The following is a 57,671-nucleotide window of genomic DNA, read 5'->3' on the forward strand; positions in this document are numbered from 1 at the left end:
GCCATTTTTTCGCACTCAGCCCTAAACTCCTGCTCGGTAAAGCCACGTTTCAGCTTTTTGTAGTATTTGTAGTAAAGCAGTCGCATTACATCATCAAGCGTTTTTTTGTTTTGGGTTGCATGGCGGATATTAAAATCAAGCATCAAACCTAAAATTGGCCCTTTATCATAGTAAGAGATAGTTTTATTAAAATCGTCTCCCTGGCGGCCGTTCGGCCCATCATCCCAGGTATCATAACTGGCCTGCGTGGCCGATTGATATAGATGCCCCGGCTGGTTTTCATAATTGCGCAGGTTATTCTGAAAATCGCCGAACATATCTTCGTTGTTCATTAAACCGGCATGGCGGGTAACCATGTACTCGTAATAAACCGTAAACCCTTCGGATACCCAAAGCATATTGGTATGGTTCTCTTTTGAGTAATCAAACGGACCAAGCTCAACCGGCCTTATCCGTTTAACATTATAATGGTGAAAATACTCGTGTGCTATAAAGTTATAAAGCTTTTTACGGGCTTCGGGCGTATTAAAACCTTCGCCACCGCTAAAACTTAACGAGGTTGAGTTTAAGTGCTCGATACCTCCGCCGCCTGCTCCTATTGATAAAAAGGTGTAATGCGTATAAGGGATCTCGCCGATGATACCGCTGGCAGTAACTACTATCTTTTTCAGATCATCCATAAAACCCTGCCTGTCGAAAGCAGGTAATTTATAACCTATAAAATTGTGTGGTTTGTTCTGAACATCAAACGGCGGTAGCACTTCCAGTTCGCCCATTAAAAACGGACTATCATAAAGCACATCAAAATCGTCGGCCTTATAAACGTGGTATTGACCTTTCAGCGTATCCAGCCCGGTTGCTACCAGGTCCTTCCATTTGCTGTAAGGTTTCATTTTGATGGTAACCGGGTGGCGTAGTTCCTGATCAAGGTACATGAACAAACCGCCAGGAGTAACGTAGCCGCGGGTTTCATCGAGATACACGTTGCCAACAAATGGCACTACCGCTTTTACATCATAACTGATCTTTACATCGCTTGCTGTCGGGTTAGCAATTTTCCAGGTGTCTTTATTTGGTTTATCAAATTTTAATGCCTTGCCTTTGGCATCGGTTACTGTAAAATTTTGAACGGCACCGGCAAAATCTATCAGCTGGTAGTACCCCGGTGTCCAAACGCACATTTTAAAATCGAGCGTTTTAAGGTGGGTTTTATTGGTAAGCTCAACATGGTACAAATGCATGGCGGCATTTTCCATCGATACCGAATACTGCATATTAACCGGTTGCTGCGCCCATGCACCGGCGCTCAAAAGCATTGAGCAGGCAAGCGTTAGCTTGTAAAGTATTTTCATGCTATGAAAGGGTTTTGCCGAATATAATAAACCGGAATTTATTAAAATGGCTACTTACTGTAAATTAGCATGAAAGATGCAGATAGGTTTTTTATAAGGATAAAATTTACAGGAGGGTACCTTAACCATCACCTCATTGCGAGTAAGTAAAAGCGTTCGCTTCTGAAGGATCTATGACATTTGGCGGGCGGGCCTGTCACTCTGAGCTTGTCGAAGAGTCGCGCACAGAGGCCTACACACCATGCTTCGACAGGTTCAGCATGACCCACTTTTTAATTATGTCAAGTAGGTACGAAGCAATCCCCGATTAGCAGAGAGGCTTTAAAAGTCCGCACTGTAAAGTTTGGAATTGCTTCGTACCTCGCAATGACGTGGTGGAGAAAAGTGCAAGTGCAAGTGCAACCACTCACCTAATCAACTTAATCAACCACTCACCAAATCAACCACTCACCTACTTCTCAATCCCCTCCAACGCAAACAAAAACGCGTAATTTAAAGCCTCATCCTTCAAATAATCAAACCTGCCGGATGCGCCGCCATGGCCGAAATCCATATTGGTGTGCAGCATCAGTACGTTATTATCCGTTTTAGTTGCCCTAAGTTTGGCTACCCACTTGGCTGGTTCAAAGTATTGCACCTGGCTATCATGCAGGCCGGTTACTACCAGCATATTTGGATAGGCCTTCTTTTCAACATTTTCATAAGGCGAGTAGCTTTTCATGTATTTGTAGGCATCCTCGTTTTTAGGATTGCCCCATTCGTCAAATTCGTTGGTGGTTAGGGGAATGCTTTCGTCGAGCATGGTGTTTACTACATCAACAAAGGGCACTTCGGCAATGATACCGTGCCATAGATCGGGGGCCATGTTGGCTACCGCGCCCATAAGCAGACCGCCGGCGCTGCCGCCCTCGGCGTAAAGGTGTTCTTTGCTCGTGAATTTTTGGTCGATGAGATATTTACCACAGTCGATAAAATCGGTGAAAGTGTTTTTCTTTTTCATCAGCTTGCCGTCAAGGTACCACTGGCGGCCCATCTCCTGCCCTCCGCGGATGCCCGCAATGGCAAACGCGAAGCCCCGGTTAAGCAGACTTAAGCGCGCGCTCGAAAAATATACATCATCAGTATAACCGTACGATCCGTAGCCGTAAAGCAACAAGGGGGCTTTACCATCTTTTTCAAAGCCTTTTTTGTACACCAGTGAGATCGGCACTTTAGTACCATCGGTAGCTGTGGCATAAAGGCGCTCGGTAGCATAATCTTCCGCTTTGTAGCCGCCCAATACTTCCTGTTGCTTCATCAACTTTGATTCTTTGGTTTCCATATTGTAATCAAAGGTTGACGACGGCGTAACGAGCGAGGTATAGCCATACCTTAAAGTTTTGCTGCTGTAATCGGGATTGGCACCAACGTAAATAGCGTAGGCAGCCTCTTTAAAATCAACATAATGTTCATTGCCTGATGCCAGGTTGCGCACCCTGAATTGGTTCAGGCCATTTTTGCGTTCGGTAATTACGATAAAATCTTTAAACTCTTCAACACCTTCCAATAACACATCCTTACGGTGAGGGATCACCTCCTTCCAGTTGCTGCTTTCGGTTTTGTCAAGCGGGCATTCCATCAGTTTAAAGTTGATGGCATCCTGATTAGTTGTTATCAAAAATTTATCGGCAAGGGCGGTAACACTATACAATACATCTTTAATGCGGGGCTGGAAAACTTTGAAAGGATCTTTAGGTTTACCGGCATCAAGATACCTGATCTCGGACGATAGCGTAGCCCTCGATTCGATAAAAATATAATCGCCCGATTTTGATTTATCTACACCGATATAGTTCGACTTGTCGTTTTCTTCATAAACAACTGCATCGGCATCTTTGGCACCTAATGTGTGGCGTTTGATTTTTTCGGTTAATAATGTCTCTGGGTTTTTAGCCGTATAAAACAAGGTTTTATTATCCTTCGCCCAAACAGAACCGCCGGATGTATTGATCAGTGCATCAGAATAGATCTCGCCGGTTTCGAGATTTTTAACATGAATGGTGTACTGGCGGCGCGAAACCATATCAACCCCATAAGCCAGCAACTTATTATCCGGACTAACATTAAACCCCGTAGCCGAATAATAACTATGTCCCTTAGCCAGTTCATCTACATCAAGCAAAACCTCTTCTTTAGCATCCAGACTTCCCTTTTTACGGCAATATTTATAATACTGCGCCCCCTCATCGGTACGCGAATAGTAGTAGTAACCATTTTTTAATACCGGTACCGATTCGTCTTTTTCCTTGATCCGGCCTTTCATTTCATCAAACAGTTGTTTTTGAAACTGTTTGGTACCGCTCATCATGGTATCCAGGTAGGCATTTTCGGCTTTCAGGTAATCAACAGCTTTGGTACTATCGGGGCCTTTTTTAAAATAGTCGATCATCCAGTAATAGTTGTCAACCACTTTATCATTATGAATGTCGCGGATATGCTGTTTAATTTCGGCAACGGGCGGTTTTGCGTCGGGCCATTTATACATAGTAGTTTCTGTTTTTTGTTTGCACGAAGCGGCAAAGATCAAAATACTTACCGGGATAATGATTTTTTTCATCGGATAAAAGGTTTAAAGCACTGAACCTTTTAAAGTTAGGTTTAAGAAATGGGAAAGACAACAGGAGTAGAAAAGAATCAGGAAGTCAGGAATCAGGAAATCAAGAATCAGGAAACAAGAAAAAAGTGTTTGCGCCTTAGCCTCTTTGCCCACTTAAAACTCTCCAACTGTCCACAAAAAAACTTTGCGTCTTCGCGCCTTTGCGTGCTCAAATATTAAACTGCTAACCTTATGCAATCCTTTGCACCTTGTCCACATTGCGTGCTTAAAAACCCACTCACCCAATCAACCACTCACCAAAAACAAAAAACCACCTGCTATTACTAACAGGTGGCGGGAACATATAAAATTAAAACAATAAACTGCTAAGCCAGGTTACGGCCGGCATTTACAATACCGTAAACCGTACGGATCACGAGCTTGTTGTAAATATCATTTAGCTCGGTATCTTTTTCGTTATTTAAACATTGCAGGGCGTAGTGCTGGATAATTACCAGCGGCAATACGATCTTTTCGCGGATGGCGATAGAGCGGCGCTCAACCGGGTATTCTTCCATTAACACGGAACTGCCGGTTAGTTCAAGCAACATCTCACGGGTTAGTACAAACTCATCTTTCAGGGTTTTCCAGAACTCGCCAAATTTCTCGTCCTGCTCCAGGTATGCTGTTACGCGGAAATCAGATTTCGACATAGACATCATACAGTTATCCAACATGGTTTTAAAGAAACCTGAAGTTTGGTACAACTCTTTGATCTCGTCCCAACCGCCGCTTTCTTTTACGCTCTTCAACGCGGTGCCTACACCGTAAAAACCAGGGATGCTTTGTTTCAGCTGGCTCCATGAGGTTACAAAGCTAATAGCGCGCAGATCTTCCAGTTTCAACTGCGCTCCGGCATTACGCTTGGTTGGGCGGCTGCTGATATTGATCCGCGATAATAATTTAAGCGGACTGAATTTCTCTAAGTATTCTACAAACAACGGATGCGCACGCAGATCAACAAACAATTTATAGCTGATATCGGCCATTTGCTGGATCAGTTCTTTATGGCGGCTATCCAACAGATCATTCTTGTTAGGATGCAGGGCAGATATTACACCGGCGTTGATCAGCTGCTCCATATTAAACCTTGCGGTTTCTACCGAGCCGTATTGTGAACTTACAGTTTGGCCCTGGATAGTTAACTGGATATGCTCATTAGCGATCTCCTTACCCATCGAGGCATAAAAACGGTGAGTTTTACCACCGCCACGTGCCGGAGGACCTCCCCTGCCATCAAAAAACGCCAGTTGAATGCCGTATTTGCGGGCCATGGCAGTAAGCTCAACTTTAGCTTTATAGATAGACCAGTTAGCCATCAGGTAACCGCCATCTTTAGTACTATCCGAGAAACCGAGCATAATGGTTTGCTGGTTGCCCCTATTTTTTAGGTGCTCGGCGTAAAACGGATGCGTGTATAATTGCTCCATGATACCGGCTGCGTGCTCCAAATCGTTCACGGTTTCAAACAGCGGCATAAAATCAATGCTCAGACTATCTTTTTTCCAACCGCTCCATAAAAACAGGTCAATCAGTTGCAGGATATCAGATGCGCGCTGGCAGTTACTGATAATAAAGCGCTGACAAGCTTTTTCGCCATTACCTTTTTGTATTTCTTTAACCAGCCTGATGGTATCCAGCGTATCGTGGATCATGGCATCCTGCTCAGCTTCAGGGCAAACAAAGTCAGCTTCTTTAAATACGATTGCTTTTATTTTCTCTTCTTCGCTTAGGTCGGCGTAGCCTTCAGGTACTTCGGTGTCGATGTTTTTGGTACAGTATTCAAATACTTTGCGCAAAATGCGGCTATCTTGCCTGATATCGAGCGTTGCAAAATAACATCCAAACAGGCGCACCTTCTGGATCATATCCTCAACAATATCAACAAACAAACCGTCGTGATCTTTCAGGATAACTTCTTTTATCGAAAGTAATAGATCCAGTATTTCACCCTGCAGATCAACCGGAGAAACTTGCTCGTTGGCATTTTTGTAAAACAGCGTTTCCAGCTTAGCCATGGCCTGCTCAACACCACGGAAAGTGATGCGGCGTTTCAACGTGCGGAAATCGCGGTAATAACACCTGAACAGGCGTGTACGCAGGTAACTTGCAACTTCTTTAGTGGTTTGTGTGGTTACGTTAGGGTTACCATCACGGTCACCGCCCGGCCAGAAACCAAGTTCCAGGATCTGGCGGCTTGCAGCGTCGATATCAAATTCTTCTTCAAGCTTAGCCTGGATATCTGAAATAGCGTGGTAAAATATATTTTCCAAAAACCATGATAGGCTGATAGCCTCATCAACAGGTGTTGGCGATGTTTTATTAAAGAATGGGGTTTTACCCAGTTGCTGTAGCAACACATCAATATTGGTGATATCGTTGGTTTTAACAGCCTCAATTAAGTCGGTCATGATCCCTAATACCGTACCAGGATAAAACTGGGTTGGGTGCGCGGTAAGTACCAGGCGTAATGAAAAATCTTTCAACTTTTCGCTAATGTCCTGGCGCGCCTCGTCGCTAATAGCAGCATGTTGTAAAAGGCTTTGCAGGGTACCGCTATCATCAAACTTACCTATTTTATTAAACGACGAATCTTCAATGGCGTCAAACAAAACCACCTGGCGTTCAATGTACTGGATAAACCTGAACATACGATTGATCTGTTCGCGGTGATCGATATCCGGTACGTACTTTTCAAAAAACGACTCGATGATCTCGGTTGGAGAACCATGGGTGATAGCACCCTTTTCGCAATGTGAACTAAAGAACGGCAATAAGATACCGGTATCCTTTACCTGGTAAAACGGAAGCGTTTGAAACAAACTGTTATATAACTCAAATCGGGTAACAACCTCGTTATTAAAGGTTGCTTCTCTTTGGCTGAGTTTTAACGTTAGCGACATAGTAAAAAATTAAATTGAGGTAAAATTGATTGGGTTAGCCTAAGGACTTTTTCCGGGGGGTGAATTTACTGATCTTTAATTTAATTTCATTAAAAAGTAAATATTTATTAACACCATTATGCAATTAATATGATTTTAATCAAAAAAATAGCCATAAATTAAAATTATGTAAATTTACACCATCATTTAAGCCCCGTAAATTATATAAATAAAAACAGGGTGCAGACAAACAAATTTTCTTATAATAGTTACGTATTTATAAGGTAAGCCTACTACAATGTCTATAAACACCAGGGAAGTAAAAAGTTTCTTCTACAGTCAATATTTTTCGGATGGCATAAGGGTTTGCATAGGCATTTTACTACCCTCGCTGTTGTTAATGCAGTTTGGCAAGTTTGATCTGGGGCTAACCCTTTCGCTGGGTGCATTGTGTATTTGCGTTATTGATACGCCCGGCCCGGTATCGCACAAACGCAACGCCATGGCTGCCGGTAACCTGTGTTTATTTTTAGTAGCAGTTATTACCGGTTTTGCAAGGTTGAATGTATTTACCCTCGGGATAGAGATCACCTTCTTCGCCTTTTTGTTTTCGATGTTTACGGTGTATGGTAATCGCGCAGCTTCAGTAGGCACCTGTTCCCTGCTCATTATGATATTTATGATGGATAAGGCGTTAGATGCTCCTGAGGTTTTGGGCTACAGCGCTATCATTTTAGCAGGCGGCGTTTGGTACATGATATTCAGTCTGCTGTTTTTTGGCATCCGCCCCTATCGCGCGGCGCAACAGGCACTGGGCGAGAATGTGACGGATATAGCCCGCTTTTTACGTATTAAAGCTGATTTTTATTTATCAGATACCGATATCGACGAAAACTACCGCAAGCTGGTTTCTAAACAGATCCAGGTGAGCCAGCACCAGGATGCCGTGCGCGAGTTGTTATTTAAAAGCCGCATTATGGCCCGTGAATCTACGGCGCCAAGTAGGATATTGGTATTAACCTTTGTTGATCTGGTGGATATTTACGAGCAGATCATGGCTACCCATTACGATTACAGCCACATCCGCGAGCAGTTTAAAGATACAGGCATTCTGTCCGAGATAGCCCGCGTTATCCACAATATGGCCGATGAGCTGGATGATATCGCTTATATTGTATTATCCAATACCCGTCGCCGTCACCTAACTGATTTTACTATCGAATTGGAGAAACTCAAAGTAAAGATCGACTCTATCGGTAAAACCAACCAGGAAACCAGTAACCTGGTACTTAAAAAGATCCTGATCAACCTGCGCTCATTAAGTGAGGGCATTAATAATATATACAATTACTACAGCTCAAAAGCAGCCTACTCATTAAACGCACCTACAGGCGATGTAGAATACTCGGCATTTGTAACCCACCAGGATTTCGCGCCGCATATTTTCTTCGATAACTTTACGCTGGCCTCGGGCGCATTCAAACACGCCTTGCGGGTTGCATTGGTGTGTTTGGTTGGTTTTATTACCGCCAAACTGGTTTCATTGGGGCATCATAGTTATTGGGTGCTGCTTACCATTATAGTGATATTAAAGCCAGGCTTCAGCTTATCTAAACAGCGTAACTACCAGCGTTTAATAGGCACCATTGGCGGCGGGGTTATCGGGATAGCAATCCTTACTTTTATCCCTAACGTTACCGTTCAATTCATCTTCCTGGTGTTATTTATGCTGGGCGCTTACAGCTTTCAGCGGTTAAACTATGTGGTGAGCGTAATTTTCATGACACCTTATGTACTCATCCTTTTCAAGTTTTTGGGCGTGGGATTGTTGAACGTTGCACAAGAACGGATATTAGATACCATCATCGGTTCAAGTATAGCGTTGATAGCAAGCTATATAATTTTTCCTACCTGGGAGTTTGAGCAAATTCAACAGACACTCAGGGATGTACTTGTGGCCAATATCAATTATTTAGTTACTATCGCGGAAAGTATCTCCGGTAAAATGACCAGCGTAACAACCTACAAACTCGCCAGGAAGGAAGTTTATGTTACTTCGGCCAACCTTTCGGCTACGTTCGAGCGGATGACGTCTGAACCTAAAAGCAAGCAACGAAAAATAAAAGATATCCATAAGTTTGTGGTGCTTAACCATATCCTGTCATCATACATAGCCACCATTGCATCGGCACAAAGCAAAAAGGAGATCCTCGTTGCCCACCCCGAAGCTATGAAGCTGATCAAAAAAAGCATTACCGTACTAAACGAAACCGGTAAAAAGCTCGAGGCGCAAAACATAGATTTTAATATAGGTAAAGTGCCACCTATTGATCCTGAAGCTGAAAAACCAGTACAACGCGCGGAAGATGCTTTATTGAAAGAACAGCTGGGATTTATTAATAAAATAAGCTATGATATTGCTAAGATCACTGATACGATATTAAGCAATTAAACTATACACCTAAACCTTGAACCTATGCCTTTCACCTTCGCCCACCCGGCAGTAGTATTGCCTTTAACTAAACGTGACGGCCACGGACTATCACTAACCGGATTAATAGCCGGTGCCATGGTTCCTGATTTTGAATATTTTATCAGAATGCATATTGGCAGTATTTACAGCCATACTATTTTAGGTTTGTTTTGGTTTGATGTTCCGTTGGCAGTACTGATCGCTTTTATATTTCATAACCTCATTCGTAACGCTTTTTATGATAACCCCCCATCCGTGCTAAGCACAAGGCTATCAACCTATAAACTATTCAACTGGAATGCATATTTCAAAAAGCATTGGCCGGTAGTTTTACTTTCCGTTTTTGTTGGGGCTTGCTCCCACCTTTTGCTTGATGATTTTACCCACATGCGTGGTTACTTTGTTAAACAGGCTCCGGGCTTTTTTACGCAAACCATTATTGGATCAATCCCTCTATTTAAAATCCTTCAGCACTCATTTACACTGCTAAGCACGCTGTATATCATTTATTATATATATCATATGCCTGAAACCGGCATAAAACCCAAGCCCAGCTTAAAATACTGGGCCTGGATTTCAGTTTTTACAATAACTATATTGATTGTTAGATTTTTGATAATGCCCGATTACCGCGACATTGCCAACGTTATAGTTTCGGGCATAACTGCTTTTTTGTTAGGATTGATGTTAGTTCCGCTTTTTCTTTATCGCAATAAACCCAACCAAGATCCTGGATAATTTTTCGGGATGCCCTCTCTTGTCAAAGTAATCTGAGCCTACTTACATTTATAAGTAAAAGTATTTATCGCCGTACCATTAATGGCCAAACTCACCGGAAAATCCTTCTCATTGTATTGATAAGTAAGCGTCGCGTTTACATCAGTAGCCGTTGGCGAATTAGGATTTCTTAGCTTGCCGGTTATCTTAATTGGGTTGTTTTTACTCAAAATAGCGCAACGCCCTGCCCAAAACCTAAGTTTATCCAGGTTATACGCGCCAAAGCCATTAAAATCCTCGCCTATAAATTTCCAGTATTTAGCAATAGCGGCATACGGGGATTGCTTATTGTCATAGGTGATCGTAATTGACTCATCGGAGGTTTGCTTGTAATCAATATGGCTTTCACCAGTTGGAATATTAATTGTCTTTTTCGACCAATCGTTTATGATCTTCGCTTGTGTTACATTATCATTGGCATCGTAAATAAAGGCAAGCTCATACCTGAAAAGTACAAAACCGTCGGCATCTTCCGAACCGTCGCCTTTTATTAAAACCGTAGTTAGATGTTTCTTGACATCGTCATATAAAAATTGATAAACCGAATCTTTTCTCATTGATTGGGGCGGATTTGTAGCGGTAAACAAATCATGCAGAAATTTGGGGTTGCCATCGTAAATATTGCCGCTTCCTCCGCTATAGGTGTAATCGATATTGATGGTACCATAGTGATGGGTGCCATTTCCATCAACAGATGCTGTAGGATAAGCGTCGGTAACTTTTGCAGCAGTAATGGTTCTTACAAAAGGACCATAAAAATAATTGGGGCCTGTCATTTTTGTAAGCAGCCCCTTATCATCATATTCAAAATTACGGAGGCCCAATGCCTCTTCAATGTCACTCGTAATAACACAGGCAGCAACATTAACAACCGGCGGAGTTGGATTATTGCCCGGTTTGCCACCGCAGCCGTATAAGCCAATTAATAAGCTACAGATAAGTAAAGTAATAAGCGTAAATTTTCTGTAGCTCAATTGTACAGATGTTGTTTTAAATAAAAGGTAGTTTTGAGGTGTTTTCATTAATGTTAGATGTTAGGTTCCTGTTCGTTTTTGCTTAATTAAAAAAGAGAATCCACTTGTGTAGCACATGCTTTTGTTCGGTATGCAGGAAAAAGAGGCAGGCAAGTTCCATATCGGTTTAGGTGAATTATTTCAGCAAGACATGCGGGTTTAAAACCGGCGCGGGATTCATTTGCAAATAAAGGCCGTATCCCCCGAATGCACTTTCGTGGATGTTGCAAATACTTATGAATTTGTAGCAATTTTTATCAAGAGATGATTTTTTACACCTAAAAGATATTATGTTAGGCAGAGATTAAAAAGCCGGTCGGAATTTTAAATATTTCTTAAAATCGAAATAAAAATAAGATCAATGAAATCAACGTGATCATCCATCGTCAACGGTCAAATACCCGGCTCAGATAACAACTCACATGTTTAAACCTTTAAATTAAAATATTTCTAAATACAAAAAATACCAGGTTACGTGGATAGGTTCATGATGTTTTTTCCCTACTTTAGCCACTGATGATACCTGTTGTTTCAAAATTACCCCAAACCGGAACTACTATTTTCACCGTGATGTCGGCCCTGGCCAACGAGCTTGGTGCTATCAACCTGTCGCAAGGTTTTCCTGATTATGATTGTTCGCCGGAGTTAATTGAATTAGTAAACAAGGCCATGAAAGCCGGGCATAATCAGTACGCCCCCATGGCCGGTGTGATGGCCCTAAGAGAGCGCATTGCCGAAAAAACAGAGAAACTTTACGGCGCGGTTTATAATCCCGAAACCGAGATCACCATAACCGCCGGTGGCACACAAGCCATATTTACAGCTATAAGCGCGGTGATCCATCCCAATGATGAAGTGATCATTTTTGAGCCTGCTTTTGATTGTTATGCACCTGCCATTAAACTGATGGGCGGCGTGGTAAAATCCTTAGCGCTCGAGCCGCCAGATTACCGCATTGCCTGGGATATGGTGAAGCGGTTGATCAACCAAAAAACTAAAATGATCATCCTTAACTCGCCACATAACCCTACCGCTACTATTTTGCGCAAAGAGGATATCGACGAGTTGAGCGCGCTGGTTAAAAATCAGGATATATTGATCTTAAGCGATGAGGTTTACGAGCACCTGATTTATGATGGAGAAACCCATCATAGCATGGCCCGCTATCCCGAATTACAGCAACGCAGCTTTATTGTGGCATCGTTTGGTAAACCTTTTCATGCTACAGGCTGGAAGGTTGGATATTGCATGGCCCCTGCTTACCTCATGAGTGAGTTCAGGAAAATTCACCAGTTTTTGGTGTTCGCGGTAAATACGCCTATACAATATGCTATTGCCGAACATTTAAAAAATGAAGAAACTTATTTGGGCTTAGCCGAGTTTTTCAGGGAGAAGCGCGACTACTTCCGTAAAGGCCTTGGGCAAACCCGTTTTGAGCTTCTGCCCTGTTCCGGATCATACTTTCAATCAGTCAGTTATCGCGCTATTACCGACGAAAAGGATTCCGACTTTGCCATTCGCGTAGCAAAAGAATATGGAGTAGCAACTATACCTGTTTCGGCCTTTTACAGTAAAGGGATCGACCATCATGTATTACGATTTTGTTTTGCCAAAAGGCAAGAAACTTTGGATAAAGCCGTTGATAGGTTAATAAAAATTTAATTTTTGGTTAATGGTTCATAGTTAATGGATCATAGCCAGGTCATCTAAGTTTTATTTGTTTGGATATAGAGCATGTCAATTCGGCTATGAACCATCATCCAAACTATGAACCAACAATGAACTACTAACTATGGAGAATCTTAAAATTACTGTTTTTCAAGGCTATCTTTTTTGGGAAAATACCGATAAAAATCTTCAAAATATTACGCTTCGCCTATCTGGCGGCATCCGCGAAAAAACAGATCTCATTATATTGCCCGAAATGTTTACTACGGGCTTCAGCATGAACGCCGCCCAACTGGCCGAACCGATGAATGGCAAAACCATGCAGTGGATGGAAAAAACGGCCCAACAGTATGATTGTGTAATTACCGGAAGTATTATCATCCAGGAGAATGGCAAATACTACAACCGCCTCATCTGGATGCGCCCCGACGGCACATATAACCACTACGATAAACGCCATCTTTTTGGCATGGGTAAGGAAGATGAAACCTATACTGCCGGCACCGAAAAACTGATAGTTGAACTGAACGGCTGGAAAATTTGCCCCATGATCTGCTATGATCTGCGTTTCCCGGTGTGGCTGCGCAATATCGAAGCAACCCCATATGATCTGATGATTATCGTAGCTAACTGGCCCGAGCGCCGGGCAGCCCACTGGCGTACACTTATCCCGGCCCGTGCGGTTGAAAACCAAGCATATGTGATTGCGGTTAACCGTGTAGGCCATGATGGTAACGAGGTATACCACAGCGGCGATTCAACCTGTATTGATCCTGCTGGTAACGTGGTTTATTACAAACGCGATGAAGAAGACCTTTACACCTTCAGCATTATTGGCGATGAGGTGCAGAAAGTGCGCAGGGCGTTGCCGTTTTTGAAGGATGCGGATGAGTTTAAAATTGTCTGAACCGAAAGATTATCTGAACTCGAATTTGGGAGAATTATGAGAATTTATTGAATTTAATTAGCATTCTGTGAATTCATAAATTCCCCCAAATTCGAGTTCAGACAAACGGCAAGACAAGAAAAATCCAGCCCACCATACAAATACCTCCAAATCACGGTTCATACTACTCTTAATTTCCCTCCACTTCATACAAAATTCATATCTATTTTGAATTTTTGTTCTGTTGAATTAGATGAAGGAAATGCGAACTATAAAATCCCTGCTATTTATATCTCCTCTGTTTTTTAGTTTATTATCACAAAAGGCTGATGCACAGACAGACACACTAAAGATCAATTTTCAGGATGCTGAAAAACAGTTTATTGAAAATAACCTTAGTCTGCTTGCGCAAAAGTACAATGTAGATGCCTCGAAGGCATTGATACAACAAGCTAAACTTTGGGATAACCCTACCCTAAGCACTGATCAGAACATTCATGACGGTAGCACTAATAAATTTTTTAACCATGCCAATGGCGGCGGACAAATATTTGTTCAGCTAAGCCAGGTGTTTAGCACTGCGGGCAAACGTGGTAAACAGGTTAAAGTTGCCGAAGATGATTCGAAAGTTCAGGAAGCCGCTTTTAGTGACCTGATGCGGAACCTGCGCTACAACCTGCAGCTCGATTTCAGTCAACTGGGATCATTAAACGCGCAGCAATTGGTTTATCAAAACGAGATCAAATCGGCTACCGAGTTGGTTAATGCCATCCAGAAATCATACGATGTAGGCAATACGTCGATGAAAGATCTCATCCGCCTGAAAGCATTGTTATTTGGCTTGCAGAACGATATGGTTGAAAACAACCGCCAGATCAACGATTTGCAAACCGAGTTAAAAACACTTTTGCAAACCAAAGAAACTACGTTTGTACAGCCTGTTATAAACGACAAACCGGTTGAAACAACTGATCTTGACGTGCAATCGCTGATAGCACAAGCCCTGACCAATAGGCCGGATTATCTATCGAACCAGTACCAGTTAAGTTCGGCCACACATAACCTGGCTTACCAAAAAGCTTTGGCAGTGCCGGATGTAACTGTAGGTTTCTCTTACGACCAAAACAGTAGCTATGCCCCTCATTATTATGGTTTACAGATAGGCTTTCCTATCCCCTTGTTTAACCGTAACCAAGGCAACATCAAATCGGCACAATACAACATCAAAAGCCAGGAAAGCACTTTGAAGCAAAACGAGTTTCAGCTTAAAAACGATGTGGTAGCGGCTGTAAATCAATACAAATTAAACATTCAGCTGTTTTCAACCCAACAGATCGCTTTTAATGAGCAATATGATAAACTATTTGGCAGCATGCTTAAAAGCTTTCAGCAACGCCAGATAAGCCTGATAGAATTTGTTGATTTCTTCGATACCTATAAGGATACCAAGTTAAAAATATTGCAACAGCAGTTTAACCTGCAAAAAGCCATTGCCGACCTCAACTTTGCTGTTGGTACTACCGTAATAAAATCCTGACTAAACTTTTAAAGACTAACATGATGAAAAGAGAAACGCTGTTTTCCGGCATCTCAGCTTTGCTACTGCTTGCCGCTTGCAAAGGCAAGACCCCTCCCGCTGTTGAAAATAAACAGGTAACTGTTAGCGATTCGATGGCTAAGATCATTACTATCGATACAGCCAAGATAGCTACCATAAAAAACGAACTTACGCTTTCGGGCGAAGTTTCATATGATGACAACACTGTTGTTAAAGTATTCCCTTTTTCGGGCGGACAGGTGATGGATGTGAAAGTATCCCTTGGCGATAAAGTAGCCAAAGGACAAACCCTTGCTATTGTGCGCAGTGCCGATGTAGCAGGTAACTATACCGATCTGAGTTCGTCAAAATCAGATCTTGCTATCTACAAACGCCAGTTAGAACAGGCCGATTACCTGTACAAAAACGGCATCTCGAGCGAGCGTGATTATACTGAAGCAAAAGAAAACTACAATAAAGCCGAAGCTGCTTACAATAAAGTAAAAGAGCAAATAGCTATTAACGGCGGCGGCAACACCAGCGCAGGCGGTGTGTTGGTGATCAAAGCTCCTGAAAGTGGCTTTGTGGTTGAAAAAAACATTACCGCCGGCAGTTTCATCCGTCCGGATAATGCAAACAGTTTGTTCACTATCTCAAACATGAAAAATGTATGGATCTGGGCCAACGTGTTCGAATCAGACATCAGCCGTGTTAAAGTTGGTTATACTGCAAAGGTTACAACCATCGCTTACCCTGATAAAGTATTTACCGGTAAAGTTGATGCGGTAAGTTCGGTGCTTGACCCGGATAACAAGGTTTTAAAGATCAAGATCGTGTTACCAAACGATGGCATGCTGTTGAAACCTGAGATGTTTACCAGCGTAATAATTGCCAACAGCGAAAAAGCTCAATCGGTAGCTATACCGGCCAAGGCTGTTGTTTATGATAACAGCAAAAACTTTGTAGTAGTTTATAACAGCAAGGATGATTTGAAAGTGCGCCAGGTATCTGTGATAAAAACGGTTGAAGATACAACCTATCTATCATCGGGTTTACAGGCCGGCGATAAGATCATATCTAAAAATCAGCTGCTTTTTTATGATGCCATTGCAGGTAATAACTAAGCACCGGTAAACTGAAAATTGCCGGGCCTTAAAACCGGGCGCTCACGTTTTTTAAACAGAGATACTACAATGAACAAGTTCATCAAAAATATTATATACTTCTCGCTAAGGCACCGCTACTTTGTGTTTTTTATGACACTGGTATTGGTTGTGCTTGGTGTTTGGAGCTACTCCAACACCCCTATCGAGACTTTTCCTGATGTTACCAATACTCAGATCATTATTATAGCCCAATGGCCGGGCCGCAGTGCCGAAGAAATGGAAAAAATGGTTACCATACCCATGGAAACCGTTTTAAACTCGGTGCAGAAAAAGGCTAATCTTCGTACTACATCATCATTCGGACTGTCGTATGTCCGCATTATTTTTGATGATGATGTTGATGATGCTTTTGCACGCCAACAGGTATTAAGTCGCCTGGGCAATGCCGATTTGCCGGATGGTGTTAAACCCGAAGTTGAGCCGCCTTACGGTCCAACAGGCGAGATTTTCCGCTATACGCTAAAAAGCCGCACTAAATCATTACACGAGCTTACCGCAATTCAGGATTGGGTACTTGATCGCCAGTTTAAATCGATCCCCGGCGTAGCCGACGTAAATAGCTTTGGTGGTGAAGAAAAAACTTACGAGTTGAGTGTAAACCCCTCTTTGCTGCAAAAATATGGCCTTACCTCGCTGGATGTTTACAATGCCATTAACCGCAGTAACATTAACGTAGGTGGTGATATTATTGAGAAAAACGACCAAGCGTACGTTGTACGCGGTATCGGCTTGATCAACAATATTGATGAGATCCAGAATATTATCATTAAAAATGTAAATAACGTACCTATCCTGGCGCGTGATATTGCCGACGTAAGGGAAAGTGGACTGCCTCGCTTAGGCCAGGTTGGTCGCGATAAGGCGAACGATGTTATTGAAGGTATTGTGGTAATGCGTAAGGGCGAAAACCCTGCCGATGTGCTACAACGCATTAATGATAAAGTAAAAGATCTTAACGCGCATGTACTTCCATCGGATGTGAAGATCTCTACGTTTTATGATCGTACCACGCTGATGGATTTCTGTACCGAAACCGTTATCCATAACCTTTGCGAGGGTATTATCCTGGTAACCGTTATCGTATTGCTTTTCATGGCCGATTGGCGCACTACGCTTACCGTTGCCATTATTATCCCGCTGGCGTTATTGTTTGCCTTTATCTGTTTAAGATTGAAGGGAATGAGTGCAAACTTACTCTCGATGGGTGCCGTGGATTTTGGTATCATTATAGATGGCGCGGTGGTAATGGTTGAGGGGATCTTCGTGGCACTCGATCACAAGGCCAGGGAAGTGGGCATGCAGAAGTTTAACGGATTGGCTAAACTCGGCCTGTTTAAAAACATCGGTGCCGAGATGGGTAAAGCTATCTTCTTCTCTAAGCTGATCATCCTAACCTGTTTGATCCCGATTTTCGCTTTCCAGAAAGTAGAAGGTAAAATGTTCTCTCCGCTGGCTTATACTTTAGGCTTCGCGCTGTTAGGTGCATTGATCTTTACGCTAACATTGGTTCCTGCGCTTTCAAGTATCTTGCTTAACAAAAACGTAAGGGAGAAACATAACCCGGTAGTGTTATTCTTTGAGAACGGTATCCGCCGCATGTTTGATTATACTTATCGTAACCAGAAATTAAGCCTGATTGTTGCAGTTGCATTTATGTCAGTTACTTTCTTTTCTGCTAAGTTTTTAGGTTCGGAGTTTTTGCCGCAGCTTAATGAGGGTGCCCTTTGGGTAACCGCGCAGTTGCCGATGAGCACCTCGCTGGAAAGTTCGGTTAAGGTAACTGATAAAATGAGGCAGATCCTGTCAACCTTCCCCGAGGTTAAACAAACCCTGTCGCAGGTTGGCCGTACCAATGATGGTACCGACCCTAAGGGTTTCTTTAACGTACAGATCCAAGTGGACCTTCTACCTAAAAAAGAATGGAAACGCCCAATTACCCAGGAACAGCTGATTGCCGATATGGACAAGAAGCTAAGCCAGTTCCCCGGTATCGTGTTCAACTATTCGCAGCCTATTATTGACAACGTAGCTGAGGCTGTTGCGGGTGTACCTGCATCAATGGCAGTAAAAATATTCGGTCCGGATTTTCAAGTGCTCGATCAAAAAGCAGATTCGGTGATGGCAGTGCTTAAAAAGATCCAGGGTGTTGAGGATTTGGGTATCCTTCGCAATCTTGGTCAGCCGGAGTTTAGGATCGAACTTGATCAGCGTAAAATGGCGCTGTATGGCGTATCTACTGCCGATGCCAACTCGGTTATTGAAATGGCCATAGGTGGTAAAGCTGCCTCGCAATTATATGAAGGTGAGCGTAAGTTTGATATCCGGATCCGTTATCAAAAACCTTACAGGGATACACAAGTCAAGATCGAAAACTTGATGGTACCTACGCTTAATGGTTCAAAAATCGCTATTAAAGAGATCTCGAAAATCACTACGCTTACCGGTCCGGCATTCATTTACCGTGATAACAATATGCGTTACATCGCCGTAAAATTCTCGGTACGTGGCCGCGACTTAGGTAGTACCATTGCCGAAGCACAGGAAAAAGTAGGCGCTGCCGTGAAGCTGGATCAAGGCTATTCATTCACATGGAACGGTGAGTTTGAAAACCAGATCAGGGCATCAAATACTTTGGCCCGTGTAGTGCCTGTTTGTTTATTGGTGATCTTCCTGATACTGTTCATCACCTTTGGTAACGCGAAAGATGCTGTATTGGTTATCCTTAACGTACCATTCGCGCTGATAGGTGGTATTTTGGCCCTGCATATTACAGGTACCAACTTCAGTATTTCAGCTGGTATCGGCTTCATTGCCTTGTTTGGTGTGTGTATCCAGAATGGGGTTATCTTGATATCGGTGTTTAAGAAAAATATTGAAGCAAAAATGCATTTGGATGAAGCCATCCGCGAGGGTGTTATTTCCCGCGTGCGCCCGGTAGTAATGACTGCTTTAATGGCTGCAATCGGTTTGATGCCGGCAGCTATATCAACCGGTATTGGTTCTGAAACTCAGAAACCTTTGGCCATTGTGGTTATCGGTGGTTTGGTTACATCAACCATATTAACCTTGTTGATATTGCCTATCATCTACGCAATAGTTTACAGATTAATTCACCGTCGTGAAAACCGTAAGCTGTTGAAAAAAGTTGGCATGCTTAAAGGATAAAACAGTAATAAGTTCGAATAAAATCGAATTACACTAATTAGTACAAATAGCGATGAGTTAAGCACTCATCGCTATTTTTTTGATTAGTGTTGAGATAATAAAATAGTGACAGTTAGGGTTAACAAATATTCATTGTAATTAATGTAATTTGTACCCATTCAAATCGAATTGCCCATAAATCAATATGTCAATCATAAAACACGTATTCTGCTTTTCTTTATCCATCGCTTTACTAATTGGTTTGCCATTGCGATCATCGGCACAAAAGAAAAAAGAAAAGGATAAAGATTACGCGCAACTGGTTGACCCATTTATTGGTACCGGCGGTCACGGTCACACCTACCCCGGCCCGGTAATGCCCTTTGGTATGGTGCAGTTAAGCCCGGATACAAGGCTTGAAGGTTGGGATGGCTGCTCAGGTTATCACTACACCGATAGTTTGGTTTATGGCTTTTCGCACACACACCTAAGCGGTACAGGCGTACCCGATTACTGCGATGTATTGTTTATGCCTACCACCGGCGATCCTAAATTTAAAAACACTGAATACCGCTCGCATTTCAGCAAAAAAAATGAAGGCGCAACGCCGGGTTATTACCACACGTTATTAGACAAATATAACATTGGTGTTGAATTAACTGCAACTACCCGAGTGGGTGTACATCGTTACAGCTACCCATCAACAGATAAGGCCAATATTATTATTGATCTGCAACATCGCGATGAAGTGCTGGATTCATGGATAGAGGTAGTGAATGATCATGAGGTTCGCGGCTTTCGGATGTCGAAAGGATGGGCGGATAAGCAGCAGGTTTACTTTTACGCCAAGTTTTCTAAACCGTTTAAAACTTATGGCATAGCTTCAAACAATGAAGTGCAGAACGGGCAAAATAAAATTCAGGGTAAAAACATCAAACTGTTTTTACAGTTCGATAATCCCGGCGAAGTGATCAGTAAAGTAGGTATCTCCTCAGTAAGTACGGAAGGCGCTTTGAAAAACCTTGATGCCGAAGTGCCTGATTTCGATTTCAAAAAAATACAGAAAGATGCTAAAATAGCCTGGAACCATGAGTTAAATAAGATTCAGGTTGAAGGCGGCTCTCCCGCCCCTGTTCCGCAAAGCCAACCAGCGGCAGGTACAGGGCCATATAGCTTTGCGCCTCCCGCCAAAAAAGTACCGCAAATTGACTATGCTAAAATAAAGCAAACCATGTTTTATACGGCGCTTTATCACAGTATGGTGGCACCTAATATTTACAGCGATGTGGATGGCCAATACCGCGGCATGGATCAGCAAGTACATACCGCACAAGGCTTTGATTATTACACCGTTTTTTCGCTATGGGATACTTACCGTGCCGAAAATCCGCTGTTGACTTTAATAGATCGCAAACGCACGCTTGATTTTATCAAAAGCTTTTTAGCGATGTATGATCAGGGTGGTTTACTGCCGATATGGCCACTGGCTACCACCGAAACTTTTTGCATGATAGGGAACCATTCCATCCCTGTTATTGTTGATGCTTACGCCAAAGGTATCCGTGATTTTGATGCAGAAAAAGCTTTTACAGCGATGAAAGCCGCCGTAAACCGCAACCAATTTGGCTTGGATGTTTATCGCAAAAACGGCGCGGTGTTATCAGATGTAGAAGATGCATCGGTATCCAAAACCCTGGATTATGCTTACGATGATTGGTGTATTGCCCAAATGGCCAAAATGCTGAACAAACCGCAAGATTACGCCGAATACATTCAACGCGCCCAGTACTGGAAAAACGTTTACAACAATCAGAACAGCTTTATGCAAGCCCGTTTTAACGGCGGTTGGTTTGAACCGTTCGACCCTACCGAGATCAACGGCAATTACACCGAGGGCAACTCATGGCAATACTCTTTTTTAGTGCCACATGATGTAGAAACTTTGATAGAAAAAATGGGCGGCAAACAAGCCTTTGAAGCCAAGCTTGATGAGTTGTTCAGCACGCAATCAAAACTAAGTGGCAGTGATATCCCGGATGTTGCCGGTTTAATAGGCCAATATGCACATGGCAACGAACCAAGCCATCACATGGCTTATCTGTATAACTTCACCGATTCGCCGGATAAAACGCAGTTTTATGTAAGCAGGATATTAAGGGAAGAATACAGCAATAAGCCCGATGGTTTGGCGGGTAATGAAGATTGCGGGCAGATGTCGGCCTGGTATGTGATGAGTTCGTTGGGGATTTACAATATCGCGCCTGGCCAGCAGGATTTCCAGATCGGCATCCCGCAGTTTGATAAGGCGGTCATTAATTTAGAGAATGGCAAAAAGTTCAATATCCTTAATCCCGGTGCTGGCATAACCCGCGCCAACATCTACCTGCAAGGTATGAACCTTGATAAAAAGGTGTACAGCAAGCTTTTTATCAACTATGGCGATATCAACAAAGGCGGCGATTTCGAGGTATTTACAGGCAGACTGGCCAATAAGATATTTACGCAGGACTTGGAAAAACCTACTTCTAAAATCACCGATAGCCTCATTGTTGCCAATCCTTACATCGTCGCGCCAGCAAAATCATTTAAACAGCCGTTCAATATCCAGATCAAAAGCCAGGATGCTGACGCCAAAATTTATTATACTTTGGACGGCTCTACCCCTACCGCAGCATCTGCAGCATACAGCCAGCCTATCAACATAACTGATAATATCACTGTAAAAGCCATCTCCATAAAAAATGGTAAAAGCAGCTTTGTTGATGAAGCCAGCTTTACCAAGCTACGTAATGATATTAAACTAAGCATTGTAAACAAATACCTTCCCAGCTACGCAGCCAAAGGCGATGAAACCCTTATCGACGGACAGTACGGCACCACCAACTGGCGCTTAGGCAACTGGCAGGGTTACCAGGGTAAGGATTTTATAGCAGTACTGGATATGGGATCGGTTAAACCTGTAGCAGAGATCGGATTGAATACCTTGCAAGATAGCCGCGCTTGGATCGTGTTCCCTAAGTATGTACAATTCTGGACATCTAACGATGGCAAAAACTACAAACTGGCAATTACCGTTAATACTAAAGTTGATATTAAGGATACCAATGTGCAAACGCAGAATTTCGTGGCGCCGCTAAATACCAATGCCCGTTACATTAAACTGATAGCCAAGCAATACGGACCGCTTCCCGATTGGCATGATAACAAAGGTAGTCAATCGTACATTTTTGCGGATGAGATAATGGTGAAATAGCTGGATATTTGCTTGCTGTAAAATGTTTTGCCCCCTCTGGGGCAAAGGAATATTGGTTGCGTTATGTGCTACAAACCTTTTGCCCCTCTGGGGCACGTCTTGTCGGCAAATTTTTATGCTCAACCCATTTTACCAAATTATAAAATCCCCCAGAGGGGGTAAAGGTTTGTAGATACGCATCATCTTCCGCCCAAACCCCAGAGGGGTTTAACTTCAGAATCTTTCAATTATAAAGAAGCTAAACAAAGCTACAAACAACGTGCTTGTAAGAAATACACCAATGTTGATTATTAGTTAAAAACAAACCCAAATGAACAAAACTTTTTAAGCTGTGTAGGGTTTGTATTTTCAAAAACTTTACCACACATGGAAAACTACAAACCAACAACAGATGACGGCAAAACCGCCGGCATCATCAGCTATTTTACACTTATTGGCTGGCTTATCGCTTACTTCGCTTTGTACAATAACAACAAAACCGCGTTGGCATCATACCAGCTAAGGCAAACATTACTGTTCCATCTTGCCTCTATTGTGGTTTCGTGGGTTGCGGGGATCATTATTGGTATGGCATTCATGACCTCGGGTGTATTCGTTGGCGTATCTATCTTATGGGTTATCCGGGTAGGATTTTTGATCATCTGGATCATCGGCCTCATCGGCGCTATCAATGGCGAAAGAAAACCGATGCCGCTTATTGGCGAACCTGCACAAAATATGTTTTCAGGAATCTAATTTTAATCATCTGCGCTTACAATCCTCTATTTGTAAGCGCAGATAATTTACTCCTTCTCCAATTTCTTTTTCGCATTAGTTAATCCCTCCATTTCCTCTTTGGGTAGCACAGGGTATTCTGGCTTTATTTTTTTGAGGGTATCTAATACAATGGTTGATATCCCGATCCGGGTAAACCATTTTTTATCAGCCGGAATAATATACCAGGGGTTTTCATCGGTTGATGTTTCAGCTATCGCAGTTTCGTATGCCTTCATATAATCTCCCCAACGTTGCCGCTCGAGGATATCACTTGTTTGAAACTTCCAGTTTTTATCCGGGTCATCAATTCGTTTCAAAAAGCGTTCCTTTTGTTCCTGCTTTGAAAGATTTAGGAAAAACTTAATGATAACCGTGCCGCTTTGTTGAAGATGCTGCTCAAAATTGCGGATGCTTTTATAACGTTGTTCCCAAAATTCAGGGCCTATATCTTTAACACTATTAATACCGGGGATCCGCTCCTTAAGCACAAACTCGGGGTGAACTTTTGCTATCAGCACGTTTTCGTAATGCGAGCGGTTATGGATGCCTATCCGTCCCCGCTCGGGCAACGCCTTGTAATGTCGCCATAAAAAATCATGGTCGTAATCTTCGGTACTCGGTTGTTTAAAGCTATACACCTGGCAGCCCTGCGGGTTCAGGCCCGTCATGGTGTGCGCTATGGCACTATCTTTCCCGGCGGCATCCATAGCCTGGAATATAATAAGCAACGAATGGCTGTTTGCGGCGTAAAGTTGCGATTGCAACTTAGTAGTTTCAATGATCAGATCGTTGAGCAGCAGCGCCGCATCATCCTTTTTATATCCGGCAGTAAAGGCGGGGTCATGATCCTTTAAAGAAAACTTTTTGCCGCTTTGGGCCTTTAATTTATTGGTTAAATTTTCCATGTGTAAATACTATAATATAAAACAGCCATTAAAGTTTTATCATGTTGTTATCAGCAGTAAATTTACCTGCAAACAATTTTGGGTATTATTATGTACTTTGCAAACTATAAATAGTTATTATGCCACGCTAACCTAAAATTTACCAGTGTATTTTACGTTGTTAATATTTGCTAAACGGACTATGATATAGTTCCATAATTTTTCATCTTTACCCAATGTTCAAACGCATACGCAACCGATTTCTACGATACTTTGTCATCTTTATATATTTCGTCATTATCTTTTTCTGTTCGATAGAGCTTAATTTCCTGGGGCTGTTCGGATACTCTCCTGATATGCAGGATATTAAAAGCCCTGTTTTATCTGTAGGATCGGAGGTTTACACTGCCGATGGTAAACTGATAGGCCAGTACTACAAAGAGAACCGCTCGCCAATCGAATTTAAAGAAATTTCGCCCAACCTCATAAACGCCCTTGTTTCTACCGAAGATGCCCGTTTTTACAGTCATGGCGGTGTAGATTTTTACTCATTTTTTACCAGTATTCTATCTACCGCTAAAGGCGATAAGCGTGGCGGGAGCACCATTACCCAACAGCTGGCCAAAAACCTTTTCGAAACCCGTAAAAAGAAATCACAGGGCGTTATTAAACATATTCCGGTTTTAAATACGATTGTTTATAAATGCAAAGAGTGGCTTACCGCTTTTAAAATTGAGCATGTTTATAATAAGCAGCAGATCTTAACGCTGTATTTCAATACGGTTCCGTTTGGCAATAATTCTTACGGTATTAAAACGGCATCGTTAAAATACTTCAATAAGCAACCGAGCGCTTTGAACCCTGCCGAATCTGCCTTGCTGATTGGTATGTTAAAAGCTACCTCAAGCTATAACCCTATCCGTAACCCTCAACGCGCTACCGAAAGGCGTAATGTTGTTTTGGGGCAGATGGCAAAATATAAGTTCATTGATAACGCACAATACAAGGAAAGCGTAGCCCAGCCGCTCAATCTTGATCTGAGTTATGTGGAAGACGATTCGCATGGCGACTCGTACCTGCGCCGCGCAGTTGAGAAATGGCTGGATAAATGGTGCAAGGAAAACGATTATAACCTTTACGAAGACGGCCTGAAGATCTATACCACTATCGATTCCAAAATGCAGCAATATGCCGAAGAGGCCGTTGCTGAAAAGATGAAAATGCTACAAAAGCGCTTTTACAACCTATGGGGCAATAAAACGCCATGGCGCGATTCGAAAGGTGTTGAGATCAAAGATTTCATCCTTAAAAACGAGCAACGCTTAGGCATTTATAAGCTGCTGGATAAAAAATATAAAGGAGATACCGTACAGATCCAAAACTACTTTAAAACCAAGAAAAAGATGCGCGTATTCACCTGGCATGGCGAACGCGACACTACTTTCTCAACTATCGATTCGATAAAATACTACGCCAAGATCCTTAACACCGGCATGATGACCCTTGAGCCATCTACCGGGAAAATAAAAGTGTGGATAGGCGGTATCGATCACCGTTTTTTTAACTACGATCACGTAAACCAGGCCCGCAGGCAGGCAGGTTCAACATTCAAACCTTTCGCCTACTTAACCGCATTGGATAACGGCTACACCCCTTGCGATAAATTTACCGACAAACCGGTATCCATCAAATACAAAGACAACGGCGAAGACAAAGTTTGGGAACCAAACAATGCCGATTTCCATTTTTCGTACCGCGAAATGTCATTACGTTGGGCTATGGGTAAATCTGTAAACTCTATCACCGCGCAATTGACCGAAAAAGTCGGCTGGGATAAAATTGTTGAATATGCGCACCGTTGCGGTATTGAAAGTCCGCTTAAGGCTGTGCCATCGGTATCATTAGGATCTAACGATGTTTCGGTGTACGAAATGGTTCGGGCTTACAGTACCTTCCTTAACAAAGGCGAAAAAATTGATCCGCTGTTGGTTACCAAGATCACCGACCAACAGGGTAACGTGATACAGGAATTTAAACTAAAAACCGAAAAAGTACTGAGCGAAGAAACAGCCTGGCTGATGCTGTACATGTTCCGTGGTGGTATGGAAGAACCGGGTGGTACTTCGCAGGCACTTTGGGAATACAATGGCCTTTGGAAAAAAGACAACCAGATTGGCGGTAAAACCGGTACATCGTCTGACTATGTGGACGGCTGGTACATGGGTATCACTAAAGACCTTGTAACCGGCGTTTGGGTTGGTGCCGACGACCGTTCGGTACACTTTACCAACTCCGAAACCGGCGAAGGTTCGCACACTGCCCTGCCTATTTTCGGCAGCTTTATGGAAAAGGTTTATGCTGATAAATCACTGGGGTATACCTATGGTCCGTTCCCGAAACCGTGGAGCAAGATCACCAAAACTTACAACTGCCCATCGCCGCATATTGAAGAAGATACCACATCAACAGATAGCCTAAGCAACCCTATTGATACAACCGGCGTAACACCTGTACAGGAACCAGCGCCAGAGAATCCGGAAAGCGCACCGCCTGCACAAAACAGGTAGCTTTAGGGACGTTTCCGGTTAGTGAAGATAAAATGAATAAGGTTGTTTTTTAATTAAGAACAGCCTTATTTTGTTAAATTAGCATATCTATTTACTTGAATAATATATGAATAAAGCTTACTCACTTTTCAATAGAGTTAAAAAGTACACCATTATATTTATTGCTATTGTTGGCACTTTACTGTTAAGTACCAATGCCAAGGCGCAGTATTTTGGCCAGAATAAAGTGAGGTACAAAAACCTTAAGTTCAACGTTTACAAAACCCCGCACTTCGAAATTTATTACTATCTGAAAAACGATAGCATGGTAAAACGCTTCGCCCAGGAAAGCGAACTGTGGTACACCCTGCACCAACAGGTTTTCAGGGATACGTTTAAACATGCCAATCCGATAATCCTATACGCCAACCACCCCGATTTTCAGCAAACCACCGCTATTGATGGTGAGATTAGCGTGGGCACCGGCGGTGTTACCGAAGGCCTGAAAAATCGTGTAGTAATGCCGGTAATGGAAACCAACCAAACCACCCGCCACGTTATTGGCCACGAGTTGGTTCACGCTTTTCAATACCGCTTATTGTTAGGCCACGATTCATCCGAGTATGAAAATATTAACAATATCCCCCTTTGGATGATCGAAGGTATGGCCGAATACCTTTCGCTTGGTAAAAAAGATACTTACACGGCCATGTGGATGCGCGACGCGTATCTGAACCATGATATCCCGTCGGTACGCGACCTCACCGAAAGCAGCAAATATTTCCCATACCGCTATGGCGAGGCATTTTGGTCGTTCATTGGCTCTACTTATGGAGATACAGTTATTGTTCCGTTTTTCAAAAACGCGGCCCGCTATGGCATGGAGTACGGCATCAGGCGCACGTTTGGTTATGACGACCGTACACTTTCCCGCCTTTGGAAAAACTCGATAGAAGCTACTTACAAGCCGTATTTAAAAGATACTACACAAACGCCAAAAGGCATTAAACTGATTGATAGTAAAAACGGCGGCGATCTGGTAGTTGCCCCTTCTGTTAGCCCGGATGGTAAATATGTGGCCTTTCTTTCGGCCAAAAGCTTGTTCAGTATTGATCTTTACCTGGCCGATGCCAAAACAGGACGAATATTGCGAAAGCTTACCAGCAAAGTATCCAACACGCATATTGACGAATTTAACTTTATCGAATCGGCAGGTGCTTGGTCGCCGGACGGACAAAAATTCGCTTTTAGCGTGTTCAGCAAAGGCCGTAACCGCCTGGATGTTGTTGATTTAAAAAGCGGGAATGTAATTGATGATATTTCGATGGAGCAGGTGGAACAGTTTAGCAACCTGTCATGGTCGCCTAATGGTAAGGATATCGCCTTTCAGGGATTGGTTGAAGGTCAAGGCGATTTGTACTCATACAACTTCGACACTAAAAAAATCACTCAGCTTACCAACGACAAATATTCCGATTACCAACCAAGCTACTCGCCCGATGGTAAAAAGATCATTTTTTCGAGCGACAGGACAACTTATGATCAAAGCCTGGAGCAGGATATCCCCTTCAACCTGGCCGAACTTGACCTTGCAACCGGAAAAGTTACCGACCTTAAAATATTCAATACTGCTAATAACCTTAACCCGCAATACTCGGCAGATGGTAAGCAGATCTACTTTTTATCCAACCGCGATGGTTTCCGCAACCTTTACAGGTACACCATCAATGGCGGAAAAATTGAGCAGATGACCAACCTGTTCACCGGCATCTCGGGTATTACCGAATATTCACCGGCGCTGAGTATCTCTAATCACGATGATGTGGTTTACTCCTACTACCGCGCTCAAAAATATTCGATATACAATGCCAAAGCAACCGATTTTACCCCGGTTTTAGTGCAGCCCGGCGATGTAAATTTCGCGGCGGGAACTTTGCCACCAAATCGCTCGGTAGGTGTTGACCTGATCAACTCCAACCTGAACAACTTTTTGGCTTACCGAAAAATCCCTGCCGACTCGGTAAAGTCGATCCCTTACCGTTCGAAATTCAAGCTGGATTATTTGGCCGGTAGCGGTATTGGCGTAGGTGTAAGTAACTTTTACGGCACCAGCCTTTCAAGCGGGATCCAGGGTGTATTCAGCGACATCTTGGGCCGTAACCAGATCTTTGCCGCAGCTTCGGTAAACGGGCAAATTTATGATTCGGGAGCAGCCGTTACCTACGTTAATCAAACCGGCAGGTGGAACCTGGGTGTTGGTATTTCACATATCCCCTATCAGTTTGGTTTCAATACAGCAACCTACCCTGTTAGGAATGTAGGCGGTAAAAACCAAACTGTATATTCAGATAATATCGACATTATCCGCAACTTTGAGGATGCAGGCAGGGTATTTACCTCCTACCCTATATCGCGCACTACACGCTTTGAAGTGAGTGGTGCCGCGTCACATAACTATTACCGGGTTGATCGATATGCAGATTATTACCAATTGGATACAACGCAGGTTAACGGACAACCACAAAAAAGTATCGGCAGTTATATCGCATCCGACAGAAAAAAAATACCGAATAATGAAGAAAGCGAGGTACTAAGACAAAACTATGGTACATCATATTTCTACAACATTAAGTCGTACTCAATTTTAACCCTTTCTACCGCGTTAATTGGCGACAATTCATTTTTCGGTGTTACCGCGCCGCTTAATGGTTTCAGATATAGGTTGGAGGCTGGCTACAACTTTGGTACCTATAAATTTTTCTCGCCGACTATCGATATCCGCAAATATGTAAGGACAGCTCCGGTTACGTTCGCCGCGAGATTTTTTGCGACTGGCAGGTTTGGCGATGATAAAGGACTTTACCCGCTTTTTGTGGGCTATCCATTTTATATCCGTGGTTACGAAGGACAAACGTTTTATAACCGCAACCAGGCTACTGCAACTAATGGTTTCACTATCGATCAGTTATCAGGAAGCCGTTTAGCTGTATTCAATTTCGAAACACGTTTACCATTTACCGGTCCGGAGAAACTGGCAGCCATTAAATCAAAATTCCTGTTTACAGATTTGAACTTGTTTTTTGATGCAGGCTTAGCCTGGAACTCGGGCGATCATATTTATTTCCAGAAAAACCCGCCTGTGATTGGCCAGCAACAGGTTGTTGATAGTGAAGGTAATGTTACTACCCAAAATGTTTACGGCCGTGTACCGGCGCTGAGCGCGGGTATATCATTAAGGATAAATGTTTTTGGCGCTTTTATTCTGGAGCCTTATTTAGCCGTTCCGTTTAACCGTACCGATGTTAAGAAACCATTGTTTGGTTTAGGCTTTACACCAGGCTGGTAATAATAGAAAACATACAAGCAACAAGGGCCGGAAATTTAATTCTCCGGCCCTTGTTGCTTGCAGACTATTTTATATTTCTTCGGATCCTGCTTAAGGATGATTGTGTGATACCGAGATAAGAAGCTAAATACGATAGCGGGATACGATTTACCATGTTGGGGAAATTTGATAAAAATCTGAGGTAACGCTCTTTCCCATCGTCGGCCATCATACCACTTATCCTGTTAACTTTATCAGCAAGGCCCTTGGCCGTCACTTTGCTGATAATGGCGTCCCAGCCGATGATGGTCATGGATAATTCATCCAGATCGCGTTTTGATAAAACTGTGTATGTGCAATCGGTAACCGCCTGTACATATTCGGTAGATGGGATGCCCTGGTTAAAGCTATGGATATCGGCTACAAAATTCCCTTCATCTAAAAAGTACTTGGTTATTTCGTTGCCGCTGTTATCATAGTAGCATACCCGCATAATACCCTCGGTTAAAAATATAACTTCGCGGGGTATCGTTCCGGCCTCATGGTAATACTCATCTTTTTTTATCGATTTTACATGGGCTTTGCTCTTTATCAGATCTATCTGCTGCGGGTTCAATTGCCCAAACCTCAATAAATAATTGATCAATTGCTCCATGCTATTACTTTAATTGCATCATAATAAACTTATCAAACGCCTTATCCGATAACATTTTTCTGAAAAACAACATCGGTTTTGCCATAGCGCCGCCAACGTATCGTGTTTTCGGACTATTGGCCTCGATGCTTTTCTTGATCAATTTAGCTATTACAACCGGCTCGGCAGCGTTCTTTTCCATAGTGCCATACATTTTGGTTAGCGCCCCAGCCAACTTCCCGTAAACAGTATTACCCGAGACCCGCATCAGGTCGTCACCACCGATGCCCATCATTTCGGATTTTGTACCGCCCGGTTCTACCACTATAACATCTATCCCGAATTGCCTTACCTCATTACGCAAGCTATCGCTTAAACCTTCAAGCGCGAATTTACTGGCATGGTACCAGCTTCCCATCGGCAAGCCGACTTTGCCACCTACCGATGATATATTCACGATTTTACCGTATTTATTGCTACGCATACCGGGTAAAACCATTTGTATCAGCCTGGCCACACCAAACAGGTTAATTTCCATTTGATTTTTGGCTTCGGCCATCGGCACATCTTCCAACGCGCCATATGAGCCAAGCCCGGCCGAATTAATGAGCACATGTATTTTGCCTTGCTCTTTTAAAATGGTATTTACGCAATTAACTATACTATCGTCGCTGGTAACATCAAGTGTTATTGGTTGTATGCCGTATCCGGTTAACTCCTGCAATTTATCAGCGCGACGGGCAGTACCATAAACCTGGTAGCCGTTCTGCGCCAGGCAAATAGCGGTTGCTTTACCTATACCCGATGATGCCCCTGTAACTAAAACTATTTTTGCCATGTGTTTGATTTTTAACGTTGATGATCAACACAAAGCTGAGTTTAATTACCAGGATAACATTTGCCATTTGGCAAAAAGCGCAACCAGACTGCGAAAATATATGTGTGTTACGCAAGATCGTTTATGATCACCTCCCGGTGTTTCATCCCCCACTCGGCCAGGTTATTTATGATAGTTTGCAAAGTGAGACCGTATTCGGTTAAATTATATTGAACCGTTACAGGCTGAGTATCCAAAACCGTTCGCTTTATCAGTTTATTTACTTCAAGCTCCTTTAGTTCCTTGCTCAGCATTTTGTTAGAGATTCCGCTTACATCGCTTAAAATATCCGAAAAGCGTCGCTTATTGTAATAGCAAATAGACGAAAGGATCGAGATCTTCCATTTTCCGTTCAGTACATCCATCGCATCATGTACCGCCATGATCTCTCTTTTGTGCCCTATCAGGCATGTATAGTCAGCCATAAGTTACCTTGTTACTCAAAAGTTACTGTTACTTTTGGTTACAAAGTAACTAAAATAAATTTATGTGTTATAAGTTTGCATCATACAAAAGAAAAACAAACATGAATTTTAAAGGTAAAAACGTAGTTATAACAGGTGGCACCACAGGGATTGGATTAGCAACCGCGAAAGCATTTATTAACGATGGTGCAACCGTTTGGATCACCGGCCGAAATGAGGCTAACTTACAAAAGGCAAGTGCCGAGATCAATAGCCCCAATCTGAAAACTGTAGTATCAGATACTTCAAAACTGGCAGACATTGAAATATTGGGAAAAGCATTTTCAGAAAGTGGCAGCAAACTGGATGTTCTTTTCCTTAACGCCGGCATAGCGGTATTTACTCCGATTGAACACGCCACCGAAGCCGATTTCGACGCGCAGTTCAATACCAATGTGAAAGGGCATTTCTTCACCTTGCAAAAGTTGATCCCGCATTTAGCGGATGGATCTTCGGTTGTATTTACTTCATCAACCGTGGCTACAGCATCAAATGTTGGCACCAGTGTTTATTCTGCAACCAAAGGGGCATTGAATAAAATAGCTCAGATTGCTGCAAATGAACTCGCCGAAAGAAAGATCCGCGTAAACATCATCAGCCCGGGACCAGTTCAAACACCAGGCTTGGAATATGCCGTGCCTGCTGAAGCAAAACCGCATTTAGCTGCTGCTACCGCATTGCAAAGATTAGGCGATCCGGATGAAATTGCTAAAGCAGTATTGTTCCTGGCTTCGGACGCGGCAAGTTTTATTACCGGAACTGAATTAGTAGCCGATGGTGGTTACCTCAATTATGGATTGAAATAAACTTATCCATCGCCATTATTGGCTTATTGTAAAAACAGCCGGAGGATATCATCTTCCGGCTGTTTTACTTTAAGGATAACAATTGCTTATTAAGCGGGCAATAACAGATGAGCGGTATCCATCCATTTTTTGATCAGCGCTACCCTATCTTTCAAAAACTTCGGCCCCCAAAACAGGTTAGACCAATCATCAAAGTTCTCGTACTGAAAGCCCAGATAAAAGATCCAGAATCCGAAACCCAGGTATGGGATGGCGCTAATTTCTTCTTCAGATAAAGGCCTAACTTTACGGTATGCGGCAACAAAAGTTTGAAAAGCAGTGCGCGCCTCCTCTTTTGTGTTCTTACCTTGTATAAATTCCAAAAAGAAATGAAGGAAAAACGATGTTATATCATAAGCCAACAACCCTTTGCCCGCAAAGTCAAAATCAAAAAAAGTGATATCATCAGTATCGCTAAAGTGAAAATTTTTAGGCAGAAAATCGAAATGGCAATAGCCATAATTGAAACCGGATGAGAAGTTATCATACTGTTTGATCACTTCATTTGCGGTACGCATTAAATATTCATATTCTTCTCCAAGTTCAGCAAACGCGGGAGCGACAATCTCAAGTGGTAGGATAATCGCTGTATCAACCGAATAATCTTTTCGATGATAGCTAAGTTGAATTGATGAGGTTATATTATGAATAGCGGCCATTTCCCTTCCAACAATTTGGAGCTGCTCATCGCTCATCGCATAAACAGGCTTACCCTCCGCCCATGAAAACATCACGCCATAACGCGTTCCTTCGGCGGCGTTGAAATTTTGAAGTATTTCGCCCTGTTTGTCGGGGATTGGCTTTGATACTTTCGCACCGTTTTCAAATAAGATAGTTAGTAATTCTATCTCCCCCATGATCTCATCCAATTTGCGGTGCGCATCGCGGTATATTTTGAAGATGTACTTATCGGTGGCATTTTCTATAACATAGGTATCGCTCACGTTACGGATCAATAATCTACAGGTAGTACCCGTTAAGCCATAGCTCTCGGCAAGTTTGATATTGAGCGCGCTTGATGATAAGGTTGAGTATTGTGTGGGGAAAATCTCCATAGGTTAACAAAGGTAGAAGTTTTATCTGTTAAGATTGTGAAGCTTTTGTTTTGCCAATCGCATTAAAACGTAGTGTCATGCTGAGTAAATAAAAACTAAGGTTTGTGAAGGAGTATATGCCCCCCTTACCATCATGCCGTCCCCTGGTTAGCGGATCGGCATCCCACATGACAGATAGCTACTTTGCTTAGCACGGTTGCTTAGCGAGTGGTATTCTGATCCGCTAACCAGCGGACAGCACGACGTTAATTCTTATTATTTCACGGATAATGTCTTCTTAAACTGGGCCGAGTGGCTATACAGGGAGAAGAAGATGTTTCGCTACCGTTCAACATGACAAGGAGGAAACCCCTTGTGAGATAAGAAGCCATCCTCAAATTTAAAAACCTATTTATATTTTGTATGTTTAAGCTATAACCTACACACTATGAAAAAGTTACTACTCCTTACGTTCGCAACTTTTTACAGTTTAATTTTGCTGGCGCAAGCCGATAGCAAAAGTAATGCACCAATCATCCCGGTTATGCTACCTACAAATGATATCGTAAAAAATATCTCTTTAACGCCTAATACACACATATTCTCATCATTCATCAAAAAAACCGACCTCACCCGTACCTATACCAGTCGCGGACCGATCACTATTTTTGTTCCTGTTGATGATGGGTACACCGATTTACCAACAGGCAAACTCGATTCGCTTTCCAAACCGGCACATGTATGGGACTTGACCGACCTTGTTACCTATCACGCGATAGTTGGCGAGTTCAAACTCAAAAACCTCAGGAAACAAATAAACAAACACAAAGGCACCGCCACGTTCACCACACTATCGGGCGGGTTACTTACTGCTAAAATTGATAGCAACAACAATATTATTTTAATTGATGGCAATGGCGGCGAAAGCTCGATTAGCCAGCCAGATATCACTCAAAACAATGGTATTATCCATGTAGTGAACAAAGTATTAATACCTAAAAAGAGAGTGATCTAAAAAGAACGTTGATCAGCATTGCCCAACAACAAGCAGTGGGACATTATATATACATGAGGTTTCAGTTATCTCTCAAACCAATCATCCCAAAAAAGTAGCAATAATTAATGATAACAGCTATGGGGTAATCCATAACACTATCATCAGAAATATATAACATCCCCAACACCTATCCGGCAATTAACCTCGCCAATCGGGATGGATTAATAAAGACACTATATAATAGATATACCGCTTTATTAAAAAGCCATTACCCTGCGGTTGGCATTTAGCGATGGGCGCAATTGCGGCCTTACACGTAAACCGCTTTCATATTTTAAACCGATGGTTAGGTCGATCCAATCTGGGTTTACCGAGCGGATGATTTTTTCTTTTTGCGGGCGGGTAAAAGTGCTCACTACTTTAAAACGTTCCATAGCCTGCTCTTCGGTATTGATCTCTTCAAAATATACTAAGCGATTTAGCTGTTGTGCATTGTCAAAAAACAAGGTTGGCATATCGCTGTAAAACTGAATGGTCTTCATTAGGTCAGAACATAAGCCTACGTGCAGATTTTTGCGGTTTCTGTCGGTAATGATATAAACGAAACGTTTCATTTTATGATAAAAAATTTGGTGAACAAATAATTATTACTAACTTTATGAGCATAAAATTACTAATAAATTTAGCAAATCCAAATTTTATGTCAATAATTTCACAAAATATTAAATTTCTCCGCAAGAAAAAGGGGCTTACCCAGCAGCAATTCGCGGATGAATTAGGTATAAAACGTTCATTAGTAGGAGCATATGAAGAAGACCGTGCCGATCCGAAATACGAACTACTAAAAACATTAGCAACCTATTTTGACGTTACTATTGATGATTTTATCAACGAAACCATCAACGAAAAATGGCAGCCAAAACCAAAAGGTAACCCTGCCAACATCCGGATCCTGAGCATTTCGGTTGATAAAGAGGATAATGAAAATATTGAAATGGTGCCGGTAAAAGCCAGCGCGGGCTACCTTAATGGCTATGCCGACCCGGAATACGTTTCGCAGTTACCTAAGTTTTATCTGCCTATGTTTAAGCAAGGTACTTTCCGTGCTTTCGAGATCAAAGGCGATTCGATGCTGCCTTTACAATCGGGTACTATTATAATAGGTGAGTATGTAGAAAACTGGGGCGATGTAAAAAGCGGCGAAACCTATGTGGTGATCTCTAAAAATGATGGAGTGGTATATAAACGCATTGGTAACAAATTTAAAGAGAATAAAAAGCTGAAGTTGATTTCAGATAACCCGGTTTACGAGCCGTATGAAATATCGGGCGAGGATGTATTGGAGTTATGGAAGGCAAAAGGCTATATTTCAACCCATTTGCCAGAGCCATCGCCAGAGCCAACTATGGAAAGCCTTACCAGCATGATGGCCCAAATGCAACGCTCAATATCTAACCTGCAACAAGGCAACAATTAAGTTACATCGGCTTTTTTAAACCATTGCGCTATATCTTTATCTTAAGATTAAAACGTAAATTAAATTAAAAAGCGATGAAAAAATTATTGTTAATGTGCTGCTTCGTATTAGGAATTTCGGCAGCAAGCCACGCGCAAGGCGGGATGAGGAAAAGTCCTGAAGAAAGAGCTAAGGATTTGCAAACTCAACTTAAACTAACCGATGATCAAACTACCAAGATCACCGCCGTTTATAAAGAGCAAGCTACAAAAATGGACAGCGTGCGTACCGCAGCCAACGGCGACAGAGATGCAATGCGTTCGGCAATGCGCCCAATGATGGAGGCTACTACAACTAAGATAAAAGCTATTTTAACTCCAGAGCAGGCTGCAGCGTTTGATAAAGCCATGAAAGAACGCATGGACCGTATGCGCCAGGGCGGAGGCCAATAATATTAAACATGATAAAATAGGAAAGCGGCTTTTGCCGCTTTTTTTATTTTTGCAAAAACACCAGCATTGAAACAGGCCGAAGATTTTTTAAGATCGAAACTTGCCGACAGGCAACAAACAGGTAATTACCGGACTTTAAAACCGGAAAGCGGCCTTACCGATTTTTGTTCGAACGATTACCTTGGGTTTGCCCATTCACCCGCTTTAAAGCAAAGTATAGCTACCGAAGTAGAAAATCACCCACTTAGTTTGAATGGTTCTGCCGGGTCGAGATTGCTATCAGGCAATATTCAGTATGCCGAAGAGCTTGAAAAACAGATAGCCGACTGGCACCAAAGCGAAGCAGGGCTGCTATTTAACTCCGGATATGATGCCAACCTTGGCCTGCTCTCGTCCCTTGCACAGCGGGGAGATACCATCATTTTAGATGAGCTGGTACACGCCTCCATAATTGATGGCGCGCGATTAAGCTATGCTAACCGGTACAGCTTTAAACATAATGATCTGGAAAGTCTTGAAAGCAAGTTAAAGCTGGCCAAAGGCACTTGCTACGTGGTTATTGAAAGCGTTTATTCGATGGATGGTGATACGCCTCCCCTTTTGGAGATTTTAAACCTAACCGAAAAATACGACGCCGCCCTTATTGTTGATGAAGCCCATGCTGTCGGCTTGTACCCTAAGGGTATAGTTTGTGAGCTGGCTTTACAGCAACGGATATTTGCCCGGTTGGTTACTTTCGGTAAGGCGCTTGGCAGTCATGGGGCTATTATTTTGGGGAGCGCTAACCTGCGCAGTTATCTTGTAAATTTTGCCCGCCCGTTTATTTATACTACTGCCGCTCCGTTTCATCAGCTGGCGGCTATAAAAATGGCTTACGAGCTACTTTCCGTATCCGATGATAGTATCATCAGCCTTAAAAATAACATCCGGTTGTTTAAGCAACTGGTGCAGCTGAGCGATGATTTTCCGTTAATTGAAAGTGATAGCGCTATTCAGTGTATTCTTTTTGGAAGTAACCAGTTGGCACGCGAGGCAGCTAATCAATTGCAAATAAACGGTTTGGATATCCGCCCAATTTTAAGTCCTACTGTTGCGACCGGTACGGAGCGCATCCGCATTTGCCTGCATAATTTTAATACAGAAAATGAGTTAACTTTGCTGGCTGATACCCTTAAAAATTTAACGCGATTACATGCCCGATAAACAGCCTATATTTATTACCGGAATCGGTACCGGAATTGGTAAAACCGTAGTTTCGGCTATTTTGACAGAAAAACTGAAAGCTGATTACTGGAAACCTATCCAGTCGGGCGATCTTGATAACAGCGATACCTTAACTGTTAAAGGCCTCATTTCAAATAACGTTACCCAATTTTTCCCCGAAGCCTACGCGCTTACCCAACCTTTTTCGCCGCATAAATCGGCTGCCCTCGATAAGATAACTATTGATTTGGAAAACATCGTTTTACCAAAAACCGATAACCAGCTGATCATCGAAGGTGCAGGTGGGTTAATGGTTCCGCTTAACAGCAATTTCCTGATCATCGATCTGATAAAACAACTGAACGCCAGGGTTGTATTGGTAAGCAGGCATTACTTAGGCAGCATTAACCATACCCTGCTATCCATCCATGCGCTAAAAAAATACGGCATCCCGGTAATGGGCATTGTTTTTAACGGACCGAAAGACATCTACTCAAAAAGCTATATCCTCGAATATTCGGAACTGACCGACCTTGGCCAGATCCCCGATTATAAAACTGTAGATAAAAAAACCATTAAAGAGGCCGGTAAGTTTATTACCTTGTAATACCGGGAGCACCAGATGCTTCCCGGCTACATAGTATCCAATTATGAAAAACATTACGGTTATAGGTTCAGGCACTATGGGCAACGGCATAGCTCATACTTTCGCTCAACACGGTTTTGAAGTTGCATTGGTTGATATCAGCGACGATGCCCTGAGCAAAGCCCTGCAAACCATCGCCAATAATTTAGACAGGCAGGTTAAAAAAGGTACTATTGACGAGCAGGCCAAAGCCGATACCTTAAGTCGTATCAATGTATTTACCGATTTAACCGAAGGCGCTAAAAATGCCGACCTCGTAATTGAGGCAGCAACCGAAAACCAGGAGATCAAGTTAAAATTGTTTAAGCAACTGAGCGAGATCTGTGCCGAGAACGCTATCCTCGCATCTAACACATCATCTATATCCATCACCAAAATAGCCTCGGTAACCAAAAAACCGAGCCATGTTATCGGCATGCATTTCATGAACCCTGTGCCGGTAATGAAGCTGGTAGAGGTCATCCGGGGATATGCAACTACAGATGAAGTTACCGCAACTATTATGGAGCTTTCCCGCAAGCTGGGCAAAGATCCCGTTGAGGTGAATGATTATCCCGGCTTTGTGGCCAACCGTATCTTAATGCCCATGATCAACGAGGCCATTTATACGCTATACGAAGGCGTGGCTGGCGTGCAGGAAATTGATACGGTAATGAAGCTGGGCATGGCCCACCCAATGGGTCCGCTGCAACTGGCAGATTTTATTGGTTTGGATGTTTGCCTGGCTATTTTAAAAGTATTGCACGATGGCTTCGGCAACCCTAAATATGCCCCATGCCCACTGTTGGTTAATATGGTAACCGCCGGACACTTAGGTGCCAAAACCGGCAGCGGTTTTTACAAATACACTGCCGGTAGTAAAGACCTGGTAGTGGCAGACAAATTTACCACTTAAGCGCAGTTAAACTTTTGATGTTTCAGGCTGTCAATAGTTAATAGTTGACAATTAAAAAACATCTAAAAATGAAAACCATAGCTAAATTAGGAATAGTACTTGTCTTAACAGGCTCATTATTTGCTTCATGCTCCAGTCAGGCTTATGTAACCGAACAACCTGTTGAACCTGTTTATGAACGCCCGGTAGCACCGTATCCAAACGCGGTTTGGGTTCCCGGCGAATGGGTTTGGCGCGGCAATCACTACGTATATCGCAGGGGATTTTATGCAAGGCCACGCAACCGGGTGTATGTGCAAGGCCACTGGCAGCCAACTAACCGTGGTTATGTTTGGGTGAGAGGTTATTGGAGATAATATCAGTGGGCAGTTTTCAATTTGCAGTTGGCAGTAAAAAGCTAACTGCAAGTTGGAAATTAGTTTACAGTTTGCAATTCAAGGACAACTGCAAACTGTAAATTGTTAACTGCTTATTACATTCTTTCAGGCACGTCTATCCCTAATAACTTCATTGCGTTATTTATAACTTTGGCTGATGATGCTGAGAGTGTCAAACGAAACTGTTTTAAAGTTTCGTTTTCAGCTTTCATTATCGGGCTTTCATCATAAAACTTATTAAATGTTTTAGCCACATCATAAGCATAATTGGCGATTACAGCCGGACTATAACCAATAGCAGCCTCTTTTATAATTTCCGGATATCTGTTTAACAAAACGATCAAGTCCAGTTCAATACCAGCTAATTCGGCTATGTCTACTTTAACATCTACCTGATAACCCGCCTTTTTTAAAACAGATTTGATACGGGCATGTGAATATTGAATGTATGGCCCCGTATGCCCATGTAGATTAATAGACTCGTTAGGATCGAACAATAATCGCTTTTTAGGATCGACTTTAAGAAGAAAATATTTAAGTGCCCCCATACCTACGGTGTGATATAACTGCGCCTTTTCATCTTCATCAAACTCATCAACTTTTCCGTTCTTATCAATTTCGGTTTTCGCAGTCGCCTTCATTTCCGCCATCAAATCATCGGCATCAACTACCGTTCCCTCACGCGATTTCATTTTGCCTGATGGCAGGTCGACCATCCCATATGATAAATGGAACAATCCATTGGCACCAGCTTTACCCAATTTTTGCAGTATCAGGAACAGTACTTTAAAGTGATAATCCTGCTCGTTCCCTACCACATAGATAGATTTATCCATGTGATAATCGTTATATTTTAACTGGGCAGTACCCATATCCTGGGTAATGTAAACCGAAGTACCATCACCACGGAGTACCAGTTTTTCATCCAGACCGTCCGAGGTCAGATCTATCCAAACCGAGCTATCCTCTTTTTTAAAGAACACTCCTTTTGCAAGGCCTTCTTCAATAATATCTTTACCTAACAGGTAAGTATTCGATTCGTAGTAGTATTTATCAAAATCAACGCCCAATTGCTTGTAGGTTTCGGCAAAGCCGGCGTACACCCAGCCGTTCATGGTACGCCAAAGGTTCATCACCTCTTCATCGCCTGCTTCCCATTTTTGCAGCATTTGCTGGGTTTCAATCATGATGGGGGTAACATTCTTGGCTACTTCTTTGATCTTATTCTCTTCGGCCTCTATTTTATCGGCAAGTTCTTTTAAAAGCTTTTCGTTGTCTTCTGGCGTTTGTGCTTGTTTAGCTTTTACTTTGGTAATGGTCGCTAAGGCTTCTTCTATTTTTACCTTTTGAACTTCCTTAAATGCAGTCAGGTTATTGCTTTCGTAAACCTCGGCCAATATTGGTTTAAGTTGCTCTCTTAGTTCCTTATCAAAAAGTACATAGTATTTGCCTACCAAGTGGTCGCCTTTCATGCCTGATGACTCCGGCGTTTCGCCATTACCAAACTTTTGCCAGGCCAGCATTGATTTACAAATGTGGATACCACGATCATTAACCAAGTTGGTTTTGATCACCTCGTAACCATCGGCAGCCAGAATTTCGGCAACCGAATAACCCAACAGGTTGTTACGGATGTGGCCAAGGTGCAAAGGCTTGTTGGTGTTTGGTGATGAGTATTCAACCATTACCTTCTGTCCGTTTTGTTTTGCTACCGCGAAATCATCGGCAGTGATGGTATTATATAACTGGCTGATCCAGTATTCATCGCTGATAGAAAGGTTCAAAAAACCTTTAATTACATTGAAAGAAGCAACTTCTTTCAATTCACTTTTAAGGTATTCTCCTATTTCGGTACCGGTTTGCTCGGGGCCTTTGCGCGAAAATTTAGTAAACGGAAAGGTTACAATGGTTACCTGGCCTTCAAACTCCTTACGGGTTTCCTGTATGCTAACAGCAGCCGGTTCAATATCAGTTTGGTATAAATGTTTAACTGCTTTTACGGCTGCTTCAATAATAAAATTCATAGGGCAAAATTAAATAAATTGGGCGGAATGATAGCATCTTTCTGCTTAGATATACGAGGTGCCTAAGGAGCCAACCCCAGGTAGATAATTAGTGCTATAAACACAATACTCCTATGGAGTTAAAAATGCAATTTTCCGGAACTCCGTAGGAGTATCGTGTTATAGAAAAGATTGCAAAAAAGTTCCCCGGCTCCGTAGGTGCCGCGTATATCCAAGCGGCCAATGATCTATTCTCTACACATCCGTGTTAATAAATCCTTATGTTGAGGATAGCGCGCTACCAATTCATCCCGCTTAGCCATTTCGAACTCGCTGAAATCAAAACCAGGTGCTACGGCGCAACTCACCAACGCAAAACCCTCTCCTGCTTTAATCTCGGCTGCAAACCATGATCCGGCTTCAACAACAACTGAAAAATCGCCGGTATCCAAATCCGATAATTCATGGCTTATCAAATTACCATCTGTCTCAATTACATGGATCAATAATGGCGCACCTTTATGGAAATACCAGATCTCGTCCGAAGCAATACGATGAAAGCCCGAAAAATCATCATTCTCCAATAAGTAATAAATTGATGTACAGGCCTGCTTAACATCTGCCGCGCCTGTCCGGTTTACCTGTTGGGTGGAGCGGAAGGTTTCTTTGTAATAACCACCTTCGGGATGCGGCAGCAGGTTTAGCGTTTGGATATAATATTCGGCGGATAGATTTTCCATAAAGCAAAGATATACACATACGGCCTATTTACTCACCCCGACTTCGCTCCGCTGGTCGCCCCTCTCTACTGCTGCGCAGCAAAGAGGGGTGAAAGAAAATCTTTAACACAAAAAAGCCCCCCTTGCGGGAGGCTTCCGACATTAATTAACCAACCAATAGATAACCTGTCTATTTGAAGCTTGTAGTACCGTCGCCCTGGTAAGCGTAACGGAAAGTATAGTAGCGCGAAGCCGGACGTGTAGTTAAATCGGCAAACGTAGCGGTTGTAGTACTTGGATTGCCTTTGTAATAGCTTAATATTTCAACTTTAGCGTATTTGCCATCGGCAGTTTTAATAACTAATATTTTGCCCGGTACCGGTAAAATAGCATGCTGAGGTTCGGTAGTGGCAGTGTAAGTGTACCAGCCCGAAATTGCAGGGGCACCAGTAGCATCAGCTTTATAGCCAGATGTTGGCGCATCGGTAAGGCTATCAAATGTGCTGCTTACTATTTGGGCTTGCGCTGTACCTGTACCCGAAGTACCGCTGTTTACAAAAATGCTGGTGGCTTTAAATTTAAGGTCCCATTTGGTAGCAGAAGCGGTATCGGCACCGGTTACCTGTGTACCTGTAGCCAGGCTAAAATACGTTGTTGCAGTGGCAACGTTGTCGAGATCGTTAACGGTTTTAGTGGTCAGTTTGCTTACCGCCGGTTCTGGGGTATCATCGTTTTTATCGCATGATGAAGCGAAAAGCAGAACAGCGGCACCAAGTGCTAAGGATAACGTTTTGAAGTTGTACATGTGTTTGAAATTTATGATCGTTTAAATGAATTATTGCTTGTTAAAATTGTAGGCTATACCTGCGTAAATGAGCCTTCCGGGCAGGTTCAGGATCACCTGCGGATCTTTGTGATTGAACAGGTTTTGAGCAGTGATCTGTAACCTCAGGGCATCCTTCATAAAAAGTTTTGAAACCGAGGCGTTGATCAGCATATAGCCATTGGTATATTCATCATCGCGGTTAACAATACCGTTGCCGTCGGTATCTTTATAACCATAGCGGCCGCGGTAAATAGCCCTTAATGAAGTATTGATCCCTGTTTTATCATCATTATAATTAAGCCTGATGTTGTAGGTATATTTTGAGCGACTCAGCAAACCACCATAATCGCTGCGCTTTAAAACTTTAGTGATGTTTGTTTCAGGATCTCTGGTGAAAACTTTACCGGCCTTGATCTGGTCGAGTACATCCTGATCATAAGCTTCGAGGTATTGGAAACCGCCGCCAATTTGCAATGGTTTAAAAAGCTGGTAGGTAACATCCGTTTCTACACCCTGGGTAAAAACTTTATTAAGGTTGAAGTATGAAAATACCGATTGCCCATTGGTTTTGATGGCGATGGCGGCTGTTTCGATCAGGTTGCGGATATTGTTGCGGAACAGGTTGGCTGTCCAGTATAATTTGCTTACCGGCCTGTACCTAAAACCGAAGTTAAAAGCGGTTGAGCTTTCGGCGTTTAAGCTTTTGAGGGTTGATGGGTCGATCAATATAGATTCGATCTGCCCAGATTGCTGAAGCTTTTCAACGCCGGCTTTAGCTTCTTCGTAACCAAATACACTGTAACCAACTTCGGCATTGGTAAAGTTGAGGTACAATTGCCTGAAATCTGGTGCTTTATAGCCTTTACCAGCCGAACCCAATAAGGTAAACTTATCACTAAGTGCATAGCTTGCCGCCAGCTTAGGGCTAAACTGCGATTTGTAAACGCTATGCGCGTCAAACCTTCCGCCAGCTATAACATCCAGCTTTTTAACCGGTAGCCAATCCGCTTGGAAATAGCCATAGCCCGAAGTAAAGGATTGCTGCTTGGTGTAACGTGTGGCTTCTACAGTTTCGTACTGCGCGCCTGCACCGGCGGTTAGTTTCAGGTTATCCTGAATCGCGTAGTCGTTTTGAATTTCGCCGCGGTTAAAGGTTTGGTTAAAAAATGTTTGATCGTAAACATTGTTGTTATCCTCGTACCTGATATCCGAATTGGTTTTATAAACCGAACGGTAAAGCTGCAATACCGATACATCTTTTTTGCTGAAGCGATGGGTAAATACCGGGGCAATGTTAAAATCTTTTTCGGTGCCTTTGCCGGATGCGAAACGGTTATCCTCAACTGCGAAACGGCTATCCTGATCGTTAGTGTAATACCTAACCGATAATTTAAGGCTGTTGTTATCATCAAAACGATAAGCCGTTTTGCCATTCAGCGTATAGCCACTAAAAGGTGATACCGTAGGGATACCCGATGCAGGCTGTAAAGTATAACCACCACTGCTGAACCTGTTGCCAAAGCCACTGATGTAAAACTTATCGGTTTTGTAAGATGAGTTTAAAGAAAAATCGGCATTTTTATTGGTGCCATACCTGCCCGCTACCCCGCCCGAAAAGCCTTTGGCTGGCTCGGCAGTAATGATGTTCACTACGCCGGCCATTGCCTCCGAGCCGTAAAGGGAAGATGTAGGGCCTTTTACTATTTCTATCCTGTCGATATTATTGGTAGTGATGCGCGATAGTTCCAGGATACCGGTACTGCGACCGATCAACGGCAAGCCATCAATCAGGATCAAAGTATAAGCCGGGTCAAAACCCTGGATCTGGATACCCTGTCCGTGCGGGTCATCCAAAATATTGATACCGGTTTGTTCTGATAAAACCTCGTTCAGGCGTACCAGTCCGCGTTTTTTTATTTCTTCGGAGGTGATGCGGGTAATTGGGATCGGTACCTGCTGTAAACTTTTGGCGGTACGCGTCCCGGTTACTACTACCTCTTTTAATTGCTTAGCGCTATCCTTCCTCGTGGTGTCCTGTTGCGCAAATGCTACAGTTGACACAGACGAAATAAAAATAAGAGGAAAGAAAAATTTCATTTATTTAGACTAATTAAAAATAATAATGCAAATTTGTGACATCAATGCTATGTGTGGTTAACGCCAAACGGATTGAAAACAACGCCAAACGGATTTTATGTATATCAGCCTTACTCCTGCCCTGCAAACACCATCAATCACACTTCCTTACCCGGAAGGTTTCATCGACAAGGATTGCATTGGCGAGCGATCGCAAAAATTTATCTTTACTGATGATGCTTCAGTTAAGGTCAGGGAAAATTGGATTGAAGGGATAGGGATGATTCAAAGCACATATGAAATAAAAAGATCAATACAGATCGATATCCAATGCGATATTCCCGGCCGCTATATAAGCTTCATTACAAAAGGTAAGCTGGAGTTTAAGACCAGCAGTTCGAAGGTTAAAATACAGGAAGGAGATACTTATTCAGCCTATCATTCCCATCTTAATACCCAGGTGTCAATTGCTGGCAATTGTAGCATGATTACCTTTTTGCTCACTCAAAATTTTATTGACAAAATAACAGGTAACGGAAACTTCCATTTAAACCTGCAGCAACAGCCGGACCTTTTCCGAAGCCGCGTTCCTTATATAAAACCAATTTCTGTCACAGGAGATATTTTAAATGCACCTCATCCTCTGTATATAAAACGCCTGTTGCTCGAAGCTAAAATATTGGAACTGATAACCGAGGTACATAAACCGGCAACTCAAAAAGATGATCCGGGTTTTGCTTTTACCAATACCGATAAAGCACGCCTCATGGAGGCTAAAAAACTGGTTGAACAAAATATAAAGATGCCTTATTCATTGATCGAACTATCGCGTAAAACCGGATTAAATGATTTCAAGCTAAAAAAAGGGTTCAAGGCTTTATTTGGTAACACAGTTTTCGGTTACCTGGGCGAATTGAGGATGGACACAGCCTACAAGATGCTACAAAGGGGCAAAAGTGTTGGCGAGGTAGCGGAAACTGTAGGTTATAAAAATGCACATCATTTTACTGCGGCCTTTAAAAAACGATTCGACCTCTTGCCAAGTAAACTCGACAAGTTGATATTGGTATTTATTAGTGGAATGCTTTTAGGATAAGCAACTAATACGTAGTATAAAACCTACAACTTTTTTATCCTACGCTTGGAGTATCAGCTAAAGTATTCTGATTTTTTAGGCTTCATTGCTTACAGGATAACAATTGGTCATCCAGAAATTAACAAAATATAATACAACAAGAACCATAATTAATACCATTAGGTTACCTTATAATCGTCTAATTTTGGTATAGCTATTTAAATATTACCATTATGGAACAAAAGCTCCCACTCCCCCCTTTCAATTTTGAAACAGCAACCCAAAAAGTGCAATTAGCCGAAGACGCCTGGAACAGCCAGGACCCCGCCCGTGTATCATTAGCCTACACTATTGATACCGAATGGCGCAACCGATCGGAATTTGTGAACGGTCGTGAACAGGTAGTTGAGTTTTTAACCCGCAAATGGCAAAAGGAGTTTAACTACAAGCTAAAAAAAGAACTCTGGGCATTTACCGATAACCGCATAGCCGTACGTTTTGAATACGAGTATCAAAATGCCGCCGGCGAATGGTTTCGCGCTTATGGCAATGAGAACTGGGAGTTTAATGAAAATGGGCTGATGCAAAAACGCTATGCCAGCATTAATGATCTGCCCATTAAAGAAGAAGACAGGAGGCTGAAGTCGTATTAAATCTCTGTTTCTATTATTTAGTAAAATAATACGCTTGCTATATACCGTAAATAAAACTTAATCATTTACGATATATCGTAATATCTCCAGATAGTAAAAACGCACAAAAAACTCACTATCAATAACTTAAAACAACGGCATAGGTATTGGACATTTTAAGACATATAAAAGTACAAATCACTTAAAAACATACTTTAACCTTAACTAACATTACCATGCCAAACGCTTTATCAACATTCGGAGCTATTCATACCGCGATAAGTATCGTAGGTGTAGCAGTAGGATTTATGGCCCTGTTTCAGGATGGGAAGATCGATCCAAAATCAAAAAACGGGAAAATATACGGTGTGTTTACTGTGCTGGCCTGCCTGTCATCATTTTTGGTGATGAAAACCGGGCACCTCAGCAGCGCGCACAACTTATCAATCATTATACTGATATCGCTGCCTATCGTTTACTACGCCCCTGCCCTACGCATATTTGGTGGCAAAGCCGGTTATGTGCAAACCGTAGGGATGACGGCAACACTGTTCTTCTCCCTGATTCCGGCGGTGGTAGAAACACTCACACGCCTCCCGGTTGAACAACCCTTTGCCGATGGCCCCGATTCGCCTGTTGTTAAAACGGGGTTATTGTCATTACTAACCGTATTTGCCGTTATTATGATTTACCAGGCAATCAAATTAAAAAAACAACGTAAGGCCGCATTAAGCCCATCTATGTAAAAGCTCACCTGCCGATACTCTATATATTTTAGTTTGGCCTCCTTTTTTGAGGGAGGCCTTTTTTTAATTAAACGCTTTTACAACAAGGTTTTTATAAGCGCCAGAGGGACAGTTACCATGCCAATAGCCTACCGCCCCGCTTGGTAAGGACGGGTCGAGATCGGTATATACCACGGCTGGTTTGGCTGCATTATCTACATAAACTTCCAACTTGTTGCCCTTCACTATCGCCTTTACATGGAACCACTTATCAGATGGGATAATGGCTGTTGCCTGGTATTTGACGTCTTCATAATCCCACCAGTTAAATTCGGTCTTTTTTTCGGGCATGTACTGGATAGCGTTGATAGTTCCCGATGATCCCGGCCGGAAATAAACCACCTGGTAATGATGCTCATCCTTAATACGGAAAGCCACACCAACAAAGCCGCCTTTATCAGGCCGGGCAATATCCAGTTCAATAATGCCATCCTTAAAATTGAGTCCCGGCTTGTACGCCAGGCTGGCCGATTTATAATCGAGAATCTTCCGTTTAATGATCAGCGCCTTGCTGCCTTTAAATGTGCCGAGCTCATAATCCAAAGTATCGTTTTTAGGGATGATCCACTGTTTGGGATCTACTTCCGAAAGGTTATACAACCGGTATTTTTGCTGGGCATGGGTTTTCATGGCAGCCATAAGCAACATGGCAAAAATTAGTTTTTTCATGATGATTTATATTGGGTTATTGGGTGATAACAAGATTTGCAAAATCGCCAGGCAACCCCGTAGACCAAAGGCCTAACAGGCCGGTTTGCCGGTTATTGAGTTTTTTTACTTTGAGGGATGGTTTATCAGCATGATCAACATACACCACGATATCATCGACATTAACAACAATACGGGTGTGAAACCACGCGGTAGCCTGTGGAGCGGGGTTCACCTCGTTTTCGTAAACCAAAGGGTATTCCTGTCGTAACTTATCCCACTCATATCCCGGGAGGCTCATGTATTGCACGGCATGTTTGTGTCGCAGGGTATCTGTAGCCCGGAAATTAAACGGCCTGAAGTAAATAACATCATACACAGCCGTATCAATACCATGAAAGGCTATCCCCAAAAAGCTTTGCTGAAAAATGTCCTTACCGCGCAAATCAACATCGATAGTGCCGGTTTTAAAATCGAGACCTTTTAGCCACAAGATGCCATCTAAACTTAAGCCTTGTTTGCTTCCATCGGTAATTTCGGCAACCCTTTGCAGCGGGGTGATCTTGATCAGCTTGTTTTCATGAAGCAGTTTATTAATATCATAGCTTAATTTGGATTTCTGACTGTAACTAATACTGCAGCCAAGCGTCATGCTTATAAGCAGCGCTAATAAAATTTTGTTGTTCATGGGCGTTTTAAATTATCTTTAACCAAAGCTTGCAAATTGCCTTTTCAAACACGTGAAAAAGGCGTTTCAAGTTAAGTTCAAGTTTGTTGGGATATTCTAAAATTAGTTTGTTGTATTTGTTCGAGATATGGGCGTAACAATGAAATAATTCCCTTTTGCTTGGCAAAGAGCAGCACACCCGCCGAACCTTTTACTATAATGCCCTTTTGCTCGGCAAGTCTTCGGGCAGCGCGGTCATCTGTTAATAAATAATCACAATTTACTTCGGCAGCTAAAGCTATCGCACTTGCCTCCCCTTCATCAACGATATTTTCAAATTGATTTTGCAAATCCTTGTTTTGCACAGATTGGACACTAACCCAATGAGGTAACTTTTTACCATATTCAAGGGCAATCTCGGGAGTGGTAATCACTTTCGAAAACAAATTATCAAGAATGTGCAATGCCGAAATTTTGTCTAATATAATAAAACAACTGGCATCAGTAATTACTGCAGAATATTCAGATCCCATCCAAATCAGCTTTCACACTTGGATCAAGATAATTCACTCCAAATCCCGACAGTATCTCTGCGAAATCCCATTTTTTCATACTACACATTTCCGCTGCTTCTTTTAATGACAGCTTACCAGCTTCATAAAGCTTAGCAGCAATTAAGCGCACCGTTTGGTCATGCTCTCTTTCAAGCGCTTCAGGAACCTGCAATATCATCGTTGTCATAATATAAAGATAAGGACAATTTTATTCTTTTCAGCTGCAAGTTACGCCCCTATCGGCTGCACATCATACCGTTCAGCCAAAACACCGCTAAGCCCATCAACATAAGGTAAAATAAATCCTTCAATCTGTTTAAAAGCATTTTGCACCTCTTCCTCGTTAGATGGATCAAAAAACAATTCATCCAAACTGTTTAATTTTTGATGATCGGCACTAAGCAGTTCGGCAATAAGATAAGTCCCTTTGGCTTCTTTTTTATCGCCGCCATGGTTCGGTTCTGTTTGCGCGTTGATAGAAAGCTGAATACCGTAGTCATCGTCCGAAATATTTTTCAAAACCTCAATCTCCAGCACCAGGCAAAACGCGCCGTTATCGCTGTAGCATTGCTGCGTATATTGGGTTTTGATCAGATCCTGAAAATCAGCTTCGGCCTTAAGCCTTACTTTTTCGTACAATTCAAAAACGCTCTCAAACAAATCCATAATTAGTCTTTATCCTATAATCCAAAACAAACATAACTATCTCCCGACTTACTTCCAATTTTTCCGCCACCGCAAGCTATCACAATATATTGTTTCCCATCAATAGTATAAGTTGCCGGGGTGGCATAACCAGCCGCCGGCAACTGCGCTTCCCAAACTACTTTACCTGTACGCTTATCAAAAGCACGGATCTTTTCATCCTTAGTAGCTGCAATAAATACCAATCCGCCTTTGGTAACCAGCGGGCCTCCATAGTTTTCGGTACCGGTAACCGGGATGCCTTTTTTAGTCAACTCGGCATACTCACCCAACGGCACTTTCCAAAGTAACTTGCCCGAGGTAAGATCAACAGCGTTTAAAGTCCCCCATGGTGGTTTTATACCGGGGTAACCATCTTTATCTAAAAAGCGGTTATAGCCGTTCATGGCGTAAGGGATCTGATCAACCATTTTCTTTTCGGCCACAGTGCTGGTTGCGCGGTTGCTTGTTGGCTCTTTGGCAATTTCTTTAGTGGCTTTTACCTCCGGAATTTTGAGAAGGAATGCCAGCAGGTTCTTTTTATCTGTTGGGGAAATTTGTTTGAACGATGGCATCATATTTCGCCCGTTGGCGATAATACCATTCAACTGATCCGCACTATACTTTTTGCCGATGTTTACCAATGAGGGGTATGATGTGCCGTTACCCTTTAATTCGGCACCATGGCAGCCTATACAATTGGTATTATAAACCATATGGCCCAAAGCCTGCGGCGAATTATCGTTTACATTAGTTTTAGGCACATCTATCATTACCTGCGCCCAAGGCAATTCGGAGCAGTTTACGTACAATATTTTAGTCTCCGGGTCGACCGCTGCCCCACCCCACTCTCCGCCACCATCAAAACCGGGGAAGATCCAGCCGCCTTCCTTACTTGGCGGCGTAAACATAATGCGGTTTTTAACCTGATTATATTTCGCCAGCATTTCGGCATGGGCTTCTGGTGTACGGTTGGTCACATCTTCGGGATTGAACATCTGCCTTGCGAAAGGTTGAGGCAAGGTTGGAATTGGTTGCGTTGGCCACACTTCTTCGCCCGGCAGGGCTTTGGTTGGTACCGGCTTTTCTTCTATCGGGAATATGGGTTTACCGTTAGTCCTATCGAACAGAAAAATATGCCCGTGTTTGGTGATCTGCGCTACAGCATCTATCTTTTTTCCGTCTTTAACTATCGTTACAAGATTTGGGTTGGCTGGCAGATCGCGATCCCACAGGTCGTGATGCACTACCTGGAAATGCCATTTCAGTTTACCGGTAGCGGCATCAAGCGCCAGTAGCGAGTTACTATACAGGTTTTTTCCTTTACGGAAACCTCCATAAAAATCGCCCCCGATTGAACCTGTCGGGATATAAACTATGCCCCGCTTTTCATCCAGTGCCATACCTGCCCAACTATTGGCCCCGCCAAACTTTTTATAGGCGGCGGTATCCTGCCAGGTTTCATAACCGGGTTCGCCGGGTTGCGGGATAGTATGGAAAATCCATCGCAATTTGCCTGTACGGGTGTCATATGCCCGGATATGCCCCGGCGCGGCATCGGCTGATTCTGAAACACGGGTGCCCACAAGCAGCAGATCTTTGTAAACAACACCCGGTGTAGTGCCGGCTACAAATGATTTAGTATCACGGCCGAGATCTTTAGTCAGATCGAGATAACCATTGTTACCAAACGAGCGCACCGGGTTACCATTTTCGGCATCGATAGCCCAGGTTTTAGCACCTACGCTGTAAAAAATGCGTTTCTCTCCCCCAGCATTATTCTGCCAGTAAATTACGCCGCGACTTACTTTGTAATAAGCCATCGGATCGCCGTTGTTGGTTGTATCATCTTTGGCCGGATCAAACAACCATTTTTGCTCGCCCGTGGCCGCGTTCAGTGCAAATAATTTCAGTTTCGGGCTGGTGCCGTATAAAACACCATCAACCATAACGGGGTTACATTGGTTTTGGCTACGGTTGGCAGTGTCTTTATCATGGGTGCTGTATGTCCAAACCTGTTTAAGCTGTCCTACATTAGTTGCGTTAATTTCTTGATTTGAAGAGTAGCGGATCCCATCCTTAGATCCCGCGTAAGTTGACCAGCCCGTGTAGGAGGCTTCATTATTTTTTGAGGTATGCTTACAGGAAGAGTAAATAATTGCAGCAATGCAAAATAAAGGGAGCAGCCTGATTTTCATTGGTATTAAATTGGTTTATAATGCCAAATAACCCGATTCGGTTAAATCAACATAAGCCAACAAGTTATAAAATTAAATCAAGCTTTTTCGGAATGTCTCATTTAAAACACGATATCAATCAAAAACGTCATTGCGAGGTACGAAGCAATCGCCGATTAGCAGGTCCGCCCTGTAAGTTGGGGATTGCTTCGTGCAATAACGTGGTTTATAGGTCTGTAAGATTATTTCAAGCCAAATATTATAGTTACGGCTACTGATTCAACCCAAATGACTCCCAACCCGATGCTGTAGCACGCGTACAAGTCATGGCTTGGGTGCCGTTCTCGCTCGAAACAAATTTGGCGTTAAAACCCTGCAGGGTGACGGTACCATCGGGATTTACACTCCAGGTAAATTTTTCCCAATCGCCGGGAGTGGTGCGGTTGCAGGTAATGGCTTGGGTACCGTTTTCTGATGATACGTATTTGCCCATGCTGCGCAGGTATATTTTACCGGCACCGGCATCAAGTACAGTGAAATGTTCCCAATCGCCGGCTGTGGCGCGGGTGCAGGTCATGGCTTGAGTGCCGTTTTCGCCGCTTACATATTTGCCATTAAAGCCTTTAAGTGATATTACGGTGCCTATCGGCGCGTTATTGTTTGACGGCGGAGGGGTTGTATTGCCACCGCCAACGTTGTAATGGGTGTATGTAGTAAAGCCAAGGAAAGTATTATCTGCGGGCGCGTAAACCGGGGTAGCATTTCCGTTTACGGTGCGCAACGCGTTCATGTTAGAGGTACCGTAGTGATGATAGGCAACCTCCAAACCCGGATAAACCGCGCTTGAAGTTGAACAATAATCGCAGCTGATGTTTTGGAAAAACGAGCGGTACATGAAATCGTACCCCGAACTGATCCTGTTTGATAAGGCCGTGTACAACGAGTTATCGCCCTGCATCAAAGCAATTTCGGCGGCGAAGGTAAACCCGGTGAGTGAGTATTGATAATGTACACAATCGGTGCGGTCGCATTCTTCGGGCATGGTGCCATCAGCCTGGATCATGGTTGGCATGGTGATATTGAGTTGTGCTTCCCCATCATTAAACACATTGGCGCTGTTTAAAAACACGCCAACAGCCATTTTAGCATAACCTGCAGATACGTTCCAGTTATTGTTGTAATTGTAACCATAGCCACCAAAGGTGTGGTTGATATAGTTATCCTTTACGTTGTTCAGGTAATTGGTGAAGGTGGTAATTTCTGACGGTGCCCAATTGGCTGATACGCCGCCAGGCTGATAGTAACGGATGATCTCGGCAGCCGCAACAAAGCTTGGGGTTGTCCACGATGCTTCCAGATCTGATTGGTGCGGGTTATCCGAGGCATCAATAGGTGCATAGTTTTGAAAAGTTGAAGCCCAGCCATTCAGGATAAACTTACACTTGTCCGACCATTGGGTATCCCCTGTTTTGGCAAAACGCAAGGCCAGCGCGTACGCCAGGATAGCATCCTTCCTGATCTGCGATTTTGAGGGACTTGTATGCCCGTTTGAGCCTACATACACTGTAGGATAAAACTGCGTAGGCATGGCATTGTTGGTAATAAAATCTATCACTTTTTGATAAGATGCCGTACGCGATGCATCCCCGGCATTAACCTGGTTGCGGATCAGATCGAGATTGGCGGCGGTATTCATTACCCCCGGATGCACAAAGGATGTAACCGAACGGGGCTGAGTAGATTTTTCCTGGTTAGCGGCAGCCGCGGAACCGGCCACTGATGATTTTTTACACTGTGTAAAAATAATAGCCGCGCCTGCAAGCAGGATACAGCACAGCCAATAAGAAAGGTTGTTTCTTTTCATAAAAAATAGCAATAATTGGTTTATAAGATGTAGTTAATTGGCAACTGGTGGTGTTCCTGTTAAACCGATGGGATTTGACCTAACGGGAAATTAGCAACGCTTTAAATCAAGCTAATCGCTAAACCAAAACTATTTAACTAAAAGAAAAAAAATATAGCATTCAGCGGAATTTATTTACTATAACGTTTTCGTAAATAATTGATGTATAGATATTTACAACGGGATTTAAAATTCAGAAAATCAGCGAAAACATAATCATCAGTAATGATAAAACACAATTTTCGGATGATAAATCGGATAGTTGTAGTGGCTTTGTAGTGGAGAGGGAGTTAAATATTAGTTAACAAGGATTTTTTAACCGACACACACCGATAGCGGCAACATTGGCCTACCAACAGATAAGTTGGCAATTGAAGCGGTATAAAATTGCTATCTTGAACTTAATGAAACGCTATTCGTTACGGGCATCGGCCCTGATATTTTTAACCATACTGGCCTGTAATTTAAAAGCGCAGGTAAAATCAAACCATTGCACCGATTACCATGTGCACCTCCAAGATTCTGCTACGGTACAATTAGGGTTCCGGATGTTAAAAGCTTTTCATCAAAAAGCAACCAGAACAGATTCACTTTGCTTTGATGCCGATACCATCATCAACCGGCTTAACCGGGCAAAGTTTTATTCGGCCTGGATCATATCAAATGCCTATTGGTTTGGCTCCCCCCTAACACCTGTACAGAACGAATACAAAAAAGTAAAACACCAAAACGATTGGATAGCCTCCCAAGCGGCAAGATATCCCGGTCGCCTAAAAGCGTTTATGAGCATTAATCCGCTAAAACCTTATGCGATAAAAGAGATTGAACGTTGCGCAGTTACCAAACAATTTACAGGTATCAAACTCCATTTTGCCAATAGCAAGGTTAATCTTTTTGATAAAGCGCAGGTTAAGCAAATACAGAAAGTGTTCGCGATAGCCAATAAATATAAGCTGTTATTGTTGGTTCATTTCCGCAGCGCCGAAAAATGGGATGGCGAAGCTAATACCAACATCCTGTTAAAGCAACTGATGCCTTTTGCCAAAAACACCAAAGTAGTAATTGCCCATATGGCGGGTTGGGGCGGATATGATAGGCAAACGGGCAAAGCACTATCGCTTATTGCCAGTTACCTACATTCGGATAATAAGGCTCACCGTAATTTATTCCTCGACATCAGTGCGGTTTTCCCGATTGGTTCGAATGATCAAAAACCGACCCAAAATAAATCAGCACAACAACTTTTGGGAGCCTTTAAACAAAGGGTAAAAAGCATAGGCGCAGATCATATCGTATTCGGAACGGATTGGCCTTTAATAGATATTGATCCTTATATTGAATTATTAAGAAAAAATTTAGGAGAGAAAACTACCCAGCAGATCTTAGATACGCGGGTAGTTTCCAATTGAGATTATTTTTTCACCAAACTAACCGGTTCAACCTCCTGGCTCAACAGCTTGCCGAATAATTCCCAGCGTTTAGCTGGATTTGCGGCTGTGCCGCCGTTGCTTTCAATGTAGCTTTTAACCAGGTCTTGTCCGTAGTTGTAGTTAATTACATAGCTGCGATACTTTTTGATGAAGCTTAATGATTTTTGTGCTGTTTCATCATTCATCAGGCAGTATTTGCGCAGGTAGCTTAAGGCCTTATCCTGACTCATGGTATTGTTTATCAAACCACGGGCCGCCTCGTTACGGGCATAGTTTAAAGTACCTTTAATGGCGAGGGCTTTGAAATAAAGGGCAGCGCCGGCAGTATCTAAACCAGCCAGCGGCAGCAATACATTCTTAGCGAAGTTGATCTTATCATTTCCCGGAAAAGCCACCTCGATACCGTAGTTGGCACTCCCCTCGGCAATAAGCGATTGCGGGCTGAACAACGGATAAAGCGAGATCTCTACCCAACCTTTATCATGGTACAGGTTTTTCTCCAGCAACATATTATAAACGTGGTGTCCCGGATAACTTTCATGGCTACCAACATCAATAGCACGATCGATAAAGATCTTCAGATCGGTATTGATCTGTACGGTGCTTTTGTAACCACCTTTATACCAGTTATAGCCAGACCATGGTTTGTTGGTCACATATTCCAATGTAAAGGTTTCTCCGGCAGGCAATTTATAATGCGTTAAAGTACGTTTGCGGGCTTCGGCAATGGCGGCTTTGATAACCGGGTCGAGCTTATCTTTAGGGATAATGAACTTATTGGCCAGTTTTTGAAAACGATCGTTCACGTTGCCTTTGCCTGGCAAAATGCTGTCCAATAGGGCTATCTGGCTTTTAAAAAAATCGTCGGTATAAACAGGTGCCGCTACACCAAACAACTCGCGCGATTCCTCATCAAACGGACGCTCCTCGCCCGAAAAGATCCGGATACGGCGACTGAAAGCGATCAATTGATCAGCCATCCAGTTAGCCCTTATTTTATTGGTATCAATTTTTGATGTGTGCGCAATCAGCTTCAAATCGTTCATGATGCTATTGGCACTGGCCAGCAGGCTATCCTTTGGGAAGTTTTTAGGTAACAGCTCCGTTTTCGGCTTTAACGAATCGGGGCCGTAGTAGGCATCCACAAAATCGCCATCGTACTGGCCTATAGTTAAACCAAGCCTCACGTAATCGGTAGCGAGGTTGTTAAGCTTTTTATTTTCGAGTTGCTGTGCAGGATCATTCCGGCATGAAAGTATAAACAATAGAGGCGCGAAAAACAGTAGTTTTTTCATGAACGAATTATCTGGTACAG

General features: G+C 42.8%; 45 protein-coding genes (1 of these 45 only partly in view). 23 read left to right on the forward strand and 22 right to left on the reverse strand.

From position 1 onward, the window contains the following. The 3 genes from AAFN85_RS19595 to AAFN85_RS19605 form a co-directional block, all read right to left on the reverse strand. A protein-coding gene (locus tag AAFN85_RS19595; protein ID WP_347529299.1) for a hypothetical protein crosses the window boundary here: on the reverse strand, positions 1–1,352 show its 5' portion. 454 nt of this gene lie to the left of the window's left edge; 1,352 of the gene's 1,806 nt are visible here — the first part of the coding sequence; the start codon lies at positions 1,350–1,352; its stop codon lies beyond the left edge, outside the window. 451 nt (positions 1,353–1,803) lie between these two features. After that, entirely contained in the window at positions 1,804–3,948 is a 2,145-nt protein-coding gene (locus tag AAFN85_RS19600) for a S9 family peptidase (protein WP_347529300.1), read from the reverse strand. A gap of 365 nt (positions 3,949–4,313) precedes the next feature. Further along, the gene (locus AAFN85_RS19605; RefSeq protein WP_347529301.1) at positions 4,314–6,890 is read right to left on the reverse strand and encodes a phosphoenolpyruvate carboxylase; all 2,577 of its coding nucleotides are present in this window, start codon (positions 6,888–6,890) and stop codon (positions 4,314–4,316) included. A 277-nt stretch (positions 6,891–7,167) separates the two neighbouring features. Here AAFN85_RS19605 and AAFN85_RS19610 point away from each other — a divergent pair, with 277 nt between their 5' ends. Continuing rightward, the gene (locus AAFN85_RS19610; RefSeq protein ID WP_347529302.1) at positions 7,168–9,321 is read left to right on the forward strand and encodes an FUSC family membrane protein; all 2,154 of its coding nucleotides are present in this window, start codon (positions 7,168–7,170) and stop codon (positions 9,319–9,321) included. 24 nt (positions 9,322–9,345) lie between these two features. Beyond that, positions 9,346–10,080, forward strand: a complete 735-nt coding sequence (locus AAFN85_RS19615; protein WP_347529303.1) for a DUF4184 family protein — start codon at positions 9,346–9,348, stop codon at positions 10,078–10,080. A gap of 38 nt (positions 10,081–10,118) precedes the next feature. On the opposite strand, the gene AAFN85_RS19620 is transcribed toward AAFN85_RS19615, so the two are convergent. Further along, the gene (locus AAFN85_RS19620) at positions 10,119–11,141 is read right to left on the reverse strand and encodes a hypothetical protein (protein ID WP_347529304.1); all 1,023 of its coding nucleotides are present in this window, start codon (positions 11,139–11,141) and stop codon (positions 10,119–10,121) included. A gap of 507 nt (positions 11,142–11,648) precedes the next feature. Between AAFN85_RS19620 and AAFN85_RS19625 the strand changes: the two genes are divergently transcribed. The 7 genes from AAFN85_RS19625 to AAFN85_RS19655 all read left to right on the forward strand — a co-directional run bounded on the left by AAFN85_RS19625 (position 11,649) and on the right by AAFN85_RS19655 (position 23,521). Next, positions 11,649–12,794 (forward strand): methionine aminotransferase, encoded by a 1,146-nt coding sequence (locus tag AAFN85_RS19625; protein ID WP_347529305.1) that lies wholly within the window; start codon positions 11,649–11,651, stop codon positions 12,792–12,794. Positions 12,795–12,924: 130 nt separating this feature from the next. Beyond that, positions 12,925–13,707: an amidohydrolase gene (locus AAFN85_RS19630; RefSeq protein WP_347529306.1), complete on the forward strand. Its 783-nt coding sequence runs from the start codon at positions 12,925–12,927 to the stop codon at positions 13,705–13,707. 241 nt (positions 13,708–13,948) lie between these two features. Then, the gene (locus tag AAFN85_RS19635) at positions 13,949–15,223 is read left to right on the forward strand and encodes a TolC family protein (RefSeq protein ID WP_347529307.1); all 1,275 of its coding nucleotides are present in this window, start codon (positions 13,949–13,951) and stop codon (positions 15,221–15,223) included. Positions 15,224–15,243: 20 nt separating this feature from the next. Beyond that, complete coding sequence (locus AAFN85_RS19640) at positions 15,244–16,347, forward strand: efflux RND transporter periplasmic adaptor subunit (protein WP_347529308.1); 1,104 nt, start codon at positions 15,244–15,246, stop codon at positions 16,345–16,347. Between the two features lie 69 nt (positions 16,348–16,416). After that, entirely contained in the window at positions 16,417–19,554 is a 3,138-nt protein-coding gene (locus AAFN85_RS19645) for a CusA/CzcA family heavy metal efflux RND transporter (RefSeq protein WP_347529309.1), read from the forward strand. A 184-nt stretch (positions 19,555–19,738) separates the two neighbouring features. Next, positions 19,739–22,786: a GH92 family glycosyl hydrolase gene (locus AAFN85_RS19650; protein WP_347529310.1), complete on the forward strand. Its 3,048-nt coding sequence runs from the start codon at positions 19,739–19,741 to the stop codon at positions 22,784–22,786. A 366-nt stretch (positions 22,787–23,152) separates the two neighbouring features. Then, positions 23,153–23,521, forward strand: a complete 369-nt coding sequence (locus AAFN85_RS19655) for a DUF4870 domain-containing protein (RefSeq protein ID WP_347529311.1) — start codon at positions 23,153–23,155, stop codon at positions 23,519–23,521. Between the two features lie 47 nt (positions 23,522–23,568). Here AAFN85_RS19655 and AAFN85_RS19660 read toward each other — a convergent pair whose 3' ends face one another. Then, positions 23,569–24,447: a polyphosphate kinase 2 family protein gene (locus AAFN85_RS19660; RefSeq protein WP_347529312.1), complete on the reverse strand. Its 879-nt coding sequence runs from the start codon at positions 24,445–24,447 to the stop codon at positions 23,569–23,571. A gap of 215 nt (positions 24,448–24,662) precedes the next feature. Between AAFN85_RS19660 and AAFN85_RS19665 the strand changes: the two genes are divergently transcribed. Beyond that, a complete protein-coding gene (locus tag AAFN85_RS19665; RefSeq protein WP_347529313.1) occupies positions 24,663–26,993 on the forward strand; it encodes a transglycosylase domain-containing protein in 2,331 nt (776 codons plus the stop codon). A gap of 106 nt (positions 26,994–27,099) precedes the next feature. Then, entirely contained in the window at positions 27,100–30,318 is a 3,219-nt protein-coding gene (locus AAFN85_RS19670) for a DPP IV N-terminal domain-containing protein (RefSeq protein WP_347529314.1), read from the forward strand. A gap of 64 nt (positions 30,319–30,382) precedes the next feature. Here the strand turns inward: AAFN85_RS19670 and AAFN85_RS19675 are convergent, their stop codons facing one another. The 3 genes from AAFN85_RS19675 to AAFN85_RS19685 form a co-directional block, all read right to left on the reverse strand. Next, positions 30,383–30,952 carry a Crp/Fnr family transcriptional regulator gene (locus AAFN85_RS19675; RefSeq protein WP_347529315.1) on the reverse strand — a complete coding sequence of 190 codons (570 nt, stop codon included), beginning with the start codon at positions 30,950–30,952 and terminating at the stop codon, positions 30,383–30,385. Positions 30,953–30,956: 4 nt separating this feature from the next. After that, on the reverse strand, positions 30,957–31,769 hold the full coding sequence (locus AAFN85_RS19680) for an oxidoreductase (protein ID WP_347529316.1): 813 nt from the start codon (positions 31,767–31,769) through the stop codon (positions 30,957–30,959). Between the two features lie 107 nt (positions 31,770–31,876). After that, positions 31,877–32,233: a helix-turn-helix domain-containing protein gene (locus tag AAFN85_RS19685; RefSeq protein WP_347529317.1), complete on the reverse strand. Its 357-nt coding sequence runs from the start codon at positions 32,231–32,233 to the stop codon at positions 31,877–31,879. A 101-nt stretch (positions 32,234–32,334) separates the two neighbouring features. On the opposite strand from AAFN85_RS19685, the gene AAFN85_RS19690 reads away from it, so the two are divergent. Next, positions 32,335–33,078, forward strand: coding sequence for an SDR family oxidoreductase (locus AAFN85_RS19690; protein ID WP_347529318.1), 744 nt, complete (start codon positions 32,335–32,337; stop codon positions 33,076–33,078). An 89-nt stretch (positions 33,079–33,167) separates the two neighbouring features. Here the strand turns inward: AAFN85_RS19690 and AAFN85_RS19695 are convergent, their stop codons facing one another. After that, complete coding sequence (locus AAFN85_RS19695; protein ID WP_347529319.1) at positions 33,168–34,172, reverse strand: phosphotransferase; 1,005 nt, start codon at positions 34,170–34,172, stop codon at positions 33,168–33,170. Positions 34,173–34,599: 427 nt separating this feature from the next. On the opposite strand from AAFN85_RS19695, the gene AAFN85_RS19700 reads away from it, so the two are divergent. Beyond that, entirely contained in the window at positions 34,600–35,166 is a 567-nt protein-coding gene (locus AAFN85_RS19700) for a fasciclin domain-containing protein (protein ID WP_347529320.1), read from the forward strand. Between the two features lie 239 nt (positions 35,167–35,405). Here the strand turns inward: AAFN85_RS19700 and AAFN85_RS19705 are convergent, their stop codons facing one another. Then, the gene (locus AAFN85_RS19705; RefSeq protein ID WP_347529321.1) at positions 35,406–35,762 is read right to left on the reverse strand and encodes a GIY-YIG nuclease family protein; all 357 of its coding nucleotides are present in this window, start codon (positions 35,760–35,762) and stop codon (positions 35,406–35,408) included. Positions 35,763–35,848: 86 nt separating this feature from the next. On the opposite strand from AAFN85_RS19705, the gene AAFN85_RS19710 reads away from it, so the two are divergent. From AAFN85_RS19710 to AAFN85_RS19735, 6 genes are all read left to right on the forward strand, one after another. Further along, entirely contained in the window at positions 35,849–36,625 is a 777-nt protein-coding gene (locus AAFN85_RS19710; protein WP_347529322.1) for a helix-turn-helix domain-containing protein, read from the forward strand. Between the two features lie 74 nt (positions 36,626–36,699). Then, a complete protein-coding gene (locus tag AAFN85_RS19715) occupies positions 36,700–37,056 on the forward strand; it encodes a hypothetical protein (RefSeq protein ID WP_347529323.1) in 357 nt (118 codons plus the stop codon). Positions 37,057–37,122: 66 nt separating this feature from the next. Continuing rightward, positions 37,123–38,259 carry a pyridoxal phosphate-dependent aminotransferase family protein gene (locus AAFN85_RS19720; protein WP_347529324.1) on the forward strand — a complete coding sequence of 379 codons (1,137 nt, stop codon included), beginning with the start codon at positions 37,123–37,125 and terminating at the stop codon, positions 38,257–38,259. Then, positions 38,249–38,866, forward strand: coding sequence for a dethiobiotin synthase (gene bioD / locus AAFN85_RS19725; protein WP_347529325.1), 618 nt, complete (start codon positions 38,249–38,251; stop codon positions 38,864–38,866). Before AAFN85_RS19720 ends, bioD begins: the two co-directional genes overlap by 11 nt. Positions 38,867–38,909: 43 nt before the next feature. Then, positions 38,910–39,800 (forward strand): 3-hydroxybutyryl-CoA dehydrogenase, encoded by an 891-nt coding sequence (locus AAFN85_RS19730; protein ID WP_347529326.1) that lies wholly within the window; start codon positions 38,910–38,912, stop codon positions 39,798–39,800. A gap of 68 nt (positions 39,801–39,868) precedes the next feature. Then, positions 39,869–40,156 (forward strand): hypothetical protein, encoded by a 288-nt coding sequence (locus AAFN85_RS19735; RefSeq protein WP_347529327.1) that lies wholly within the window; start codon positions 39,869–39,871, stop codon positions 40,154–40,156. Positions 40,157–40,272: 116 nt separating this feature from the next. Here the strand turns inward: AAFN85_RS19735 and argS are convergent, their stop codons facing one another. The 4 genes from argS to AAFN85_RS19755 form a co-directional block, all read right to left on the reverse strand. Further along, positions 40,273–42,201 carry an arginine--tRNA ligase gene (argS, locus tag AAFN85_RS19740; RefSeq protein WP_347529328.1) on the reverse strand — a complete coding sequence of 643 codons (1,929 nt, stop codon included), beginning with the start codon at positions 42,199–42,201 and terminating at the stop codon, positions 40,273–40,275. A gap of 227 nt (positions 42,202–42,428) precedes the next feature. Next, on the reverse strand, positions 42,429–42,920 hold the full coding sequence (locus AAFN85_RS19745) for a cupin domain-containing protein (protein ID WP_347529329.1): 492 nt from the start codon (positions 42,918–42,920) through the stop codon (positions 42,429–42,431). A 169-nt stretch (positions 42,921–43,089) separates the two neighbouring features. Continuing rightward, positions 43,090–43,704, reverse strand: a complete 615-nt coding sequence (locus AAFN85_RS19750; RefSeq protein WP_347529330.1) for an HmuY family protein — start codon at positions 43,702–43,704, stop codon at positions 43,090–43,092. Between the two features lie 30 nt (positions 43,705–43,734). Beyond that, the gene (locus AAFN85_RS19755; protein ID WP_347529331.1) at positions 43,735–45,822 is read right to left on the reverse strand and encodes a TonB-dependent receptor; all 2,088 of its coding nucleotides are present in this window, start codon (positions 45,820–45,822) and stop codon (positions 43,735–43,737) included. 97 nt (positions 45,823–45,919) lie between these two features. Here AAFN85_RS19755 and AAFN85_RS19760 point away from each other — a divergent pair, with 97 nt between their 5' ends. From AAFN85_RS19760 to AAFN85_RS19770, 3 genes are all read left to right on the forward strand, one after another. Next, positions 45,920–46,897 (forward strand): AraC family transcriptional regulator, encoded by a 978-nt coding sequence (locus AAFN85_RS19760; RefSeq protein WP_347529332.1) that lies wholly within the window; start codon positions 45,920–45,922, stop codon positions 46,895–46,897. 212 nt (positions 46,898–47,109) lie between these two features. Next, the gene (locus tag AAFN85_RS19765; protein ID WP_347529333.1) at positions 47,110–47,529 is read left to right on the forward strand and encodes a nuclear transport factor 2 family protein; all 420 of its coding nucleotides are present in this window, start codon (positions 47,110–47,112) and stop codon (positions 47,527–47,529) included. 215 nt (positions 47,530–47,744) lie between these two features. Further along, entirely contained in the window at positions 47,745–48,254 is a 510-nt protein-coding gene (locus AAFN85_RS19770) for a hypothetical protein (RefSeq protein ID WP_347529334.1), read from the forward strand. A gap of 63 nt (positions 48,255–48,317) precedes the next feature. Here AAFN85_RS19770 and AAFN85_RS19775 read toward each other — a convergent pair whose 3' ends face one another. From AAFN85_RS19775 to AAFN85_RS19805, 7 genes are all read right to left on the reverse strand, one after another. Further along, the gene (locus tag AAFN85_RS19775) at positions 48,318–48,962 is read right to left on the reverse strand and encodes a hypothetical protein (protein WP_347529335.1); all 645 of its coding nucleotides are present in this window, start codon (positions 48,960–48,962) and stop codon (positions 48,318–48,320) included. 16 nt (positions 48,963–48,978) lie between these two features. Next, positions 48,979–49,629 carry a hypothetical protein gene (locus AAFN85_RS19780; protein ID WP_347529336.1) on the reverse strand — a complete coding sequence of 217 codons (651 nt, stop codon included), beginning with the start codon at positions 49,627–49,629 and terminating at the stop codon, positions 48,979–48,981. Between the two features lie 77 nt (positions 49,630–49,706). Then, positions 49,707–50,141 carry a DUF3368 domain-containing protein gene (locus AAFN85_RS19785; protein ID WP_347529337.1) on the reverse strand — a complete coding sequence of 145 codons (435 nt, stop codon included), beginning with the start codon at positions 50,139–50,141 and terminating at the stop codon, positions 49,707–49,709. Beyond that, positions 50,131–50,349 carry a UPF0175 family protein gene (locus AAFN85_RS19790; RefSeq protein WP_347529338.1) on the reverse strand — a complete coding sequence of 73 codons (219 nt, stop codon included), beginning with the start codon at positions 50,347–50,349 and terminating at the stop codon, positions 50,131–50,133. Before AAFN85_RS19790 ends, AAFN85_RS19785 begins: the two co-directional genes overlap by 11 nt. A gap of 41 nt (positions 50,350–50,390) precedes the next feature. Then, the gene (locus tag AAFN85_RS19795) at positions 50,391–50,828 is read right to left on the reverse strand and encodes a hypothetical protein (RefSeq protein ID WP_347529339.1); all 438 of its coding nucleotides are present in this window, start codon (positions 50,826–50,828) and stop codon (positions 50,391–50,393) included. Between the two features lie 14 nt (positions 50,829–50,842). Beyond that, entirely contained in the window at positions 50,843–53,044 is a 2,202-nt protein-coding gene (locus AAFN85_RS19800; RefSeq protein ID WP_347529340.1) for a PQQ-binding-like beta-propeller repeat protein, read from the reverse strand. 250 nt (positions 53,045–53,294) lie between these two features. Beyond that, positions 53,295–54,887, reverse strand: coding sequence for an alginate lyase family protein (locus AAFN85_RS19805; RefSeq protein WP_347529341.1), 1,593 nt, complete (start codon positions 54,885–54,887; stop codon positions 53,295–53,297). A gap of 443 nt (positions 54,888–55,330) precedes the next feature. Here AAFN85_RS19805 and AAFN85_RS19810 point away from each other — a divergent pair, with 443 nt between their 5' ends. Continuing rightward, positions 55,331–56,335, forward strand: coding sequence for an amidohydrolase family protein (locus AAFN85_RS19810; protein WP_347529342.1), 1,005 nt, complete (start codon positions 55,331–55,333; stop codon positions 56,333–56,335). Between the two features lie 2 nt (positions 56,336–56,337). Here the strand turns inward: AAFN85_RS19810 and AAFN85_RS19815 are convergent, their stop codons facing one another. Next, positions 56,338–57,651 carry a hypothetical protein gene (locus AAFN85_RS19815; RefSeq protein WP_347529343.1) on the reverse strand — a complete coding sequence of 438 codons (1,314 nt, stop codon included), beginning with the start codon at positions 57,649–57,651 and terminating at the stop codon, positions 56,338–56,340. Positions 57,652–57,671: the final 20 nt, after the last annotated feature.

This window comes from Mucilaginibacter sp. CAU 1740, from assembly GCF_039839285.1.
Taxonomy (GTDB): domain Bacteria; phylum Bacteroidota; class Bacteroidia; order Sphingobacteriales; family Sphingobacteriaceae; genus Mucilaginibacter.

Bases quoted from the DNA above. Each gene is read 5' to 3' on its own strand.
- AAFN85_RS19685 (WP_347529317.1), bottom strand. From the start codon at position 32,233: ATGGCTGACTATACATGCCTGATAGGGCACAAAAGAGAGATCATGGCG.
- AAFN85_RS19615 (WP_347529303.1), top strand. From the start codon at position 9,346: ATGCCTTTCACCTTCGCCCACCCGGCAGTAGTATTGCCTTTAACTAAA.
- AAFN85_RS19760 (WP_347529332.1), top strand. From the start codon at position 45,920: ATGTATATCAGCCTTACTCCTGCCCTGCAAACACCATCAATCACACTT.
- AAFN85_RS19670 (WP_347529314.1), top strand. From the start codon at position 27,100: ATGAATAAAGCTTACTCACTTTTCAATAGAGTTAAAAAGTACACCATT.
- AAFN85_RS19730 (WP_347529326.1), top strand. From the start codon at position 38,910: ATGAAAAACATTACGGTTATAGGTTCAGGCACTATGGGCAACGGCATA.
- AAFN85_RS19810 (WP_347529342.1), top strand. From the start codon at position 55,331: ATGAAACGCTATTCGTTACGGGCATCGGCCCTGATATTTTTAACCATA.
- AAFN85_RS19675 (WP_347529315.1), bottom strand. From the start codon at position 30,952: ATGGAGCAATTGATCAATTATTTATTGAGGTTTGGGCAATTGAACCCG.
- AAFN85_RS19630 (WP_347529306.1), top strand. From the start codon at position 12,925: ATGGAGAATCTTAAAATTACTGTTTTTCAAGGCTATCTTTTTTGGGAA.
- AAFN85_RS19815 (WP_347529343.1), bottom strand. From the start codon at position 57,651: ATGAAAAAACTACTGTTTTTCGCGCCTCTATTGTTTATACTTTCATGC.
- AAFN85_RS19665 (WP_347529313.1), top strand. From the start codon at position 24,663: ATGTTCAAACGCATACGCAACCGATTTCTACGATACTTTGTCATCTTT.
- AAFN85_RS19780 (WP_347529336.1), bottom strand. From the start codon at position 49,629: ATGAACAACAAAATTTTATTAGCGCTGCTTATAAGCATGACGCTTGGC.
- AAFN85_RS19750 (WP_347529330.1), bottom strand. From the start codon at position 43,704: ATGTACAACTTCAAAACGTTATCCTTAGCACTTGGTGCCGCTGTTCTG.
- argS (WP_347529328.1), bottom strand. From the start codon at position 42,201: ATGAATTTTATTATTGAAGCAGCCGTAAAAGCAGTTAAACATTTATAC.
- AAFN85_RS19795 (WP_347529339.1), bottom strand. From the start codon at position 50,828: ATGGATTTGTTTGAGAGCGTTTTTGAATTGTACGAAAAAGTAAGGCTT.
- AAFN85_RS19790 (WP_347529338.1), bottom strand. From the start codon at position 50,349: ATGACAACGATGATATTGCAGGTTCCTGAAGCGCTTGAAAGAGAGCAT.
- AAFN85_RS19715 (WP_347529323.1), top strand. From the start codon at position 36,700: ATGAAAAAATTATTGTTAATGTGCTGCTTCGTATTAGGAATTTCGGCA.
- bioD (WP_347529325.1), top strand. From the start codon at position 38,249: ATGCCCGATAAACAGCCTATATTTATTACCGGAATCGGTACCGGAATT.
- AAFN85_RS19690 (WP_347529318.1), top strand. From the start codon at position 32,335: ATGAATTTTAAAGGTAAAAACGTAGTTATAACAGGTGGCACCACAGGG.
- AAFN85_RS19770 (WP_347529334.1), top strand. From the start codon at position 47,745: ATGCCAAACGCTTTATCAACATTCGGAGCTATTCATACCGCGATAAGT.
- AAFN85_RS19650 (WP_347529310.1), top strand. From the start codon at position 19,739: ATGTCAATCATAAAACACGTATTCTGCTTTTCTTTATCCATCGCTTTA.
- AAFN85_RS19700 (WP_347529320.1), top strand. From the start codon at position 34,600: ATGAAAAAGTTACTACTCCTTACGTTCGCAACTTTTTACAGTTTAATT.
- AAFN85_RS19785 (WP_347529337.1), bottom strand. From the start codon at position 50,141: ATGGGATCTGAATATTCTGCAGTAATTACTGATGCCAGTTGTTTTATT.
- AAFN85_RS19645 (WP_347529309.1), top strand. From the start codon at position 16,417: ATGAACAAGTTCATCAAAAATATTATATACTTCTCGCTAAGGCACCGC.
- AAFN85_RS19610 (WP_347529302.1), top strand. From the start codon at position 7,168: ATGTCTATAAACACCAGGGAAGTAAAAAGTTTCTTCTACAGTCAATAT.
- AAFN85_RS19605 (WP_347529301.1), bottom strand. From the start codon at position 6,890: ATGTCGCTAACGTTAAAACTCAGCCAAAGAGAAGCAACCTTTAATAAC.
- AAFN85_RS19735 (WP_347529327.1), top strand. From the start codon at position 39,869: ATGAAAACCATAGCTAAATTAGGAATAGTACTTGTCTTAACAGGCTCA.
- AAFN85_RS19600 (WP_347529300.1), bottom strand. From the start codon at position 3,948: ATGAAAAAAATCATTATCCCGGTAAGTATTTTGATCTTTGCCGCTTCG.
- AAFN85_RS19695 (WP_347529319.1), bottom strand. From the start codon at position 34,172: ATGGAGATTTTCCCCACACAATACTCAACCTTATCATCAAGCGCGCTC.
- AAFN85_RS19625 (WP_347529305.1), top strand. From the start codon at position 11,649: ATGATACCTGTTGTTTCAAAATTACCCCAAACCGGAACTACTATTTTC.
- AAFN85_RS19705 (WP_347529321.1), bottom strand. From the start codon at position 35,762: ATGAAACGTTTCGTTTATATCATTACCGACAGAAACCGCAAAAATCTG.
- AAFN85_RS19655 (WP_347529311.1), top strand. From the start codon at position 23,153: ATGGAAAACTACAAACCAACAACAGATGACGGCAAAACCGCCGGCATC.
- AAFN85_RS19805 (WP_347529341.1), bottom strand. From the start codon at position 54,887: ATGAAAAGAAACAACCTTTCTTATTGGCTGTGCTGTATCCTGCTTGCA.
- AAFN85_RS19620 (WP_347529304.1), bottom strand. From the start codon at position 11,141: ATGAAAACACCTCAAAACTACCTTTTATTTAAAACAACATCTGTACAA.
- AAFN85_RS19765 (WP_347529333.1), top strand. From the start codon at position 47,110: ATGGAACAAAAGCTCCCACTCCCCCCTTTCAATTTTGAAACAGCAACC.
- AAFN85_RS19635 (WP_347529307.1), top strand. From the start codon at position 13,949: ATGCGAACTATAAAATCCCTGCTATTTATATCTCCTCTGTTTTTTAGT.
- AAFN85_RS19800 (WP_347529340.1), bottom strand. From the start codon at position 53,044: ATGAAAATCAGGCTGCTCCCTTTATTTTGCATTGCTGCAATTATTTAC.
- AAFN85_RS19680 (WP_347529316.1), bottom strand. From the start codon at position 31,769: ATGGCAAAAATAGTTTTAGTTACAGGGGCATCATCGGGTATAGGTAAA.
- AAFN85_RS19775 (WP_347529335.1), bottom strand. From the start codon at position 48,962: ATGAAAAAACTAATTTTTGCCATGTTGCTTATGGCTGCCATGAAAACC.
- AAFN85_RS19660 (WP_347529312.1), bottom strand. From the start codon at position 24,447: ATGGAAAATTTAACCAATAAATTAAAGGCCCAAAGCGGCAAAAAGTTT.
- AAFN85_RS19640 (WP_347529308.1), top strand. From the start codon at position 15,244: ATGATGAAAAGAGAAACGCTGTTTTCCGGCATCTCAGCTTTGCTACTG.
- AAFN85_RS19745 (WP_347529329.1), bottom strand. From the start codon at position 42,920: ATGGAAAATCTATCCGCCGAATATTATATCCAAACGCTAAACCTGCTG.
- AAFN85_RS19710 (WP_347529322.1), top strand. From the start codon at position 35,849: ATGTCAATAATTTCACAAAATATTAAATTTCTCCGCAAGAAAAAGGGG.
- AAFN85_RS19755 (WP_347529331.1), bottom strand. From the start codon at position 45,822: ATGAAATTTTTCTTTCCTCTTATTTTTATTTCGTCTGTGTCAACTGTA.